At 64.8% G+C, this 57,671-nt stretch carries 52 protein-coding genes and 1 pseudogene (2 of these 53 cut by a window edge); 33 read left to right on the plus strand and 20 right to left on the minus strand.

The features are described from left to right. The 3 genes from FBY33_RS10390 to FBY33_RS10400 all read right to left on the minus strand — a co-directional run. Positions 1–4,260, minus strand: the 5' portion of a protein-coding gene (locus tag FBY33_RS10390) for a DEAD/DEAH box helicase (RefSeq protein WP_142030494.1). It extends 1,176 nt beyond the left edge of the window; 4,260 of the gene's 5,436 nt are visible here — the first part of the coding sequence; the start codon lies at positions 4,258–4,260; its stop codon lies off the left edge, out of view. A 43-nt stretch (positions 4,261–4,303) separates the two neighbouring features. Further along, complete coding sequence (locus tag FBY33_RS10395; RefSeq protein ID WP_142030495.1) at positions 4,304–5,011, minus strand: hypothetical protein; 708 nt, start codon at positions 5,009–5,011, stop codon at positions 4,304–4,306. Between the two features lie 193 nt (positions 5,012–5,204). Then, positions 5,205–7,211: a hypothetical protein gene (locus tag FBY33_RS10400; protein WP_142030496.1), complete on the minus strand. Its 2,007-nt coding sequence runs from the start codon at positions 7,209–7,211 to the stop codon at positions 5,205–5,207. Between the two features lie 297 nt (positions 7,212–7,508). On the opposite strand from FBY33_RS10400, the gene FBY33_RS10405 reads away from it, so the two are divergent. The 6 genes and pseudogenes from FBY33_RS10405 to FBY33_RS10435 form a co-directional block, all read left to right on the plus strand. Then, a complete protein-coding gene (locus FBY33_RS10405) occupies positions 7,509–8,816 on the plus strand; it encodes a DNA cytosine methyltransferase (RefSeq protein WP_142030497.1) in 1,308 nt (435 codons plus the stop codon). Between the two features lie 144 nt (positions 8,817–8,960). Beyond that, a complete protein-coding gene (locus tag FBY33_RS10410) occupies positions 8,961–10,367 on the plus strand; it encodes a ParB N-terminal domain-containing protein (protein WP_142030498.1) in 1,407 nt (468 codons plus the stop codon). Then, positions 10,367–12,196 (plus strand): DEAD/DEAH box helicase, encoded by a 1,830-nt coding sequence (locus FBY33_RS10415; RefSeq protein WP_235010528.1) that lies wholly within the window; start codon positions 10,367–10,369, stop codon positions 12,194–12,196. Before FBY33_RS10410 ends, FBY33_RS10415 begins: the two co-directional genes overlap by 1 nt. A 148-nt stretch (positions 12,197–12,344) precedes the next feature. Next, positions 12,345–13,028, plus strand: a complete 684-nt coding sequence (locus FBY33_RS10420) for a protein NO VEIN domain-containing protein (protein ID WP_142030499.1) — start codon at positions 12,345–12,347, stop codon at positions 13,026–13,028. Between the two features lie 1,134 nt (positions 13,029–14,162). Continuing rightward, a complete protein-coding gene (locus FBY33_RS10430) occupies positions 14,163–15,032 on the plus strand; it encodes an NgoMIV family type II restriction endonuclease (RefSeq protein WP_142032758.1) in 870 nt (289 codons plus the stop codon). A 139-nt stretch (positions 15,033–15,171) separates the two neighbouring features. After that, positions 15,172–15,396: pseudogene (locus FBY33_RS10435) on the plus strand (2,3-butanediol dehydrogenase); the annotation flags it as partial. 137 nt (positions 15,397–15,533) lie between these two features. On the opposite strand, the gene FBY33_RS10440 reads toward FBY33_RS10435, so the two are convergent. From FBY33_RS10440 to FBY33_RS10450, 3 genes are read right to left on the minus strand one after another with little or no spacing between them, the layout of a single operon-like run. Continuing rightward, positions 15,534–15,875, minus strand: coding sequence for a DUF6510 family protein (locus FBY33_RS10440; protein ID WP_235010529.1), 342 nt, complete (start codon positions 15,873–15,875; stop codon positions 15,534–15,536). Next, positions 15,872–16,609 carry a ferredoxin reductase gene (locus FBY33_RS10445; protein ID WP_235010530.1) on the minus strand — a complete coding sequence of 246 codons (738 nt, stop codon included), beginning with the start codon at positions 16,607–16,609 and terminating at the stop codon, positions 15,872–15,874. The genes FBY33_RS10440 and FBY33_RS10445 overlap by 4 nt, the downstream gene beginning before the upstream one ends. 10 nt (positions 16,610–16,619) lie before the next feature. Continuing rightward, the gene (locus FBY33_RS10450) at positions 16,620–17,213 is read right to left on the minus strand and encodes a sulfite oxidase-like oxidoreductase (protein WP_142030500.1); all 594 of its coding nucleotides are present in this window, start codon (positions 17,211–17,213) and stop codon (positions 16,620–16,622) included. Positions 17,214–17,362: 149 nt separating this feature from the next. Here FBY33_RS10450 and FBY33_RS10455 point away from each other — a divergent pair, with 149 nt between their 5' ends. The 5 genes from FBY33_RS10455 to FBY33_RS10475 all read left to right on the plus strand — a co-directional run bounded on the left by FBY33_RS10455 (position 17,363) and on the right by FBY33_RS10475 (position 21,962). Next, positions 17,363–17,809: an SRPBCC family protein gene (locus tag FBY33_RS10455; protein WP_142030501.1), complete on the plus strand. Its 447-nt coding sequence runs from the start codon at positions 17,363–17,365 to the stop codon at positions 17,807–17,809. Positions 17,810–17,861: 52 nt separating this feature from the next. Continuing rightward, on the plus strand, positions 17,862–18,602 hold the full coding sequence (locus tag FBY33_RS10460; RefSeq protein WP_200831358.1) for an ABC transporter ATP-binding protein: 741 nt from the start codon (positions 17,862–17,864) through the stop codon (positions 18,600–18,602). Then, on the plus strand, positions 18,599–19,381 hold the full coding sequence (locus FBY33_RS10465; protein WP_142030502.1) for an ABC transporter permease: 783 nt from the start codon (positions 18,599–18,601) through the stop codon (positions 19,379–19,381). Before FBY33_RS10460 ends, FBY33_RS10465 begins: the two co-directional genes overlap by 4 nt. A 416-nt stretch (positions 19,382–19,797) precedes the next feature. After that, on the plus strand, positions 19,798–21,111 hold the full coding sequence (locus FBY33_RS10470; protein ID WP_142032768.1) for a beta-propeller fold lactonase family protein: 1,314 nt from the start codon (positions 19,798–19,800) through the stop codon (positions 21,109–21,111). A 2-nt stretch (positions 21,112–21,113) separates the two neighbouring features. Continuing rightward, positions 21,114–21,962 carry a class I SAM-dependent methyltransferase gene (locus FBY33_RS10475; protein WP_142030503.1) on the plus strand — a complete coding sequence of 283 codons (849 nt, stop codon included), beginning with the start codon at positions 21,114–21,116 and terminating at the stop codon, positions 21,960–21,962. 21 nt (positions 21,963–21,983) lie between these two features. Here FBY33_RS10475 and FBY33_RS20680 read toward each other — a convergent pair whose 3' ends face one another. Beyond that, positions 21,984–22,253, minus strand: a complete 270-nt coding sequence (locus tag FBY33_RS20680) for an HNH endonuclease (RefSeq protein WP_235010531.1) — start codon at positions 22,251–22,253, stop codon at positions 21,984–21,986. A 30-nt stretch (positions 22,254–22,283) separates the two neighbouring features. Next, positions 22,284–22,559 (minus strand): hypothetical protein, encoded by a 276-nt coding sequence (locus FBY33_RS20685; protein ID WP_235010532.1) that lies wholly within the window; start codon positions 22,557–22,559, stop codon positions 22,284–22,286. A gap of 250 nt (positions 22,560–22,809) precedes the next feature. Here FBY33_RS20685 and FBY33_RS10485 point away from each other — a divergent pair, with 250 nt between their 5' ends. Genes FBY33_RS10485 through FBY33_RS10500 form a run of 4 tightly spaced genes read left to right on the plus strand, consistent with a single transcriptional unit; the run spans position 22,810 to position 25,075 of the window. Beyond that, positions 22,810–23,160, plus strand: a complete 351-nt coding sequence (locus FBY33_RS10485; protein ID WP_142030504.1) for a PadR family transcriptional regulator — start codon at positions 22,810–22,812, stop codon at positions 23,158–23,160. A gap of 2 nt (positions 23,161–23,162) precedes the next feature. Beyond that, the gene (locus FBY33_RS10490) at positions 23,163–23,537 is read left to right on the plus strand and encodes a DUF1048 domain-containing protein (RefSeq protein ID WP_142030505.1); all 375 of its coding nucleotides are present in this window, start codon (positions 23,163–23,165) and stop codon (positions 23,535–23,537) included. A gap of 3 nt (positions 23,538–23,540) precedes the next feature. Then, positions 23,541–24,314, plus strand: coding sequence for an ABC transporter ATP-binding protein (locus FBY33_RS10495; protein WP_142030506.1), 774 nt, complete (start codon positions 23,541–23,543; stop codon positions 24,312–24,314). After that, the gene (locus tag FBY33_RS10500) at positions 24,311–25,075 is read left to right on the plus strand and encodes an ABC transporter permease (protein ID WP_142030507.1); all 765 of its coding nucleotides are present in this window, start codon (positions 24,311–24,313) and stop codon (positions 25,073–25,075) included. Before FBY33_RS10495 ends, FBY33_RS10500 begins: the two co-directional genes overlap by 4 nt. Before the next feature lie 13 nt (positions 25,076–25,088). Here FBY33_RS10500 and FBY33_RS10505 read toward each other — a convergent pair whose 3' ends face one another. From FBY33_RS10505 to FBY33_RS10525, 5 genes are all read right to left on the minus strand, one after another. Next, positions 25,089–25,391 (minus strand): YciI-like protein, encoded by a 303-nt coding sequence (locus FBY33_RS10505; RefSeq protein WP_142030508.1) that lies wholly within the window; start codon positions 25,389–25,391, stop codon positions 25,089–25,091. A gap of 59 nt (positions 25,392–25,450) precedes the next feature. Continuing rightward, positions 25,451–26,224: a DeoR/GlpR family DNA-binding transcription regulator gene (locus FBY33_RS10510; protein WP_142030509.1), complete on the minus strand. Its 774-nt coding sequence runs from the start codon at positions 26,222–26,224 to the stop codon at positions 25,451–25,453. A gap of 135 nt (positions 26,225–26,359) precedes the next feature. After that, positions 26,360–27,364: a 4-hydroxythreonine-4-phosphate dehydrogenase PdxA gene (gene pdxA / locus FBY33_RS10515; RefSeq protein ID WP_142030510.1), complete on the minus strand. Its 1,005-nt coding sequence runs from the start codon at positions 27,362–27,364 to the stop codon at positions 26,360–26,362. Then, positions 27,364–28,566 carry a four-carbon acid sugar kinase family protein gene (locus tag FBY33_RS10520; RefSeq protein ID WP_142030511.1) on the minus strand — a complete coding sequence of 401 codons (1,203 nt, stop codon included), beginning with the start codon at positions 28,564–28,566 and terminating at the stop codon, positions 27,364–27,366. The genes pdxA and FBY33_RS10520 overlap by 1 nt, the downstream gene beginning before the upstream one ends. Beyond that, a complete protein-coding gene (locus tag FBY33_RS10525; RefSeq protein WP_142030512.1) occupies positions 28,563–29,552 on the minus strand; it encodes a 2-keto-3-deoxygluconate permease in 990 nt (329 codons plus the stop codon). The genes FBY33_RS10520 and FBY33_RS10525 overlap by 4 nt, the downstream gene beginning before the upstream one ends. A gap of 195 nt (positions 29,553–29,747) precedes the next feature. Here FBY33_RS10525 and FBY33_RS10530 point away from each other — a divergent pair, with 195 nt between their 5' ends. From FBY33_RS10530 to FBY33_RS10545, 3 genes are all read left to right on the plus strand, one after another. Continuing rightward, complete coding sequence (locus FBY33_RS10530) at positions 29,748–30,536, plus strand: DsbA family protein (RefSeq protein WP_142030513.1); 789 nt, start codon at positions 29,748–29,750, stop codon at positions 30,534–30,536. A 20-nt stretch (positions 30,537–30,556) separates the two neighbouring features. Next, entirely contained in the window at positions 30,557–31,051 is a 495-nt protein-coding gene (locus FBY33_RS10535; RefSeq protein WP_142030514.1) for an SRPBCC family protein, read from the plus strand. A 304-nt stretch (positions 31,052–31,355) separates the two neighbouring features. Then, positions 31,356–32,309: a hypothetical protein gene (locus FBY33_RS10545; protein WP_235010533.1), complete on the plus strand. Its 954-nt coding sequence runs from the start codon at positions 31,356–31,358 to the stop codon at positions 32,307–32,309. A 32-nt stretch (positions 32,310–32,341) separates the two neighbouring features. Here the strand turns inward: FBY33_RS10545 and FBY33_RS10550 are convergent, their stop codons facing one another. Together FBY33_RS10550 and FBY33_RS10555 are read right to left on the minus strand one after the other, a co-directional pair. Continuing rightward, positions 32,342–32,836, minus strand: a complete 495-nt coding sequence (locus tag FBY33_RS10550) for a GNAT family N-acetyltransferase (protein ID WP_142030516.1) — start codon at positions 32,834–32,836, stop codon at positions 32,342–32,344. Further along, positions 32,833–33,699, minus strand: a complete 867-nt coding sequence (locus FBY33_RS10555; RefSeq protein ID WP_142030517.1) for a ribokinase — start codon at positions 33,697–33,699, stop codon at positions 32,833–32,835. Before FBY33_RS10555 ends, FBY33_RS10550 begins: the two co-directional genes overlap by 4 nt. A gap of 159 nt (positions 33,700–33,858) precedes the next feature. On the opposite strand from FBY33_RS10555, the gene FBY33_RS10560 reads away from it, so the two are divergent. From FBY33_RS10560 to FBY33_RS10570, 3 genes are all read left to right on the plus strand, one after another. Beyond that, positions 33,859–35,301 (plus strand): MFS transporter, encoded by a 1,443-nt coding sequence (locus tag FBY33_RS10560; protein ID WP_142030518.1) that lies wholly within the window; start codon positions 33,859–33,861, stop codon positions 35,299–35,301. A gap of 25 nt (positions 35,302–35,326) precedes the next feature. Then, positions 35,327–36,346 (plus strand): nucleoside hydrolase, encoded by a 1,020-nt coding sequence (locus tag FBY33_RS10565; protein WP_142030519.1) that lies wholly within the window; start codon positions 35,327–35,329, stop codon positions 36,344–36,346. Between the two features lie 61 nt (positions 36,347–36,407). After that, on the plus strand, positions 36,408–37,700 hold the full coding sequence (locus FBY33_RS10570) for a S8 family serine peptidase (RefSeq protein WP_142030520.1): 1,293 nt from the start codon (positions 36,408–36,410) through the stop codon (positions 37,698–37,700). Positions 37,701–37,712: 12 nt separating this feature from the next. On the opposite strand, the gene FBY33_RS10575 is transcribed toward FBY33_RS10570, so the two are convergent. Further along, positions 37,713–38,495 (minus strand): GntR family transcriptional regulator, encoded by a 783-nt coding sequence (locus tag FBY33_RS10575; RefSeq protein WP_142030521.1) that lies wholly within the window; start codon positions 38,493–38,495, stop codon positions 37,713–37,715. Between the two features lie 100 nt (positions 38,496–38,595). Continuing rightward, positions 38,596–39,210 carry a TetR/AcrR family transcriptional regulator gene (locus FBY33_RS10580; RefSeq protein WP_142030522.1) on the minus strand — a complete coding sequence of 205 codons (615 nt, stop codon included), beginning with the start codon at positions 39,208–39,210 and terminating at the stop codon, positions 38,596–38,598. A gap of 76 nt (positions 39,211–39,286) precedes the next feature. Here FBY33_RS10580 and FBY33_RS10585 point away from each other — a divergent pair, with 76 nt between their 5' ends. Further along, the gene (locus tag FBY33_RS10585; protein ID WP_142030523.1) at positions 39,287–39,802 is read left to right on the plus strand and encodes a cupin domain-containing protein; all 516 of its coding nucleotides are present in this window, start codon (positions 39,287–39,289) and stop codon (positions 39,800–39,802) included. Between the two features lie 92 nt (positions 39,803–39,894). Next, positions 39,895–41,043, plus strand: coding sequence for a HoxN/HupN/NixA family nickel/cobalt transporter (locus FBY33_RS10590; protein ID WP_142030524.1), 1,149 nt, complete (start codon positions 39,895–39,897; stop codon positions 41,041–41,043). Here the strand turns inward: FBY33_RS10590 and FBY33_RS10595 are convergent. Then, positions 40,931–41,734: a hemerythrin domain-containing protein gene (locus tag FBY33_RS10595; protein WP_235010534.1), complete on the minus strand. Its 804-nt coding sequence runs from the start codon at positions 41,732–41,734 to the stop codon at positions 40,931–40,933. The genes FBY33_RS10590 and FBY33_RS10595 overlap by 113 nt on opposite strands. A gap of 57 nt (positions 41,735–41,791) precedes the next feature. After that, positions 41,792–43,381, minus strand: a complete 1,590-nt coding sequence (locus FBY33_RS10600; protein ID WP_142030525.1) for an alkaline phosphatase D family protein — start codon at positions 43,379–43,381, stop codon at positions 41,792–41,794. A gap of 193 nt (positions 43,382–43,574) precedes the next feature. Between FBY33_RS10600 and FBY33_RS10605 the strand changes: the two genes are divergently transcribed. Then, complete coding sequence (locus tag FBY33_RS10605) at positions 43,575–44,354, plus strand: SDR family oxidoreductase (protein ID WP_142030526.1); 780 nt, start codon at positions 43,575–43,577, stop codon at positions 44,352–44,354. A gap of 46 nt (positions 44,355–44,400) precedes the next feature. Here FBY33_RS10605 and FBY33_RS10610 read toward each other — a convergent pair whose 3' ends face one another. Further along, on the minus strand, positions 44,401–45,690 hold the full coding sequence (locus FBY33_RS10610; RefSeq protein ID WP_142030527.1) for a GAF domain-containing protein: 1,290 nt from the start codon (positions 45,688–45,690) through the stop codon (positions 44,401–44,403). A gap of 160 nt (positions 45,691–45,850) precedes the next feature. Here FBY33_RS10610 and FBY33_RS10615 point away from each other — a divergent pair, with 160 nt between their 5' ends. From FBY33_RS10615 to FBY33_RS10655, 9 genes are all read left to right on the plus strand, one after another. Beyond that, a complete protein-coding gene (locus FBY33_RS10615) occupies positions 45,851–47,641 on the plus strand; it encodes an NAD(P)/FAD-dependent oxidoreductase (protein WP_142030528.1) in 1,791 nt (596 codons plus the stop codon). A 25-nt stretch (positions 47,642–47,666) separates the two neighbouring features. Then, positions 47,667–48,722 (plus strand): 2,3-butanediol dehydrogenase, encoded by a 1,056-nt coding sequence (locus FBY33_RS10620; RefSeq protein ID WP_142030529.1) that lies wholly within the window; start codon positions 47,667–47,669, stop codon positions 48,720–48,722. Positions 48,723–48,841: 119 nt separating this feature from the next. Continuing rightward, positions 48,842–49,552, plus strand: a complete 711-nt coding sequence (locus tag FBY33_RS20690; protein ID WP_235010535.1) for a hypothetical protein — start codon at positions 48,842–48,844, stop codon at positions 49,550–49,552. Between the two features lie 6 nt (positions 49,553–49,558). Then, positions 49,559–50,272, plus strand: a complete 714-nt coding sequence (locus FBY33_RS10630) for a CPBP family intramembrane glutamic endopeptidase (protein ID WP_142030530.1) — start codon at positions 49,559–49,561, stop codon at positions 50,270–50,272. Between the two features lie 4 nt (positions 50,273–50,276). Further along, positions 50,277–51,548 carry a S8 family serine peptidase gene (locus FBY33_RS10635; RefSeq protein ID WP_142030531.1) on the plus strand — a complete coding sequence of 424 codons (1,272 nt, stop codon included), beginning with the start codon at positions 50,277–50,279 and terminating at the stop codon, positions 51,546–51,548. 358 nt (positions 51,549–51,906) lie between these two features. Beyond that, positions 51,907–52,755: an esterase/lipase family protein gene (locus tag FBY33_RS10640; protein WP_142030532.1), complete on the plus strand. Its 849-nt coding sequence runs from the start codon at positions 51,907–51,909 to the stop codon at positions 52,753–52,755. 62 nt (positions 52,756–52,817) lie between these two features. Further along, positions 52,818–53,498: a class I SAM-dependent methyltransferase gene (locus FBY33_RS10645; protein WP_142030533.1), complete on the plus strand. Its 681-nt coding sequence runs from the start codon at positions 52,818–52,820 to the stop codon at positions 53,496–53,498. A 126-nt stretch (positions 53,499–53,624) separates the two neighbouring features. Further along, positions 53,625–56,339 carry a magnesium-translocating P-type ATPase gene (gene mgtA, locus FBY33_RS10650; RefSeq protein WP_235010536.1) on the plus strand — a complete coding sequence of 905 codons (2,715 nt, stop codon included), beginning with the start codon at positions 53,625–53,627 and terminating at the stop codon, positions 56,337–56,339. Between the two features lie 126 nt (positions 56,340–56,465). Next, positions 56,466–57,671, plus strand: the 5' portion of a protein-coding gene (locus FBY33_RS10655) for a GAF domain-containing sensor histidine kinase (RefSeq protein ID WP_142030534.1). 474 nt of this gene lie beyond the right edge of the window; only the first 1,206 of its 1,680 coding nucleotides appear in the window; it begins with the start codon at positions 56,466–56,468; its stop codon lies beyond the right edge, outside the window.

Here is a 57,671-nt window from a genome sequence, read left to right on the forward strand (position 1 = left end):
GCCTCCTGCGTATTCTGAGCCTGATGGTTTTTCTTCCACGTATGCACACTGCCTGCAGACGTCGATTAGTCGTTGGTCTCCCAATGCATTGTCCTCAGCGGCGACTGTGCGACCAGCGGGGTAGAACGAGGCCGCTCCGATGACAGGATAAATTTTCCCGTCGCGTACAAGCTCACTGCCCGGAGCGAACTGGTTAACTGCCATCGCTGCATCGCGGTCAATTACATTGTCGGGCGGCCAGGGGAAAGCGGAGCTTGGTTTCTTAAGGTAGAGGTCCCGAACTTTCGAAGGGAAACCGAACATAGGCAGGAGACCGCTTTCGGCTAACCGCTGACTGAGGTCGGAGTGACCGGGGACGTCACTGAAGGCAACCACGGAAATATCCTCGACCAGGGACGCGATACTGGCACGTGCGGCGTCCAAGTCATCTTGGCCAAGGTTCGTGTATGTGGCTAAGCCGTTCACCGCCTTCTCAACTGTTGACCCGTTGTTTTCAAGCCATCGACTTAGCAGTGGCTTGACTTTGGCCCAGCCCGATACCAACCCGAATTGGCCGTGTGTGTTGTTACCTAGTCCGGAGAATTCGTCATCCATGACAAGGACGTCGGCAAAGTCGATGAATGCACGCCGAAGGGTTTCACTTCTCAAAGCACGCGTATATATTTCTGGACGGTTGAGTGCGAGGTAAGGCTTTGGTGTTGGCTCGTTGGTGATGAGTTCGGGCCGTCCAAAGTAATACTCATCGTGGCTGCGGCCCCGGCACACCGTAAGTGACACCGCCATGGGCGTCAGACGTCGGCCGGCACGCCCTACACGCTGCTGGTAGTTGAAGCGGCTAGGTGGCATGTTGGCCAAGATGACGGAATCGAGGGCACCGATGTCGACACCAGCTTCCATCGTTGTGGTGACGGAGAGTAGCTCAATCCCATCGGACTTCTTGTTCTCCGTCTGGTTGAGGAAAACATTCTGGAACCGGGCTTGTCGGGATTGGGCGGCGAGCCTGTCGGTTTGGCCGGTAAGTTCGGCCGCTGTGAGTCGGAACTGGCCCTGTTCATGCGTGGCCTTATGACCGTAATAATCAAGATCTGTCCCGTGAGCAGTTGCTTCTGGGAGGTCCTTACCGCAGTACGTGCACAGCCCGCATCCGTACACCAGGTGCCGACGACGGCAGTTCTGACATGTCCATTCACTGCTGGAGGGCTGGTAAATAGTTGCTTTATCGGCGTGGATTAGGAAGTCGGATACTGCGTCGCCCCATACCTTCTGAACCGACGTTTGAACGTCATCAATGTCCATGTCGAACTTCAACGTGACTGCCTGCCAGAAGGTCTTCAGCTTTCTAGGTGGCGTGTTGGATCCATTCCTCATGCCGGCGAATCGGCGCATTCCTGCAAGAATGCGCAGGCTGGACTGTGCCATGGCAGCAGGTGAGGACGGGATATTCTCAGCGGGGGTGACAGATCCTACAAGTCCAACCCAACCTAGGCCAAGAGACTCATAGTCGCGTCCTACCCCGGAAAACAGCCCGTCAATGATCTCCTTCTGCAGGTTTTTGTCTATGGCATCCTCAAGTTTCTTTTGAGCAGTGGATAAATCTGTTTTCCGCGCTGGCGAAGGATCCCAGCGGTAGATAAGCGACCAGGATGAGGGGGACTTCTCGTCCGTTTGCTGGAGGGAGGCCGATGGGCCGCCGGGATTTATGCCCATTTCCACCAGCCGCTGACTAACACGGTCAGTGAGTACGGGAAGTGAAGGGGACTGAGCAAGCTGGCGGATGGCTTCGTCTTCTGGCACTTCACTCTCAAGGTCCCACACGTCCTGCAGGAGGGTGAATGCGTTCAGATCCTTGGAGCGCAGGCGTTTGATTGCGTCCTTTGACTCTGCGGTCTTCTTTCCGTCGACTATATGTTCCTTGGCTACCGGAATATCGGCCAATACCTGATCTGCTGCCGCAAGTTCTGTACGGAGGAGCAACCGCAAAAGATCCTGGTAGTGCCTGAGGCTGATTCCGGACGATAACTTGGCGGCGTCCTGTCGGCTGTCAGTGAAGACGATGGTTTTCCGGTTCGCGGGCTCGAGGTCTTGGAGCAGTTCTGTAATGAGCACCTGATTTATTTTTTCGAAACCAGTGCGCATGGCCCGAATGGGTGATCTCTGACGTTTTATGTCTGCAGCCGCCACGGGCCCATCAGCAGTGTGGGTTATCTCCCAGTCATCAGCGCAATTAGGACACCTCGTCGGGAATGGCGACAACTGCTCGGGGTTACGTTTGAACTCGCCAGAATTCTGGCCACGCTTGCTTGCCGGTGTTGCCACCTGAAACGTCCAGCCTGTGTGGTCATTACTTGCCGTCGGACGGAGCTCGCCTGTTTCAGGCCTGAGGATTGAGCGTCGGAATGCGTACTCTACTTTTTTGCCGTCTGCAGTCCATTCCCGGTCCTCCAGATCCGGGTTCTGCTTTTGTGGCCAGTACAGAAGGTAGTTATTGGCTGTCCGCTCGAGACCCACCTGATCGGGTAGATGTTCAATGTCGGACAGGTCTGCCAACAGGGTTACTGGCTTTCCCGGAGGCTGGGTCGAACCGGTGGGTACGTATCCTCCCAGGAAGACGTCTCCACAATTTTGGCAGTACAGGAATTCAAGTACCCTGGAGCCGCACAGGCACCGGCTCACCGGGTCAGAGTACAGACGCCCTACAGGACGCGTTTGACTGGCTCCTTCCTGAACTTCAGGGCAGGCCGGGTCCGTGCAGGCCCACATACCCGGCACGTTACGGAAAAAAAGATGGCTTCGCAGGAGAGGCCATTTGACCCCGCTTGTTTTCCCCGAAGACGCTGCAGCGGCTTTCAAGAGCTTCTGCAGCGCCTGGCGGCGCGATCTTTCAGGCAGCGAGGGGAATAGATGAATCTCCATCTGCTTTAGGGACTTCGCCTGCGGTTTCGATTGGGGCTCCCCGTTTTCGCCAAGGAAAAAGATGTTACTGAGGGCACTGGCTGCCGTGAGCTCGTCCGTGTGCCCGGGGGTTCTCTCCGGGCTTGCGAATGCCGTTTTAGACAGGTCAAGGGCCGCATCCTGTGAGCGGATGAGCTGTCCGGAAAGGAAGTCGAATGATTCGCGCGGCACACCAAAGAATTCCTCGACGAAGGCTTCGTCCCGATTGGATTCCAGGGAGGCGGAAGCTGCAATGACTTGGAACTGGCTGGAGTTCTCGGCCAGTCCGAGCCTCATTTTCAGGTTGCGAATAAGCAGCGCAACTTCTGTGCCGGCGGTACCTCGGTAGGAGTGCAGCTCGTCGACGATGAATGTGAATCGATGGTCGGAGCTGGCTTCAAGCCACTCACGAGTTGAGTCGAAGTACCGACTGTCACGCTCGCGCAGGAGCAGGACGTTGAGCATCGAATAATTGGTAATGAGGATGTCAGGGGCGGCATGGGCCATGTCCCATCGGGAGACCATTTCCGCTCCGCCCAAATTGGGCATGAAGTACTTAGACTCGTCATCGAGTTGCTGCATTTGGGTGCTGCGGTGATCGATATCTTGAAGATAGGAGCGCAGATTTCCCACGGCAACTTTGTTGTCCAGCGCTCCTGTGACGGGCGTTGCCCCCGTGTACCGACCGAAGTAAAAGCGGTGTCCGCGTCTGTTCTTATCTAACCAGGTCCGGGCCGCGTCACTGTCCAGTGCTTTCCTCAGCCGGATAAGTTGATCGTCAACCAGCGCGTTCATGGGATACAAAATGATGGAGCGAACGGCTTTGGCACGTCCTGTTTCTGTCTCCCGGTGTGGAACAAATGGACCATTGGATCGTCTCCACCAGGGGGCGAAATGTGATCCGCGACCAGTCCAGGAGCTTGATTCGGTTAAAAGATTAGAAAGTAGGGGCAAGAGGAAGGCTTCCGTCTTGCCCGCACCGGTGCCCGCGGTCACCACCACGTTGCGTTTGTCCTTTACGACCGAGATCAGGGCTGACTCTTGGTGTGTGTACAGCTCCCGATCTGCAGGGATGAGGCCGGTCCGCGCGAACTCAGCAAGCTCCTTCGAGGCGTTGGCTTGTCTTGCTGAATCCTCGAAGGACCGGCTGGATGCCTTGTATTCGGGGCGCAGTTCGATGAAGGGTTCCCTGTAGACGCCGTTGTCTTTGTCCAGGATCCGACGTCGTTCTGCCTCAAGGTTTTCATCAGCGAGTCCGAACGGTGTGTCGTAATAACGAAAGTATGACTCCCGTAAGTGATTAAACGTTTCGACTATGTCCAAAGGCATGATGTCGACTTTCTGTAGATCGGGCGGAAACGCTGCATGTTCTCTAGCGCACTTGCAGGTGTTGGTGAATGGATCGGGCGACGGCTAGAGCAACGGAGTTGGGCACGTTGTCGTATGTCCGCGTTCCGTCCGGAGCCCTGACGGCGCTGACCCCACTACAGAGGGCAAGTGCTCGCTGGTGTTGAACCGGTAGCGGGAGGGAGCCGTTGACATGGAGTGTCCCGATGGGATCTTCGTCGACATCTTCGACAATCTTCAGCTGGAGACACTTGCTGTCCACCTCGGACATCGTCAGGCACATACCTTCCGCATAGCCGATAGAGGACCAGTGCCCAGATCTGAGCAACCAGTATTGCCACCGTCCGTTCACTTTCTGTTTGTACAGTCCATCCCTGCGGAAAGTTTCAACTTGAATGAACTCCCGCTCGAAGACGTTGAACATCCCAACCGCTGAACCGTAAGCGTTGGGGCCGGCTGCTCGAGGCCCGAGAGCGAGCAGAGGAAGATTCGCGGCAACGTGCGAGGCAGCACAGGGGATGAACGTTGCTTCTGCGTTTGCGGAAACGTCCCTGAGCCCTGCTTCGCTGTCGTATTCAAGGAGAAGGATTCCTGGATCGCCGAGCGACGCTGTCCTGGATTTCGGGGGTACCACTCTGTGAAGCACGGCCTCCGACTCAAGCCGGCCCTCTAGTTCCGCCGTTCGTTTGCCGATGACCAATGCAAGCGCTGAAGAGCCTGGAAGTTGCGTCAATACCGTTGGTCGAATTCGCCATTTGCTTTCTGACCACTGCAAGTCCAAATGGCCCAATACCTCAAGACGCCGAAGATAGGCTCGAGCCGCATGCGCTCTGGCATGCGGTGGACTGTCCATCACTGCGGCGACTGATGACGTCACGTCGGAAAGGCGGCCATGACCACGAAAACTCAACCACTCTAGGACGAGATCACCGTCCATAGATGCTGTCCTCCATCGACTGTGACAAATACGATCTCCACAAGCGGTCTTCGTTATTGATGGTTTCCCTAGCTGCACGGCGCCAAAATTCCTGGGAATGGCGCTCCAGTGATCCGAAGTTCGGTGGATCACTAGATATCCGTTGGGGCCGCGACAACTTTCCTGCCCGTTCAGTTAAGACCCAAGTTGTACCCCCCGGGACAGAAACTTTCCACTGGTAGGACTGGGGGAATCCGAACCTGGTAATGAAAAGCGGAATACGAGGTTCACCACGCCTTCGTACCAGTCCCGAGGGAGATACGAACCATACAGCGGCATTCCGTCCCCTTCTGCAGAGCACGTACTCGGGAGCTCCCGCTTCAAGCGCCGGACCCGGAGGCACGACATCGTCTTGACCTTTGGTGTGCGCTGCTTCCCACTGAGCGGCAGAACCGGTGGTGTGGACGAAAAAATCCAAGGCTACACCAGCGACGGAAACTGTGTGCTTTCCCTCGGTGAAGGGCCCAGCGACACGAAGGGGAAAGAGGGAACCGTTGGCCTTCAGTCGTGTTCCGGGCAGTCTGTTGTCAAGGACAACGTGTACGGACTCGTTAGACGATTCCTCTGGAAGCTGCACGTCCGGCTCACCCCCTTGAAGGTAATGGCGGCCGCCGACATCCGTCCGTAATTCAAGACCGTTCACAAGCTTGGGCCGTGAGTTGGGAGGTGCCTTTAGGAGCTGGCCCAAGCTATTGAATGCCCCTGCCGCTGAGAGGTCAATCGGCTCCACCAAGGACACGTCTACATAAACGGTCCATCCTGGGAAGAGCTTGCCGCGAAGCTTCCAGTAACCTGGCGCGGCACTTCTCGTGAGAAGTTCCTCCATTTCCGCTACATCGGTGTCCCGCACTACGAACAAGTGTGTTTCATCTGGAGTGGCCTCTGGCACTGACTGCCACTGCCCCGATGAGGGATCGATGCGCAAGATCCACATCTCACGCACATTCTTGGTCAGGAAAGCTCTCGTTCCTACCGCGCGGAAACGGTGATTAATCAGAGGAGCGCCTTGGGGGAGGCTGCCTCTTACGACGTCGTAGACAGATCCGTAATCGGGTTTTTGGATCGAGAAGAGGGAACCGTTGTCCTGCCTGAGCTCGTCCATTTCCAGCCGCGGATCAACAGGGATCGTCCAGCTCATCGACCAGTCCTCTGGGTCGATACACATGCGTAGGTCCAATCGCACGCGGCCCTTGACCACAGGTGGTCCGGAACTCTGCTCGACAGCCAATTTGCTAATCACAGCCAAGAGCAACGGATTTCCCTGGCCCTTCTGAACCAAATCGACGAATGCCGTGGAGAATCCTCGTGGCTTGTCCATCCACAAGCGGAGTAAGTCCAATAACTGATTCGGTGACGATCTGGAGCTTCTATCAACCCGAAGCCGGTCAAAAAAACCGGACAAGCGTTCCCGGTCGGACGCTTTCAACACGGTTTGAGAAAGTGGATAGCCGATTCTGTTGAAGGTCTGATGAGTGCGGATCGTGCTCGGGCCTAGGAGATGGTCGTTCCTCTCTATCCAGTCGTCGAGTGTCTGCCACATGTCTGCAACTAAATCGAAGTGTTTTTGTATCCCGGTGGCGGTGAGTCTGTTTGTACCTGACGTCATCAAGCTGACCAGTCGAGGATAGTAAGCAGCAGAGGAAAATGCCCCGTCGTTGCGCATTCTGGATCCTGCGATTACGGTGACGGCCAGAAGAGGCAGGCATGGTGGGGGTTGATCCTGCGGCCCCTTCCGCCAGGCTGCCATCCGTCGGTCAAGAGGCTCGAAAATTGCCGATGTGTCAGTTTGCCGGAGCTCCGCGAGAACAGCCGAGCGCAGTGACGCTACGGGATCAGGTAGGTCGGGACAAATCCGCGCCATTTCATCATCATCGAGAAACATGATGACGGGCTCATCCGGTTGGTCCATCGGAAAGAATTCTTCGGACAGCTTGGCCTGCCACCTGTCGTAGTCCATATGACTCCCCAAAACTTCCCTGTCCCCCACATCATGATTGTATTCGCTGGTACTGACACGCATTGCTGGCCCCACAGCTACGAGGATCGATAATCGAAATCAACGGAGGTTGGAACTGGTGAGGTCAGTGTAAGTAGGACTAGATGTACTACCGGGTCATGACGCTGGTGACATGCCGGTGATGGGACTTCGACCTGCTCAGTGTGGGAGGCCGTGAAGGTAAGAACTGTGTTGTTGCACATGTCGGTCGGCGAGCGTCCCTTACGGAGCCGGCGGGTCTGAAAGAATGGACGCATCATGGATGAAATGAAACGCGCTAGTGAGCTGACAGTGGTCGAGATCTGCGCTGGGGCAGGTGGTCAGAGCCTCGGGTTGCACCTTGCGGGGTTCCGGCACACACTGGCAGTTGAGCTTGACCGCGACGCGGCCCAAACCCTCGAGCGTAATCTTTCTCGCCTTGCAGCCGCTGAGGGGCAGCCGGAGCCGAAAGTTGCGGTGGGGGACGTCGCTGACGAGTCAGTGTGGAACCCCGCCGAACATGCGCGAGTCTCGCTGCTCGCGGGTGGAGTGCCCTGCCCCCCGTTCTCGATTGCCGGTAAGCAACTCGGCTCGTCGGATGAGCGCGATTTGTTCGCCTGGGCCGTCGAGGCTGCTGGTCGCATGCAGCCTGACGCGGTGCTGCTGGAGAACGTCCGCGGGCTATCGATGCCGCGTTTTGCCGGGTATCGACAGGCCGTCCTCGACCGGTTGGCCGAGCTGGGTTACCACGCCGACTGGCGGCTGCTTGAGGCGAAGGATTACGGTGTCCCGCAATTACGGCCTCGCTTCATCCTCGTGGCTCTGCGCGAAGAATTCGCGCCCTACTTCAACTGGCCTGAACCGACCCCTGCGGTACAGACGGTGGGCTCTGCACTCTATGACCTGATGGCAGCGAACGGGTGGCCGGGCGCCGAGATCTGGGCGAAGAGGGCCGACCGGATTGCCCCGACCATTGTGGGCGGCTCCAAAAAGCATGGCGGGCCTGACCTCGGCCCGACACGGGCGAAGCGCGATTGGCGCGCCCTCGGAGTCGACGGCCTTGGGATCGCAGACGCAGCGCCGGGCCCCGATGTCCCAGTGGACTTCGTCCCCAAGCTGACGAATCAGATGGTTGCCCGCATTCAGGGCTGGTCGGGCCAGGCGTACGAGTGGGACTTTGCCGAGCGCAAAGGGCGAAAAACTACAACCTACAGGCAGATCGGTAACGCGTTTCCCCCACCGGTAGCCCGTGCTGTCGGGGTCGCTATCGCATCCGCATTACGTAAAGACGGAACTCCGACCGGTCGCCACGGCGCGGGCAGCCATGACGAGGTCTACCGCGCGCTACGTGAGCATGCTGGTTTTGTCTCGTTCGCAGGGTTGCGGAAGGCGCTCGGAGGGAGTCTCGCCGACAGTGAGATCGAGCGCAGGATTGACTTTATCAGCCGTGACTTTGAGGTTGAGCTGCGCGTTCGCCGCGGGGTGCCAATGTACAAGCTGGGGGAGTGGCGGGCGTTCCGCGGGCAGGCGAACCACGCCCGCCACGAAGTGTTTGCGGTCGATCGCTTGCGCGCCAAGGTTAGCTAGCCGCCTCATCTATGGCGCTCTTTGTGAATGATCTTGTTGGTACAGCGCTATGTGGGCTTCGCCGACATCGTGTCGCGAATTGACGTCAGACGGTCAAGGCTCAATTTTGGAACACTGATTTTGATCTAGTTTTAGGAGTTTTCCATGCCAGACTTCGGCATTCCTCCCAAGGGGGAGGAGATCAAGGCGGTCATCGACCAGCGCCTCAAACTGGCGATGACTGAAAACGGTGCGAAGGTCACGATTGACTGGCGTGGTGAGCCCCGCCACCTGTATGTGATTTCCGTGCCGGTCGAGATGCTCTACTTCAACCCGGATACCCACCGAATTCGTGCTCAGCGGACCCTCGACCCAGAACGCGATAGGGCCATTGAGGAGAACCCCTGGGGTCAAGTAGCCCAGGACTACCTCCACGACCTGCTTAGGCAGCGGCCGTCCAACCCGGACCAAACGGACCCCGATTTCACCGCACTGATGGACGAGCTGGACGACGTCGGCCAGCGCGAACCAGGGATCGTTACCCCTCACGGGATCCTGGTCGACGGCAACACTCGAGCCGCCGCGCTGATCGATCTCGGCGAGCAGAACATCAGGGTCGGCGTTCTGCCGGAAGACACTTCGCGTAAAGACATCAACGCCGTGGAGTTGTCTCTCCAGCTGCGGAAGGACCGCCGGCGAGACTACTCCTACATCAATCGACTCATCGCGATCGACGAAGAACTTGGGCGCGGGCGCACGGAAGCCGATGTTGCGAAGGATTTCAATATCAAGCTTGCGACGCTGCAGCGAGACCGCTGGGTCTACGCGCTAATACTCGACGCGATTGACCGCAGTAAGACCGCGGACGGGGCGGCCCTGCGTCTGATTGATTTCGAACAGCACCAGGAAAAGCTACGTGAGCTCCACCGCGACTTTTCGAAGCTGGCTATGACCGACTCTGATGCTGCCAAAACCCTGATGCAGTCGCGCCTGGCAATGGTCCTCCTGGACTACCCGAAGACCTCCTTGCGTCTCGCTGAGGCAGACTTCCACACGCGATATCTCGAGAGCCGTCTCCCGGAGGACCTGAAACCGAACTTGTCCATTTTGGAAGAGGTTTTAGTCCCGGGTATTCCCGGGGCGGTCCTACCAAGGCAGAGTAGTGCTTCTGCCGCAGCCGAAGCTCTCACAAACCGGCTTCTCCGTGCCAAGGCGACGGCGACTGATGGCAAGAGCGCGAATCCCGCGGATGTCGCATGGGCTGCCAGTGTCATGAAGCAGGCGCGAGATACGTTCGACACCGCCGTGAAGCTTGCTGGGCAGAACGCAGAACTCGTAAAGCGGCAGACCGCGGTACCAGAGCGGCTGACTGATGCAGCGGACTACGTCACTCAATGTGCAAGCGAGTTCGCTGAGGCGAAGGCAAAGCGAGCCCTCGACGACGAGGCTTTTGACGACGCACTGATCGTGCTCCGCGATAGCCTCCAAAGCCTCGCCCGCCAGGCTGGACGCACCTTCTCCGCGCCCGGGGAAGGTGTTGCCTGGCTCCTCAACGCCGTCCGGTCCACGTGATGATGCCCGACCAGCCAAGCCTCAGCATCGGCCTCGCGTTGGAGGTTACGCGCGCCCGGCTCGTCGCTCGGCCAGGGCTGGAGGATGACCTCCGTAGGCTGGCAGTCGGCTTCCGCACTAGCGTGCAACGGTCGCCCGGTAGTGTCGAGATTGAGCTCGACGACCTCCTAACAAACCTTGAGGTACTCAGCAGATGGCCGCATACGGCAGATGGTGATGTGCTTTGGGACGGACAGCTACAGGCGCTCGTAGTCGACTCGCTGCATGATGCTCAGACACTGTCTGGTCAGTTGCATGACCGCAGAGCGGAGGCGGCAGTGGGTTCCGAAGCTGTCCACGGCCTTCTCGGGCCTGAATGGACAGGAGACCTCACATCCTTTCAGCTGCGCGACATCGCCAAGCTGCTGTCGCTTCGGCACGGAGCCAACTTCTCCGTCCCGGGTGCTGGTAAGACGAGAGTCGGACTTGCTGTATTTCACGCGCTGAGACGCCAAGAGAATCTCGAGCGACTACTCATCGTCGGACCCAAGTCCAGCTATGACGCGTGGTGCTATGAGAACAGGGAATGCCTGCAGCCGCCGCTGTCTATGGAGGTGGCCGATGGCGTCCCAGCTAGCACTGTGGAAGCAATCATCGTCAACTATGAGCGCCTCCCCAACATGGTCAGCTCGCTTGGTCGCTGGCTCACAGAGCGGCCCTCTATGATCATCCTCGATGAGGCCCATCGCATGAAGCTCGGGGCGGACGGTGCATACGGCGCAGCCTGCCTCGCTCTCGGCCCTCGCGGGCGGCGCCGGCTTATCCTTACGGGGACACCAGCCCCGAACGGGGTCAGGGACCTCGAAAACCTCTTCGGATTCGTGTGGCCCGGTACTGGTCGCCAAAGCGTACTCCGGGCGGTGAACGGTGGCGACCTTGCCGATGCCAGCCGCACGCTCAGACCTCTCTTCACACGAACGACCAAACATGAGCTCGATCTGCCGCCAGTGGAGACCAGCCTGCGAGTTGTACCGCTGCCTCCTTTGCACGCTGAAATTTATGAGGCCCTCGTTGGGCAGTTCTCCGCGCGCGCGACCGGACACGAGGGCGACTTCCAGGCGCTTGGCCGAATTTTGGTATACATGCTCATGGCTGCGACCAGCCCTGCCCTACTCGCAGTCGGGACCACGCAGTATGAGCCGCTTGCATACCAAGTGCCGCCGCTGCCGGTTCCCGAGCGATCATCGCTCTACCAGCTGATGCAGGACCTTCCAACCTACGAGATGTCGCCGAAATACCAGGAAGTGCTTGCGATAGTCAGCGAGAATGCTGCCCAGGGTCGAAAGACGCTCGTATGGTCAACGTTTATCCGCAGCCTCAACACGCTGCAGAGAATTCTGGCGAGGTTTGGCCCTGCCGTGGTCCACGGGGGCACCCCCGATCGCGAAGAGCAGATCAAACGGTTTCGGAGTGACCCTGGCTGTATGGTGCTGCTGTCCAATCCTGCAACGCTCGGCGAGGGGATCAGCCTGCATCACGAGTGCCACGACGCGATTTACGTTGACCGAGACTTCGCCGCCGGGCGCTTCCTGCAGAGCCTAGACCGTATTCACCGTCTTGGGCTCAGGCCGGACACCACGACACGAATCACCGTTCTCGCCGCAGAAGGCACCATCGATGAGGTGGTCGCGGCACGGCTCGCGAGCAAGCTGAAGTTTATGGGAGGCATCCTCGACGATCCAGCGGTTCAGCAGCTGGCTGATCTGGACGAGGAGCCTCCGGTCGGTGGAGGTTTGGACCAGGCGGACCTTCAGTCGCTGATGGGCCACTTGCGTGCGTCTACCACCTGAGCCGATCCTGCTCGCCGCCCGGCGCTGGTTGGAAATTCTCCCATTGAGTGGTGGCATCCCACGTGCCCAGGCACTACTGGCGACCCACAAACAGTACAGCGACTTGTCACCCACTCAGTATGCGACAGCACTCGGTTGGCTGCGTGACATGGAGCTACTTGAAAAGATCGGATCGCCGATTCCGTTGGCCAACTTGGTACTCGGCGCGATCTTCGAGAATGCAGCACCCCCGTGGGTGCAGGACGCCGACGAGCTTGTTCAGTCACCGGACGAGTTGCCCTCGGACGTTGTTTCGGCCGGTGAAGTGCTGGGCCTCGATGTGGACGGGGTATACGAGCAGCTCGTCACCAGTTGGGGCAAGGTCGACACCGCTGTTCGCGAGCGGGTTGGTTTTGCGGGCGAAGCAGCGCTTGTCTCCATTCTCAACGAGCGCGCTGACAGCCGTGTCGACCATGTGTCGACGTGGTCCGATGGGTTCGGATACGATATCGCCTTCGCTCAGGGCGCTGCATCCGCCCACTTGGAGGTGAAAAGTACAACGAGGACTGGACGATTCACTGCCTACTTATCGCGGCACGAGTACAAGGTGATGCTACGAGACCCTCGCTGGGTGCTCGTCGTCGTGCGGCTTACCGCCGACCTCGACATCGCCGCAGTGGGCTCGGTGCCCCGAGAGTGGATTGCTGCTGCCGTGCCACGTGACGCGGGGTCTTTCGGAAGCTGGGCGTCATGCAAGCTCGAGGTGCCTGGCGAGGTTATCGAGGATCGTGTCGCGCAGCTTGGAGCGGATGTGGCCAGCAGACTTCCGCAGTGGCGTAGGGTGCAGCCGTGAGCGACGGCTCGGCGAGCCTGAACCCAGGTTTTCGGCGCAGGATCGTATGATCACGGGGAACCAAATGACCACGCCTTGGTAGGCAAGATCAGAAGGACCAACGTGATACAACCGGCATGGGATGACCCGGAGTCCAAAGCGGGGACCATGATTCGTGGGGCGCTATGGCTCCTGCAGGTGGTCGGTGAGGGGGGTACCTTTACCAAGAACGAACTGCGAACGGCTTTTCCCGGTATTTCACAGATCGACAGACGGATCCGGGATCTCCGGGACTATGGGTGGATACTGCACTCCAGCACGGAGGACGCATCTCTACTTGCTGAAGATCAGCGGTTCGTGAAGGCTGGAGTGCCGGTGTGGGACCCGCACGAGCGCAGGCAGGCTGCGCCCCGCAAGGCGATTTCGAGCAAGGACCGGCAGACAGTACTTATTCGAGACGGGTACATGTGTACCCTCTGTGGGATCGCGGGCGCTGAGCCGTATCCGGACGACCCCATAATGACAGCTGTCGTCGCCGTCTCGCGACGCTCCATCCGAACTCTTGACGGGCGCGAAACCGAAACGTTTGTGACCGAGTGCAAGCGATGTACGTCAGGACGAGGGGCATCGCCGATTGAAGAGCGCGACGTTCTTTTGGCTGCAAGGGATCTCAGCCCCGGAGATCGGCGCCGCTTGATCCGGTGGATGGAGCGTGGTCGACGGGGCGGCACAGAGCTCGACCGCGCTTGGGCTGCATACCTGCGAGTGCCCAGTGATAGACGAGACCAGATTGCAGATGAGCTTCGCCACGAGCAGTAACAAGCATCGATAACAAGTTGTGCAAGGAATTTTGTCCGACGGCAGGCCAAAAGCTTCAACCGAACTTGATAAGGCTGGCAACTTGCATCAAAGCGATTGCGCCAGCGAGTTTACGAGATTTGCCCGAGCTACAACTTGGAGAACTTTTCCGCCCATCGTATGCTTCACGTAGAGAGCCCTAGACATAGGATTCTGTTCCTAACTAGAAGGAAATACTTGTCCGAGCAACAGGCTGAACTCCCACTGTTTCCTCCGGCCGAAGATCGAGAAAACAGCTCGGGGCCGGACTTAATATTCGAAGGAGGGGCGGAACTGGCCGGGGGCTCTCTTCCCCTGATGGCTCGGGCTCGTCAGGCTTACCATGTTCAGCTATCCAACGTCCTTATCACGAGTGAAGCTGGCATACCCAGCAACTCAGATGGGAGTAAACAACCTAGTTTACGGTTTGCTCAGGGCATTGCTGATCGACTTGGTACAGCAGGTAGCGGGCCCAAGCCATCGGGACAGACTCTTGGAGCCCGCTTTGAGCAGGCGACAGCGGATTTTCTAGCTGCCACTTTTCCTCGGCTCACTTCCATACGCCCGGGAGATTGGACAGTCCGGAGAATCGGAGACAAGAGCCACCCTGGATTTATGACTAAAAAGCAAAAAATTGAGGGTTCAATTTACGAACAATACGAACACTTGAATGACCTTGAGTCCATTGTCAAAGAAAGGCGTCAGCTGCAGGCAGCATTGGGCAACGCATATGCGATTGCGCCCGACGTTGTGATCACTAGAAAGCCCGTATCTGACGAAATCATCAACCGGGATGAGTATCTCGTGGGACATCCTTTCTCGAAGTATGCGGCCATTCGTGATGCGGTTCAGACTCGCTCCCTACTGCATGCAGTCATTTCATGCAAATGGACTCTCAGGTCTGATCGTGCTCAAAATGCGCGGTCGGAGGCATTGAATCTCATTCGAAATCGTAAGGGCCGAACGCCCCACATCGCCGTTGTGACGGCCGAACCGCTTCCTCGTCGACTCGCGTCCTTGGCCCTGGGCACTGGTGACATCGACTGTGTTTATCACTTCGCCTTGCCAGAACTTTTTGACACGTTGGAGTCAGACCCAGACGTTGATGCGCGGGAGATGTTACACATCATGATCCGAGGTAAGCGCCTCAAAGATATCTCTGATCTCCCGCTGGACCTCGCTGTCTAAAACATCACCCGTGGCAGTCGATACCCCTAGGAAAGGAAGTTGCTAGGGTGCAGGTCCGCCGCGTGCAGGTTGCTGGTAGGTAATGAGCCCCAGACGTGGCAGCATCCAAGGCCAGCAAGCCCTCTCTTCAGTTCAGCACCCGGCCGCCATCGACATGCGGAAGCTGGTGCTCAAGGAGATCGACCTGCGCGGCACCATCGCCTACGTCCGCGACCACTCCGCCGTCATCAAAATGGTGCAGGAGGGCAAGGTCGACCTCAAGCCGTTCATCACCGGCCGGATCGCGCTGGAGGACCTGGTGGAGCAGGGCTTCGACACGCTCATCAACCACAAGGACACGGTGGTGAAGGTGCTGGTGCATCCGTATGGGCTGGAGGCCAGCCGCACGTCAGGGGAGCGGCTGCCGTTCCCAACGCTGACGGACGACGATGGCGGGAGGCAAGTTCCGCCGTCGTCGTTCCAGCCTTTCCTGCTGGCCCGGAGGAGGAAACCTGGGGAAACTTAGCCCTCGCGGCCGATCTGCAGGTAGCTGAGTCCGCTGACGTCGAGCCAGAACTGGGTGGGAGTCTCCACCAGGCGCAACAGGACGCCCTCGCAGGAACTGCAGCGCACCACAATGCCCGGGGCGTCAGCGTAGACCTTTGCCTCCGCGAAGGCCCGAACGGCGCCGCAGTGCTTGCACCGTCCGATCGCCGCGATGATATCGATGCGGAACACTTCCCACAGGGGTCCTGCCACCGCGTTTCCATCGAGGTGAGGGATCGGGTTGCGCTCACTACCGGCGATGTCCCGGTCCTCAGGGCCCGGGTTCTCAGCTCCCGGGAAAGCGCGTTTGCCGGTCACTGGGTTCCTCCCGTTCCGCCGAAGCGTTCAGTCTTGATCGAGGCGGCGGGATAGCCCGCCTGGACCAGCCATTCTGCGACCGTTTCGACGAATACAGTCTGGCCACAAATGAAGGTGTCGGGTGCAGGGTCCACCGGCAGGATGCTCGCCAGCAGGACCTCCGCCGTCAGCCGTTTCGGAGGAGCCTGCCAGCCTGCTGGCGCTTCGCGTGTATAGACGTAGTCGACGGTCAGTTTGGGGGATTCCCGGCTGAGGGTGAGCAGCTCCTCGCGGTAGAACCCCGCCACGGGTGACTTGAGCGAATACAGCAGCCGGAACTGGGACGGGTTTTCCGAAGCCTCATGCGCGCGGATCATGGACATCAGCGGCACGATGCCGGATCCGCCGGCAATCAGCTGCACCGGGTTAGTGTCCGTCGGCCGCCAGACGAACCAGCCGCCCACAGGGCCACGGATCTCCAGCTGGTCGCCGATGGCAACATCCCTGACCAGATAGGGGGAGACTTCACCGTCAGGCAACTCGTCAACAGTGATCTCCAAGAGCTCATCCATGCCGGCCGTCGCCACGGAGTAGGAGCGGACCGCCGAATAACCGTCGTCTGCCGTAAGGCGGATATCGATGTGCTGTCCGGCGAGGTTGCCCATCAACCCGTCAACCCGGAGGCCGATTGTTCTGGACGTTTCCGATTCGGGCACGCGGCTGACCACTTCGGCGACGCGCCACAGCCCGCTCACGGGTCCCGCCTCATGAATAGCGCTCTTCTCGCCACGGGTCGCCGTGGAGGTGGTAGCCGTTGGATTCCCAGAAGCCCGGGATGTCGTCCGGCGTCAGTTCCAGGCCGTTGACCCACTTTGCGCTCTTCCAGAAGTACAAGTGCGGCACCAGCAGCCGGGCGGGTCCGCCGTGGGCGCGCCCCAACGGCTCACCGTCGAATTCCCAAACCACCCAGGACCGGCCGCCCAAGAGATCCGCCAGCGGGACGTTGGTGGTGTAGCCGCCGTAGGAGTGGGCCGTGGTGTACCGGCAGCTCGTTTCCACGTCCTCGAACAACGTGTCCAGGGATACTCCCCGCCACGTGGTGCCCAGCTTGGACCAGCTGGTCACGCAGTGGATGTCTGTGGGGATATCGACCTGCGGAAGGTCCATGAATGCCTCCCACGACCAGGCATGGCGCCGGCCGGTTTCAGTGGTGATGAAGAGTTCCCAGTCCTCCATGGGGATGTGGGGTGCAGGTCCGGCACTCAGAACCGGAAAACTCCCCGTTTCGTATTGGCCTGGAGGTACGGCTCGATTGCTGCCGTGGCGTTTTCCATGAAAACCGGACGAAATGATGCCCATCATGCACCTCCAGTGCGGAGCTTCCGGTCGACTCTGATCGGTTCCCCAACGATAGGGCAAGTGCCCGGCAGGGTCTAGGGACGGGCCGATTGCATCTCGCGGCGATAAAATTGCTGTAGGGGCACGATCGAACCGTTCAAGGAAGAACAATGAAACCGATCCGTCAGAGCATTGAGGTAGCCCGCCGGCCTGAGGACGTGTTCTCCTACGCGACCGACTTTGCCAGGTTCCCCGAATGGCAGGTCGGTGCAGTCACTGCAAGCCCCATCGGTGATTCTCCGGCCGGACCTGGTGCGCGGGCTGCCGTCACCCGGAAAGTTGGCCCAAGACGGTTCGCGAGGACCGAAGTGATCAGCCGGTACCATCCGCCGCGCACCTGGACGGTCGAGGGCGTCGGCGGCCCACTCACAGCTCATGCCCACGGAACCATCGAACCCCTACGGGATGGCGCCGGGTCGCGGGTCACCATCGATATGGACTTTGAAGGCCGCGGCTTAGGCCGGTTCTTCATCCCCGGCATCGCCCGGTTCGCGGCCCGTAGGCAGATCCCGAAGAATCTTCAGAACCTGAAAAGGGTTCTCGAGCAGAGCCGATGAGTGCGGCCCTGGCCCTCATGGGCGCGTCGCGCCGGACGGCGACGGGAGCCCGGTGAAGACGCCGGCGGCCATTAAAGCGGAGCGGGTCACGAAGGCCCTGGGCGGAGTCCCCGTCCTGCAGGACGTGACCCTGGACGTGGCGCCGTCGGAAATCCACGCCCTGGTCGGGCTGAACGGTGCCGGAAAGACGACGCTGATGCGGATCCTGCTGGGCATGCTCACACCGGACCGGGGCTCGGCTCACCTGACGGGGTTCCCGGTCTCCGGTGCGGGGACACAGGTATGGTCGCGGCTCGGCCAGATGCTGGAGACCCCGTTCGCCTACCCCGAGCTGACCGCCCGGGAGAACGTCTATTCCTCCGCCCGGCTGCACGGCATGGACCGTGCCGCCGCCAGCTCCGCCACGGAACGGGCATTGTCGGATCTGGGGCTGGAACAATATGCGTCCCGGCGTGCCGGGACGCTGTCGCTGGGAAACCGGCAGCGTGTAGGCCTGGCCGCCGCCTTGGTCCATGGACCGGACGTCCTGGTCCTGGACGAGCCCACCAACGCGCTGGACCCCCGCGGGGTCATCGTTCTCCGCCGGCTGCTCCAGCAGGCAGCCCGGGACAGGGGCGCCGCCATCCTGGTCTCCAGCCACCACCTTGATGAAGTCGCACGGATGGCCGACAGGATCAGCGTGCTCCACCAGGGAAGAATCATCGGTACCCTGCAGCCCGGGACCGTGGACCTTGAACGCCGGTTCTTTGACCTGGTGCTGCAGTCCGACATCCAAGAACAGGAGCAGCCATGAGCGCCTCCGGGCCGACCGTGGAATTCGAGGCCTTGAAATTCCGACGGGCGCCGGTGGTAGGGACGGTGTCAGTCCTGATCGGCGTCGCCCTGCCGGTGCTCGCAGCCGCCTTCATGGTCGCCGCGACCTCCGACGGGTCCAGCCAGATCGGCCTCAAAGCCGCAGCCATGCTGACCGCCACCGGCTGGGCCGGGTACCTGGCGATGGTGGGAATGCTTCTGTCCGTCGGGGCGCTGATGGGCATCGGATTCGTGGTCTGTTGGTGTTTCGGGCGCGAGTTCACCGAAAAAACCGAGGCCTGCCTGTTTGCCCTGCCGGTCAGCCGGCTGCGGCTTGCCTCCGCGAAGTTTACGGTGATCCTTCTCTGGGCCCTGCTGCTGTGCCTGGTCAGCCTGGCGGTTGCCTTTCTGGCCGGCGCCCTCATCGGTCTGGGCGTGCCCGGTCCGGAGGATCTGGCAGTCGCGGGCAAGGCATGGTGTGCCGGCGCCCTGGCAGCCCTGCTGGCTTGTCCTCTCGCCGTCGTGGCCAGCGTCGCCCGCGGCTATCTTCCCGGCGTCGGCGCGCTGGTTCTGCTGGTGGTCATCACCCAGGTGGTGACGGCGTTCGGAGCCGGAGCCTGGTTTCCCTACGCAGCGCCCGGGCTGTGGATGGGCATGGGCGGCGCGGCGGCCGCCGAAACGGTCAGCCCGCTGCAGCTATTCCTCTGCGTCCCGGTCTCCGCGCTCGGCATTGCCATCACCGCCCAATGGTGGAAGAACATGCAGATCAGCTCCGGCTGATAGGCCTGTCCCGGCTCGGCGGTGAAGGTGCTGGTGCACCCGTAGGGCGTGGCGGGCAGGCGCCCGGCATCGAAGGAAGGACGACGGCGGGACGCCCGTGCCGCCGTCGTGCTGCCTACCCTGCCTGCTGGCCACTGCCCGGGTAACCGGAAAAATAGCACGGGATATTTCCCCCTACCTAGCCCGGCCTCGTCTGCGGAAGATTGCCCCCATGAAGAAACTCGTGCTCGCCAGTCTCGCCGCACTTTACAACAGGTAGTACCGGTCCAAAAGACAGGTACGGGCCTACGGTGACCATGGTTTTACCTGTTTTATAGACTCCGCTCACGCCGTATTTTCGGCCAGCCTTCAGAGGGTGGCGTCCCAAGTCCGCGCGCTCCACAACAGAATTCGCTCTTCAAGCAGGGGGAAACGTGATGCAGCTACTCAATACAGGATCCCGGCACTACCAAGGTCCACGTTCGTCAGCTGCCCGCCTTCGCTACCGGCGTGGGGGCATCCTCGGTACGATCCTTGCGGCCCTCGTGCTGGTGGGCCCTGTCCCTGCAAACGCTGCAGCCGCAGTGACCTCCACCATCCCGGTCGGTTCAAGCCCCAGGAACGTTGCGTTCACCCCGGACGGGTCGAAAGCCTACGTCACCAACTGGGAGTCCAACACGGTGTCGGTCATCGACGTAGCCTCGGGCACGGTGGCGTCCACGATCCCGGTCGGGGCGGGTCCGCACGGTGTTGCATTCGCCCCGGATGGGTTGATTGCCTACGTAGCCAGCCCGGGTTCCGACACAGTGTCGGTCATCGACGTCGCGTCGGGCACGGTGACCTCCTCGATTCAGGTCGGAGCGGGCCCGATCGCCGTCGCATTCGCCCCGAACGGGTCGGTCGCCTACGTCACCAGCGGCGGCAGCGGTTCTGGCACAGTGTCGGTCGTCGACGTGGCGTCGGGCACGGTGACTTCCACGATCCCGGTGGGGCCGCTTCCGAACGCCGTTGCGTTCGCGCCGGACGGCTCGACGGCCTATGTCACCAACGGGCAGGATTCCAACATGGTGTCGGTCATCGATGTCGCCTCGGGCGCGTGGACCTCCACGATCCCGGTCGGGTCGTCTCCGACCGGCGTTGCGTTCACCCCGGACGGGTCGAGAGCCTACGTCGCCAACAACGAGGGCGACACGGCGTCGGTGATCGATGTGGCATCCGGTGCTGTAACCTCCACCATCCCGGTCGGGTGGGCCCCGGACAGCGTGGCGATCGCCCCGGACGGGTCAACAGCGTACGTCACCAACTCCGGTGCCGACACGGTGTCGGTCATCAATGTGGCGTCGGGCGCCGTGACCTCCACCATCCCGGTCGGGACGCCTCCGACCGGTGTTGCGGTCTCCCCGGACGGGTCGGCGGTCTACGTCGTCAACACCTTTTCCAACACGGTATCGGTCATCACCGTGGACGCGGCACCGCTGGTGTTCACAGCGGCCACACCGCCCACCAAGGCGAACACGCGGGCCGTCTACACCTACACGTTTGCCGCTACAGGTTCCCCCTCCCCGACGTTCCATGTGTCCTCCGGTGCACTGCCTGCAGGCCTCAGCCTGGACACCGCCACAGGAGTCCTGTCCGGCACCCCCACCAAGGCCGGCAAATTCACGTTCAGGGTGACCGCCACCAACGGGGTCAGCCCCCACGCGGTCACGGACCGCATCACGGTCACCGTGACCAAGGCGAAGGCTCGCTGAGCGTGATTGTCACCTATATATCCCAGAACGCCGTGGCGGTGGCGGATCACTACGACGAGCTCGATCCCATCTACCGGCGGGTGTGGGGCGAGCATGTCCATCACGGGCTGTGGGAGACGGGCCGCGAGACACCCGGCGAGGCCGTTGAAGCGCTGGTGGACACGGTCGGCGACAGGCTGGGCCTGATGCCCGGGCAGGCGTGCGTCGATATCGGCTGCGGCTACGGCTCCACCGCAAGGCGGCTCGCGGTCACGCGCGGGGTCCGTGTCACCGGCTTCACGCTGTCCGCCGAGCAGGCCCGCTACGCCGCCGCGCATCCCGTACCGGGCGTGGACATCCAGGTCCGCGACTGGCTCGATAACGGGCTGGCGGAAGCATCGGCCGATGCGGCGTGGGCGATTGAGTCGAGCGAACACATGGTGGATAAGCCCAGGTTCTTCGCCGAGGCGCACCGCGTGCTGGCTCCTGGCGGCCGCTTCGTCATCTGCGCGTGGCTGGCCGGGACCGATGCCAGCGGCTGGAAGGTCCGCCACCTGCTCGAGCCGATCTGCCGCGAAGGGCGCCTGCCCTCGATGGGCACGCGCGAGGAGTATGAGGCCATGGCAACGGCGGCGGGCTTTACGGTCACTGGCTATGAGGATGTCAGCCGCCGAGTGGCCCGCACATGGCCGATCTGCGCCGTCCGGCTCGTGAAGGCCATGCTCGTCGATCCGGAGACACGCCGCCTTGCATTTGGAACACGCAATCGCGGCGCCATTCTGACTATTCCCCGCCTGATCCTGGCCTACCGCACCGGTGCCATGCGCTACGGGATATTTACGCTGTCGAAGGCTGGGGAGAACGGCCGGTAACCCGAACCCGGCAAATGTGTCTCAGGGCAGCGGCTGCCGTTCGCCCACGCTGAAGGAGGACGACGGCGGCAGGTAGTCACGCCGTCGTCGTTCCATCCGCTGCTGCTGGCCGGGAGACGGGATCCTGGCACGCTTGGCGCGGTTGCACCTGGCGCAGGCAGCGACGAAGTTCTGCAAACTGGTGGAACCGCCTTTGGACCACGGGTAGAAGTGGTCTCCGTGCTCGGCCGGGCGGCCACAGCGCCGCCCGAAGCCCGCCTCCAGCTCGCACAAGCCGCCGGCGCGGGCCATCCCTTCGCGGCGCTGCTGGCGGGTGAAACGTCACACCGGATCCCGGCGCCGGACATCCCGGCTGCTGATGACAGCACCGATAACGCCCAGCACGACGGCGGCGAGACCGGGGAGCGTCACCGCGGCGACGACGCCATCGAACAGGTTGCGCAACACCCCGGCGGCCGCGGATGGCCCCGCTCCGCCGGCCGGTGTTACCTTCGCTGTCAGGGCGTACATCACCGCGGCAGCCAGCCAAACCAACACCGTCGCGTAGGCCAGGCGAAGGCCTTGTCGCGTCCAATAAATGCGGCCGAGTTCGGTCATCGATTCCCCCAATTACCTTGCGCCGGAAGCCCTCGGTCCCGGATGTCCAGGGAGATCGTATAAGGCGGCCGCAGCCCACTGTCCCAGGTTTAGCTCAGTTTTGGTCAGGTTCCGAAGCCAACGATTGGCCGAGCGTAGCCGGGCTCAGAACCTCTCCTCACCACCAGCTATTCAGTATTGCTATCTACCGGTACTCGTGCTTACTATGTACCGGTAGTCAGTATCACCGAATAGCTGGGGAGGTATCGCCATGGGTAAGCAGATGACAGAGATGCTTAAGGGCACGCTCGAGGGCGTTGTTCTTGCCATCCTGGCCGTGCGGCCGGCGTACGGCTATGAGATTACGGCCCGGCTGCGCGACCAGGGCTTCGCCGACATCGTGGAGGGAACCGTTTACGCCCTGCTGGTCAGGATCGAGCAGCGCGGCCTGGTCGACGTCGAGAAGGTCCCGTCGGAGAAGGGTCCGCCGCGGAAGGTGTATTCGCTGAATGCACTGGGCCGTGAGTACCTCGAAGAGTTCTGGAGGACGTGGAGTTTCCTTGCGGAACGGATCGAGAAGCTTCACCACAAGACACAAACCCCGCAGGAAGAAGGAGTCTGACCATGGCTGCAAAATGGATCGAGTCACTCACCGGCTCGCTTGAGCAGAAGAAGCAGTACAAGGAGGACAAGGCCCGCATCGAGGCCCTCCCCGAACCGTACGCAACGGCCGCAATGGCAATGCACCGGTACGTCATCTACTACGGCGGCGTCACTGACGGCGGCACGCTGACCACAATGTTCGGCGACCTTGCCGACCTGTGGGAGCGCGCGGCCATCGATGGGACGCCGGTGCGGGCGATCGCCGGCGAAGATCCGGTGGAGTTCGCGGAGACTTTCGCGCAGGCTTACTCCGGCAAGCAGTGGATCGATAAGGAACGCGAGCGTCTGCGCCAGGCCTTCGAAGCAGCGGCCGGTGACAGCAGGAAAGGGAGCTGACCCATGGCCCCCGGCCAGGCCCTCGACCCCGCAATTCGGGTGCAGGGCATCGAGAAATCGTTCAAGGACGTGCAGGTCCTCAAAGGGGTCGATTTCGAGGTCGCCGCGGGGAGTATCTTCGCGCTGCTTGGCTCAAACGGCGCAGGCAAGACCACCTTGGTGAGGATCCTTTCAACACTGCTGAAACCCGATGCCGGCACCGCAGCGGTGCACGGTTACGACGTCACCGCCAACCCCAGTGAAGTGCGTGAATCGATCAGCCTCACCGGCCAGTTCGCAGCCGTCGATGAAGTGCTTACCGGCCGGGAGAACCTGGTGCTGATCGCGAAACTCCGCCACCTGAAAGACCCGGCTACGATCGCCGAGGGCCTGCTCGCCCGCTTCTCGCTCACCGGGGCAGGGGACCGCAGGGCTTCAACGTACTCGGGCGGCATGCGCCGCAGGCTGGACATCGCCATGAGCCTGATCGGCAAACCCCCGGTCATCTTCCTGGATGAACCAACCACCGGGCTGGACCCGCAGGCTCGCATCGAGGTGTGGCAGACCGTCAAACAACTTGCCAACAGCGGAACGACGGTCCTGCTGACCACGCAGTACCTCGACGAGGCGGAGCAGCTCGCCGACCGGATCGCGATCCTCCATCAGGGCACGATCATCCAGAACGGCACCCTCGCCGAACTCAAGCAACTCCTCCCGCCGGCCAAGGTCGAGTACATCGAGAAACAACCCTCCCTTGAGGACGTGTTCCTGGCCCTTGTCGGAAAGGAATCCCGATGACCACCCATGCACTCGGCGACACCGGCGTACTGACTGTCCGCTCGCTTCGCCACATCCTCCGCAGCCCCGACACGATCATCACCACTGCGGTCACCCCGATCGCACTGATGATGCTGTTCGTATACGTGCTCGGCGGCGCAATTAACACCGGATCCGGCGAGTCCTACGTCAACTACATGCTCCCCGGGATCCTGCTCATCACGATTGCGTCCGGCATCGCCTACACCGCGTACAGGTTGTTCCTGGACCTGCAGGGCGGCATCTTGGAGCGCTTCCAGTCCATGCCGATCGCGAGGTCCAGCGTGCTCTGGGCGCATGTGCTCACCAGCCTGGCCGCGAACATAGTCTCCGTGGTGGTGGTCACCGGCGTCGCGCTGATCATGGGGTTTCGTACCGGAGCGTCAGTGGCAGCGTGGCTGGGGGTTGCGGGGCTCCTGATCCTGTTCACTCTCGCGCTCACCTGGATCGCCGTGATCGCCGGGCTCTCCGCGAAGACCGTGGACGGGGCCAGCGCGTTCAGCTACCCGCTCATCTTCCTGCCCTTCATCAGCTCGGCCTTCGTCCCCACCGACTCGATGCCCGGCCCGGTCGCCTGGTTCGCCCGGAACCAGCCCGTCACCTCCATCGTGAACACCATGCGGGCCCTGTTCACGCAGCAACCGGTCGGCGGCGACATCTGGACGGCCCTGGCCTGGCTGCTTGGCATCCTCGTCCTCGGGTACGCCTTCGCCATTGCCATCTACCGCCGCAAAATCAGCTGACGTTTCGTGCGACTCAGGGGCGGACGGGTGCGGCTGCGTCATTTCCCAGCACCGTTGTCCAGGGGCTGGCAGCCCAGGATGTCACAACGCCGTTGATGACGTAGGGATCTGCGGCGGCAAAAGTTTTTGCGGCCTCGAGCGCGTTCTCGCCGGTGAAGATCAGCAACCCCTTGAAGGGGCCTTCCCCGACAGCCCCGCCCAGGAGAAGCTCGCCGCGTTCGACTGCCTCCCACCCTGCGCGGAGGTGGTCTGGGCGGTATTGTTCGCGACTTTCAAGGTAGTTGTCTGCGTAGGTGTATTCGAGCACGGCGTGCATGGGTGTCTCCATATCGTTCAGGGATTCGATCGTTGTAGGAGCAGCGTACCCACCGGGACTCAGCCGGAAACCGCAGCCACCTCAACCTGAACCCCCGCGTCCCGGAACTTCTGCACCTGGGCCGGGTCCGCGCCGTCGTCCGTCACCAGGGTCCAGGGCAACGCGAGTCGGGCCCAGGCGTGGAACGGCCGCAGGCCGAGCTTCGACGAGTCGGCCAAAACGTAAACTGAACGCCCGCGGCGGGCCATGAGCTCCTTGAGACGGGTCTGGGCGTGGTCGGCTTCGCAGATGCCGTCCTCGGCGGTGACGGCGTCGGCGCCCAGAAACACACGGTCAAAGCTCATCCGCTCCAACGCCGCCTCGGCCAGTGGCCCCACGAAGCTCTGCGACAGGCTGCGCAGCCGGCCGCCCAGGCAGTCCACCTCGATGCCGTCCGAATCGGCAAGTTCCTGCATGGTGTTGATGCCCGGCGTGGTCACGGACAGCTTCTCAAACCCGCGCAGTTCATGCGCGAGGGCACCCACGGTGGAACCGGCGTCGAGCAGGATGTTCTCCCCGGGCCGGATCACCGACGCCGCCCAGCGCGCGATAGCGTGCTTCTGCTCGAATGCCTCCCCGGTGCGCTGCCGCAGCGACGCCTCGGGGTGCGCGCCCAGGGCCATGGCCCCGCCGTAGGTGCGGGCCAGCCGGCCCTGCCCGTTCAGCAAAGCCAGGTCCCGGCGGATGGTGGACGCGGTCACCTCGAACCGGGCGGAGAGCTCCTCCACGGAGGCCAGGCCGGTGGTCACGGCGAGGTGGTAGATCTCCTCGCGCCGCGCGTTTGCGCTCAGCATTCCCGGTCTCCTTCCGTGGGCATGGCGGTGGCAGTGGTACCCATGCTAGTTCCGAGCCGGCAAGTCCCGCCGCCAGGCACCAGCAAAACGGCCGGTCAGCAATCCTACGCTGACCGGCCGCCCCGTCCGGATTGACTAGGCAGTCTCGTCGCGGGCCGGCGCCAGGTCCACTGCCTGCCGCAGCGCCTCCAGCAGCGACTCGTGGTCCGCGATGTTCTTGCCGGCGATGTCGAATGCGGTGCCGTGGTCCACGGACGTGCGCACCACGGGCAGGCCCACGGTGATGTTCACGCCGTTCTCCAGGCCCAGGACCTTCACCGGGCCGTGGCCCTGGTCGTGGTATTGGGCCACCACCAGGTCGAAGTCGCCGCGGCCGGCCAGGAAGAACAGGGTGTCCGCCGGGAGCGGGCCGAAGGCGTCGATGCCGTCCGCCTGGGCCTTTTCGATGCCCGGCTGGATCTTCTCCGCTTCCTCGCCGTAGCCGAACAGGCCGTTCTCGCCCGCGTGCGGGTTGATGGCGCACACGGCGATCCGGGGGTTCTCGATACCGGAGGCGCGCAGCAATTCATAGCCGCGCTTGATGGTCCGGTACACCAAGTCCCCGTTGATCTTGGCGATCGCATCGATAAGGCCGATGTGGGTGGTGACGTGGATGACGCGCATCTTGGGCGCGGTCAGCATCATGGAGACTTCCTCGGTGCCGGTCAGTTCGGCCAGGAGCTCCGTGTGGCCCGGGAACTTGTGGCCGGCTGCGTGCAGGGCTGCCTTGTTCAGCGGCCCGGTGCAGATGGCGTCCACCTGGCGGTCCATGGCCAGCTGGACGGCCTTTTCGATAAAGAGGTAGGAGCCGTGTCCGGCTGCGGCGGAGAGCTCGCCCCACGCGAGGTCCTCCGGGATGCAGTCGATGTCCAGCACGTCGATGGTGCCCTCGTCGAACAGGGCCTCCGACGGTTCGGCGACCTTACGCAGGGTCAGCGGACTGGCGACGACGTCCGCGGCGAGCTGCAGCCGGCGAAGATCGCCGATGACCAGCATGCGCGCCTTCGACCGGAGCTCCGCGTCGGCAAGGGCCTTGACGATGATTTCCGGGCCAATGCCGGCCGCATCGCCCATAGTGATGGCAACAATCGGGCGTCCCATTATTTGATACTCATTTCAGTCGTGGTTCCAGTAAGAAATCGTGTGGTCCGGGCCAGCGTTCCGGCGTCTCCGAACGCGCCGGCCTTGGTGACCAGCAGGGGGAGTGGCTCGGGCAGCAGGCTCATCACGACGCCGGGCTCAATCTCCCCGAGGACCGTGAAGCTGCCTGCGCCGAGGGCTTTCAGGACAGCGGTCGCCGTTTCCCCGCCGGTGAGGACCAGGGCGTCGCAGTGCCCGATGCCCGCAGCGGTGGCCCGGGCCAAAGCCTCTGCCACAACGAGTGCCTGGGACTTGTCCACGGCGCCCATGGGGTCCGGCGTCAGCACGACGTCCGTCCGCGCCATCGCCTGGACAACCAGGTCCGGAACGGCCGTGCCGTCGAGGGTGGCGTGGTCCAGGGTGATGTGTTCGGCGCCGGCCGCCACCAGCGCATCGGTCTGCTGCCGCGCGAGGCCGGAGTAGCTGCCGATCACGGTCAGGGTCCGGCTGACGGGCCGCACTTGCGCATTCCGCGCAGCTGCAGCTTCTTGGCGGGGCGCGATGTGCCCTGCCAGGCCGCCGGAACCGACCAGGAGCACCGGAAAGTCCAGCAGGTCCGCAGCGGCGGCGATGGCCGTGAGGTCAGCATCGGAGACGGCGTCCAGTACGACGGCGTCAATCCCGCGGTCCTGCACGTCCCGCAGGTGCGCCGCCAGTTCGTCCGGCGTGCGTCCGCTGGTTTCCGCCACTTCAGCGGTGAGGCCGCCGGCGGCAAGTGCCGCCGCGACGCCGCCGTCGTAATTTCCTGCCGTGTGGGGGACGCCGTTGACGTGGACGATGCCGCCGAGGGTGGTCCGTCCCGTGCCCGGGAACGCCGGAGCCACCACCGCCAGGCCCTTGCCGCGGCCCTGCGTCAGCCGCGCCAAGATTGCCGCGACTTCCACGCCCACGTTGCCTCGCAGCAGCGAATCAATCTTCTTGAAGACCCGCCGGTGCTGACGCAGAGACTGGTCTACCGCCGTCGTCACCGCCGTGGCTGCTTCCGCCGGCGCCAGGTAGCGGCTCTCGGTGTTGATCGACAGGATCTGGGCGTCGGGCCACGTGCTGCGGACGTCGAGGACGACGGAACTGCTGTGCGTGGGCCCGTATGCTGCGGCCGCATCCGCCGCTCCCGTCAGGTCGTCGGCGATGATCGCCCAGCGCATGGCTGCGGTGGTGTTCATACTGCTCGGGACACCTCAGGAGTTTGCACGGTCTGCTTGGCTTTCAGGCGCCTAGCGTACCAAGCGACCATGAGGGGGCAGCCGATGGCGGTGACCACCACGGAGGCGGCAACCAGCACGGTGGCTGGACCGGCCGCGGGAGCATATGCCGGGTTGGCTGCGGCCACCAGCATGGGAACGGTGGCTGCGTTGCCGGCGGTGGTGGCTGCGGCAAGGCCGGCAATGCCGGAGCCTCCGGTCAGCTTGTCTGCGAAGAAGAGCACGGCGCCGCCGGCGATCAGCACGAACAGGCCGAGCGCCACTCCGAGCAGGCCTGCGTTGACTACCTGTCCCAGGTTCAGGCCGAAGCCAAGGGCGAGGGCGAAGAACGGGATCAGGACGGGGGCTGCGGAGGAGAGGAACTTGCGCATGGCCGGATCCAGGGCTCCGAGGATGGCACCGAGGAGCAGGGGGATGATGGCGCCCACCAGGGCCTGCCACGGGAAGGCGGACAAACCGGCGACGCCGAGGGTCACCATGGTCAGGAAGGGGCCGGATTCCAGCGTCATGACGGAGTAGGCCGCCACGTCCTTGGGCTTGCCGTACTGGCCCATGAGGGCCATGTACATGCCGCCGTTGGTGTCATTCAGCGCCGCCAAAATAGCCAGGACGGAAAGTCCCGAGAGGATCCCGCCGTCGATGGGAAGTTCGCCCATGAACCTGCCGGCGATGACGCCGATGATGATGGCGAACAGAACCTTGCTGCCGAAGAGGACGCCACCCTTTTTCAGGATGTACGGGGTGGCCTTGATATCAATGCTGGCGCCCATGCAGACGTAGAACACCGCAAGGATCGTGGTGCCGCCGGTGAAGAGCGCGCCGGTAAAGGAGCCGAAGAATTTTGCGGAATCCGGTGCGAAGGTGCCAAGGATGGCGCCGATGAGCAGGGGGATCAGCATCATGCCGCCGGGAACTTTTTCCATGGTGGCCTTGATGGGGACAGACATGTTGCAACCTCATTGTTGTTGGGGGAGAGGGGCCGAGCGCTTGGCTCGAAGCATGATGTAGATCATATCTGGGAGTGCGCATTTAGCGCAAGTGGCTTTGCGTGAAACGCGCAGGTGGCATTGTTAGGAAAGCCGCCCTCCCGCCGTCGTCCGTCGAATCCCGCAGACCGGACCCGCAGAGGAAGCCGCTACGTCGTGGGCCGTCCGAATAGACGCGCGTCACGGCCCCGGTGTAAAGGTGGATGGGTAGATGCCGACATCAACTTCTATTTCGACCCCGTCTGCCCGTTCGCCTGGATGACCAGCAAATGGGTCCGCCAGGTGCAGGCGCGGCGCGAGTACACCGTGGACTGGCGGTTCATTTCGTTGCGCCAGATCAATGCCAACGTGGACTACGACGCGCAATTCCCGCCGGAGTACGAGGCCGGACACACCGCAGGGCTCCGGCTTCTGCGGGTCGCGGCGCGGGCACGGGCGGAGCACGGCCGCGAGTCGATCGCCAGGTTGTACGAGGCGTTCGGGACCTACATCTTCGAAGCAGCCCCGGACCCTGCAGAGCCGCGCACCGAGGGCGAGGTGCGTGAGCGGCGGGGGACCCGTGAATTCGTGGAACCGATCCTCGCCCAGGCCGGGCTGCCCCTGGCGCTGGCGGACGCCCTCGACGACGACTCCCGGGACCGTGAGATCCGGCAGGAGACGGATGAGGCGCTGGCGCTGACGGGAAAGGACGTAGGCACGCCCATCATCCACTTCGAGCCGCCGGCCGGAGTGGCCTTCTTCGGGCCGGTGATCAGCCGGCTGCCGGACGAACAGGAGGCCGGAGAGCTGTGGGACCACGTGGTGGGGCTGGCGCGGTTCCCTGGTTTCGCGGAGCTCAAGCGAAGCCTGCGTGAGCGGCCGCAACTGCCTGCCCTCGGGGTCACCTCCGGTGCGGTGGGTCAGCAGGAGGACTGGCACGGTGGCAGCCGGCGGCAGAAGAAGTGACCGTCTGTAAGGATGGACCCATGAACCAGGGCAGCATCCGCCAACACCAGGAATCCGTCACGGTCGAAGCACCGGCCGAGACGCTCTACGACTTGGTCTCCGACATCACCCGGACCGGTGAGTGGAGTCCGGTGTGTACATCGTGTTGGTGGGACGACGAGGACACCGCCGGCCAAGTCGGCGCCTGGTTCACCGGGCGCAACGAGCTCCCGCACCGGACCTGGGAAACCCGATCCCAGGTGGTGGCGGCCGAGCGCGGCCGCGAGTTCGCCTGGGTGGTGGGCGGCAAGTTTGTCCGCTGGGGCTTCACCCTCACGCCGTCAGACTCAGGCACCATCCTCAGCGAGTCCTGGGAATTCCTGCCGGACGGGATATCGATGTTCGGGGAGAAGTACGGTGCTGAGGCTGATGCGCAGATCGCCGACCGCACCCGGCAGGCGCTGGACGGCATTCCGAAAACGCTCGCCGCGATCAAGCGGATCGCTGAGGGACAAGAGCAGACCCGCAAAGGGTGATGCCGCAGGCGGGATGAGGGTGGCCGTTACTTCAGCTGTGTTCGCAATGTCGATGGTTTCGCCGTGCTTCACCCGCTCGAGAGTGTTGCTGCCCTGGTGCCCGCCACCGTCACTTCCGGCCCCACCCCCAATCCCCCCTTCTTCAGGATTCACAGCGTCCCGCCCTTGACAGCCGGTCCGGCCCGTTAGGAGGATCAAGGTGCCGGCGTGCGTGACTGTTCCACGTACGCCGACCTGCGGTTCTGCTGCTGAAAGGGGAAATGGGATGCGGCCGGCACTCCCTGGTGAAAAACCCTTCCGGCGCGTGGCCGCAGTTTCCGCTGCCTTGCTGGTGCTCCTTGCCACGGCCTGCACGCCAAAACCGCCGGAGCCGCCTCCCGCTCCTGAAGTCCATATCGCCGCAGTGGGCGACATGAACCCCGCCGACAACGTTGACCCCGAAACCCCGGCCGGCAGGAACGCCACGGTGATCGCCAAACTCGTGGAGGACAACGAGATTGACGCGTTCCTGGGGCTGGGGGACTTCCAGTACGAGACCGGCTACTGCGACGGCTACGTGAACACGTGGACCAAGTTGTGGGGCGGCACCATGCCCAAGCTGTACTGGGTGTCCGGGCCCAACCACGACTGGGAGCCCGGCCGCAACGAAGACCTGGCGAAGTTCATGAACGGCCAATGCAAAGGGTCCACGGAGAAAGCTGCCATCAACCAGGAGCGCGGCTTCATCCCGAACGGGGAGCCGTACTCCAAGGACTTCGGGAACTGGCACTTCGCGTTCCTGTCGTCCGCGTTGTGGCGGTACGACGAAAAGAAGGCTTCGGATGCCACCAAGTGGCTGGACAAGGACCTTGCCGCCGCCCAAAAGGCGGGCAAGAACCTGGCGGTGGTCTACCACGAGCCGTACTTCACCTCCGATACCGAGGAGCATGGGCGCGCTGATTACCAGAAGCCGTGGATCGACGTGATGTGGAAGTACCGGGTCCGGCTGACCCTGTCCGGGTCGCAGCACAACTACGAACGGTCCTGCCCGGTAAACAACGCGGACAAGTGCGTCGATGACGGGATGACGGCGTTCCAGGTTTCCACCGGAGGCATCGATCTGCGCCCGTTCACCAGCAAGCCGAAGTACATCGCCAAGCGGTTCAGCGACACCCGCGGCTTCCTCCGGCTGACACTGCACGGCGACGGGTCCTTCGACTGGAACTTCGTGCCCACCACCGGGTCCAACACTGACTCGGGCAAACGCTCCGCGCCATAGGGCCCGCGCGTAAACGACCAGTCAGTAGGCCCTCAAAGCTCCAGCCGGAACACCCACAGCAGCACATCCTCGCCCGGCACGTACCAGTCCCGCTCCGGCGCGCGGCGGAATCCCAGCGACCGGTACAGCGCGTGCGCCCGCTCCATGAACGTGGCGCTGGTGATGCTGATCGCCCCGATGCCCGGCAACTGGCGGGCGTGCTCCACGATCCCGCGGACCACGGCCCGGCCCACCCCGCCGCCCTGGTGCCGCGGATCCACCGCCAGCATCCGGAACTCCATCTCCCCGTCCTGCGCGATCTCGCTGTACGGCTGCCCGGCGAACGTCAGCGTCACCGCCGCCACCACCTTCCCGGCGGCCTCCGCCACCCACAACTGCGCATGGGCGGCGCGGTGCTCCACGTCCGCCAGCACGCCCATGTAGGGATGGTCGGCGGCGAAGTGCCCGGCGCGCAGGTACGCGTCGCGGGTGATGCGCCGGACCTCGGGAAAGTCCGACGGCGCCGCCCGCCGCAGTGCCACGCTCACCGGGCGTCCAGGGCCGGGGCAGTCCGCTCCACGTAGTGGCCCAGGCGTGCCAAATCGGGCTGGGAGGAAGGATCGCCGACGGCAGCGGCACCCACCGCGTTGGCAACAGCAAGCGCCGACGGGAGGTCCATCCCCGTCCGCAGGGCCAGGACCAGGGCCGCGCAGAACGCATCCCCGGCGCCGATGGTGTTCACCACGTTGACGGCCGGCGCGGGCGCCTCCGCCACCTTCCGGCCATGCTCAAAGATGGCGGAGCCCTCGCCTCCGTAGGTCACCGCCACCAACTTGGCCGAGGCCAGGGCCGGGATCAGCGCGTACTCGCTCTCGTTCACGATCACCAGGTCGCAGCGCTCAAGCAGTTCCGTCGGCAGATCCATGGCCGGCGCGGCGTTCAGCACAAAGAAGCCCTTCGCCTTCCGGGCGGCCTCCAGCACCACGGGTAGCCCGACCTCCAGCTGGCACAGCACGGTCTCGTCCGGGCCGAGCTCCACGCCGTCGAGCGAGAGGTGGGAGTTGGCGCCCGGGCACACCACAATCTGGTTCTCGCCCTCGGCATCCACCACGATCAGGGCCGTCCCGGTGGCCGCCGGCAGGACAGCAACGTCGGCGGTATCCACACCGGCCGAAGCCAGCGCGTCCAGCATGCCCTGGCCGTGTGCGTCGTCGCCCACCGCTCCGATCATTCGGACACGGCCGCCCAGCCGCGCCGCGGCCGCCGCCTGGTTCGCGCCTTTCCCGCCCGGCTGCCGGGACAGCAGGGCCCCGCCAATGGTTTCGCCGGCCGTGGGAAGCCGCCCTGCGGTGGCGATCAGGTCCAGGTTGATGCTGCCGACCACGGTGACGGCAGGAAGTCGATTGCTCATGGGAAGACTCTCTGAAGGGGGAGGGCCGGAAGCGGCCGGATTGAAAAATAGTGTAGCGCACGGTTGTACTTGTGAGTCATACATGGTTGTATAACAACTCGAATCGCCGCTCCTAAGACCGGGATTCGCTCCCACCCCGTTCGAACAAAGGAGTTTGATGTGAACGCCCCAACCCCCGCCTCGGCCGCACCTCCCGCCCAGGCCGCTGCCGCCGTCGTCCTCCCTGACGACGCCGCCAAGCTCTCCGGCCGCCGCGCCGCCCTACTGATCTCCACGCTGCTGCTGGGCGTGTTGTCCTTCCAGCTCAACGCGAGCATGGTCACCCCGGCCCTGCCGCAGATCGCCGCCGACTTCGGCCGCGGCGCCGAAAGCACCGCCCCCGTCCAGTCCATGTTCTTCCTGGCCGGCGCCATTGCCGGCCCCGTGATCGGCCGGTGGAGCGACTTCATTGGCCGCCGCGCCGCGCTGCTGCTGGTCCTGGGCATCATGGGCGCCGGCACCATCATCTGCATCACCGCACCCACGCTGGAACTGCTCATCGCCGGCCGGTTCCTGCAGGGCGTCTCCAGCGCCGTCTTCGCGCTCGCCTACATCGTCCTCAGCGAGAACCTGCAGGCCAAGGTGTTCGGCACCTCCGTGGGCATCATCGCCGCCATCAACGGCGGCATCGGGGGAGTGGACGGCTGGGTGGGCGGGCTCCTGGCCGAGACCCTGGGCTTCCGGTCCATCTTCGTCGTCGTCCTGGTCCTGACCGTGATTGCCGCAGCCTGCATCCTCCGCACCGTGCCGGCCGGACGCCCGCAGGGGGTCCGCGGCGCCATGGACTGGTGGGGCGCCGGCTCCCTCTCGCTGTTCCTGGTGTTCATCACCTACTTCGTCTCCGACGGGTCCGCTGCCGGCTGGACCTCGCCCACCGCCCTGGCACTGCTGGCCGGCACCATCGCCTCCTTCACCGCGTTCTGGTTGATCGAGAAGCGGCGCAGCCACCCGCTCATCGCCGTGCACCACCTCCGCTCCCGCCAGGTGTGGCCGGTCATCACCACCACTGTCCTCACCCTCGCCGGCATCTTTGCCATCATCAACTTCACCGTGGTGCTGCTCAGCCAGGACCACGACGGCGGCTTCGGCCTTTCCGCCTCCGTCTCGGCGCTGCTGTTCCTCACCCCCGCCGCGCTGATCGGCGTCTTCGCGGCACCGCTGGCCGGTTGGCTGGCCGACCGGCGCGGCTGGATCAAGACGCTCCGCATCGGCACCGGCATGAGTCTGGCCTGCGCCATCGCCGCCGCCATGTTCTCCACCAGCCAGCTTGCGGTACTGATCGCCGTCGCGGCCCTGGGCATCTTCTACAACGGCCTGTTCCTCACCGCCATCAACGGCCTCTCGGTGCTGCTCTCACCCAAGGAAGCCCCGGCCGCCCTGCCCGGCATCAACGGTGCCTCGTTCGGCATCGGGGCGAGCCTCGGCGTCGTCCTCGTGGCACCTTTCGCCGCCCAGGCCACCGCGGCCGGGTACGCCACCGCCCTCTGGATCTCCGTGGGCATCACGGCCGCCGCGTTCATCGTCAGCCTCTTCGTCGCCGCCCCCAAGGGCGAGACCCTCTAACCCCTTTTACTGTAGGAGAACCACCATGACCACGCCCTTCCCGATCTACCTGGACTGCGATACAGGGATCGACGACGCCCTCGCCCTGGCCTACCTGCTGGCCTCTCCTTTTGCCTGCGTGAAGGGCATCGGGACCGTCAGCGGCAATGTCAGTGCCGCCGTCGGGGCCCGCAACACCCTGGACCTGCTGGAACTGGCCGGCTCCGCGCACATCCCTGTGGCGCTGGGGGCGCACCATCCGGTGGCCGGTTCGTTTGGCGGCGGGGCGCCGTGGGTGCACGGGGAAAACGGGATCGGGGAGGTTGCGTTGGCCCCTGCCGCCGCATCTCTGGCGGGGGAGTCCGCGGCGGAGATGCTGGTGCGGCTGGCCCGGCTCTACCGGGGGACGCTGCGCGTGGTGGCCATCGGGCCGCTGACCAACCTCGCCGAGGCCTTGCGGCTGGAACCGGCACTGCCGTCGCTGGTGGACACCGTCACCGTGATGGGCGGGGCCGCGCTGGCGCCGGGAAACATCACGCCGGTGGCGGAGGCCAACATCCACAACGACCCCGAGGCCGCCGCCCTGGTGCTGGCAGCGGACTGGGACGTGACCCTGGTGCCGCTGGACGTGACCATGGCGTCGGTGCTGGAGGAGGGCCACCGGCAGGCGTTGCTGGCCTCTTCTTCGCCTGTAGCGCAGGTGCTGGGGGAGATGCTGGGCTACTACTTCCGCTTCTACGAGGGCATCTACGGCCGGCCCTGCTCCGCCATGCACGACCCCCTGGCGGCGGCGCTCGCCGTGGGTGCCGTGACACCGGCTCTGGCACCCGTGGTGCGGGCCGCCGTCGACACCTCCGACGGGCTGGGCCGCGGCCAGACCGTCTGCGACATGCGCGGACTCTATGCGGGCTACCCGCCCGTGAAGGGCGCCCGCTGCCGGGTGGTGCTCTCGCTGGAAGAGGACTTCGCCCCGCACCTGGTGGAGACGCTGCTCGCCTTCTTTGAAGGCGCCGGTTCCACGGAAGGCACGACGCCGGCACTCGCCTCAGCAGGTTCGCCCGCGTGACTTGCGGATACCTGCCGTTGGGCCCTATGCAGGTGTTACGCATGGGGCGGAAGATAACGGAATGAAAAGAACAGTTCTGGCAGGTCTCGCAGCGGTCGTGATGGCACTCGGCGCCGTCACGGCCGCTGTGCCAGGCAACGCTGCCGCTCCTTCCTCGCCCGCTCCTTCCTCGCCCGCATCTTCGTCTCCCGTACCCGGACAGATCATGGTCAAGTTCCATGACAACGCCGCGGCCTCGGGTGTCCTCGGCCGGCACGGCCTCAACGATGGCCCGGCCATCGGCAGCACCGGCGCGCACCTGATCACGGTGCCGGCCGGCAAGGAGCTCCAACTCATTGAGGCGTTGAGCCACAGTCCGGCGGTGGAGTACGCCGAACCGGATGAACTCGTCACGGCTACCTCAAATGACGAGTACTTCCCCCGCCAATACGCCCTGCAAAACGTGGGCCAGGACTTTACGAACACGGCCGGCACCAAAACCGTGGCCGCGGGCACTGATAACGCTGACGTGGACGCCGTCGAAGCCTGGACCGTGACCACCGGCGACCGGACACGGGTTGCCATCATCGATTCCGGCGTCGCCATCAACCACCCGGACATCTCGTCGAAGGTTGTTGAACGGGCCAACTTCAGCGGCAAAACCATCGTTGTGGATGAGGACTACGACAGGTACGGCCACGGCACCCACGTGGCCGGCATCGTTGCCGCCGCCCGGGACAACGCCATTGGCGTTGCCGGTGTGTGCCCGGACTGCACCATCCTGGACGCCAAGGTACTCAACGACAGCGGGTCCGGCTCCAGCTCCGGCATTGCCAACGGCATCAACTGGGCCGTTGAGAGGGGCGCGAAGGTGATCAACATGAGCCTCGGGCTGCGCGTTTCCTCACGGACCCTCGAAGCCGCGGTCAACAACGCCTGGAATGCGGGGGTGGTGATTGTTGCCGCTGCCGGCAACGGCGGTACGCAGGCCCAGGTCTATCCGGGCGCGTACGCCAACGTCATCGCGGTCGCCGCCACGGACAACAATGATGTGAAGGCATCGTTCTCCACCTACGGAAAATGGGTGGATGTCGCCGCGCCGGGCGTGGGCGTTTACTCGACTTTCCCCACCTACCCGTTCACCCTGGGAGGCCAGAACGGCCGGTCCACGGGCTATGACATAGAGACCGGGACGTCCATGGCTTCACCGATCGTCGCCGCGACTGCCGCGCTTGTGTGGAGCACAGCGGCCGGGACGTCCAACATAGACGTTCGCAAAAAGATCGAATCTACGGCCAACCCGATCAAGGGCACGGGCAGCTATTGGGCACATGGCCGGGTGGACGCCTGCAGGGCGGTGGGCTGCACAAAGTAACGCGGCCTTCGCCTAGGACTGCAGGGACTGCATCACCGACAGGTGCCCGGCGCGCGCCGAGACCAGGCACTTGGCCAGGTAGAACGGCCGGTTGGCGTGCCGGACGAACTGCGTCAGCACCAGGACCGGGTCCGACGGGCGCAGGTCCAGCAGCTTCGCGCGGCTGGGGCCCACCTGGCTGAGGCTGATCTGGCACTCGCCCGGCCCGGCCAGCCTGCCCAGCTGGTTGTTGAGGGTGGCAAGCAAGGTGGCGCCGCCGTCGTCGTTAATCTCAAGCGGCGCGGCGGCACCCTTGCCGATGCTGACCGGCTGGGCGGTGACGTTTTCCTGCAGGTGCGCAATGGCCTCGCCGTCGCGGATCAGGACGGATTCCCACAGCCAGCAGTCCGTGCCGGGGTCGATGCCGATGCCAGGGGCGACGAACTCGGAGGCGGCCTGCCGCACCACCTGGGTGCGCTTGACCTCCAGCGTCTGCCCGGGGCCGCCCAGGACCTCTTCGAAGGGGCGGATCCGTTCGATGCCGATGCGGGGGAGCGTGTCCGAGACGAACCGGCCCACGCCGCGGCGCGCGCGGATGAGTCCGTCCTCCTCGAGGAGCATGAGGGCTTCGCGGACCACGGTGCGGCTGACCTTCATGTCGGCGCCGAGTTCGGTCTCCGTGGGGATCATGGACCCGGGCGTCAGGAGGCCGTTGCGGATGGCCTCCGCGATCCGGGAGTACACGGCGACGCGCAATGGCGAGCCGGGCTGGGCGGCCACCGGCTGGGACAGGAACCGGGCGGCGTCCTGGTGCACGTTATGCCTCGCTTGTTTGTAATAGGCCTCGGGGGATTCCAGCCTAATGCAGGGTCTGATGTGTTTGTTGGACAAGGAGTACTGGCTGGCACGGGAAGTGCTACGGCTGGTGCAGGCCGGCCGTCATCGCAGCCAAATCCGCCATGGCATGAACAGCGTCCGGATTTGAAAGCCCGTTGTCATGGCAGAGGGAACGCCAGGTCCAGAACGAAACCGCGTGCGCTACGACGGCGCGCAGGCGTGCGCTGCCTGGGTCCGGGAAGGCCTCAAGGAGCTGGTCGCGGAAGAACCTATCGCGCTTTTGGAGGTCCGTGCGGTGCCTCTCGGGAAGGGCGGCCCAATCCCCGTAGATGCGCCTGAGCATAGGCTCGCCGTCACGATAGAACCGGTACAGGTCCGTCAGTCCGGCGTGAAGCCGTTCCAGGGGGTCCGTCAGTTCGGACCATGTGGCAGGGTCCGGCAGCTGCTGTTGGGAAAGCCAATGCGAGGAGCAGGCGGAGAACAGCGCCTCGTCGTCGGCGAAATGGCGGTAGACCGTCAGGCGCGTGACGCCGGCCTGTTCGGCAACGCCGGAAATGGTGGTCCGGGCGGGACCGACTGATCCATGCAGGGCTACTGCCGCGTCCACGATCCGCTGACGCGTTGTGTCCACCTGCTCGGCACGCTTGTTCATCTGGTACTTGCGGGCTTTGGTTGAACGCCCCTGTTCACTCAACTATTGACACTGGTCCTCAGTCGGCGGAATAATTCGATATACACCATTGTATATCGAATTGGAAAGGATGAATGCCATGAGCGCTGAGGAGGCTCCACGGCTTACGGTCGTGCAGCCTGGGGAAGGACGCCAGGGCAGTCTCGGAAGCATCGGGGTTGTCTTCAAACTGTTCGGCGAACACACCAATGAGCAGATCTCCATCGTGGAACACCCGTTTCCCGTGGGAGCCCTGGTTCCGCCGCACATGCACAGCCGTGAGGATGAGTATTCGATCATCCTGGAAGGCGAGATCGGCTTCCGTTCCGGTGAACGTGAGGCAGTACTGGGCGCCGGGGGCTACATCACCAAGCCGCGCGGCGAACTGCACACCATGTGGAACGCGGGCAAAGTGCCGGCACGCATGATTGAAATAATCAGCCCGGCCGGATTCGAGCATTTCTTTTGGGGGCTGGCCGACCAGCTGGAAGCCGGGGGACCGCCGGATCCTGAGGCCATCGGCAAACTGGCAGCCGGGTATGGCCTCCAGTTCGGCGAGGCGCCCTGGCTGCCCGGCATCATCGCCCGGTACGGGCTGACGCCCCCAATGGGCTGACGGGAAGCGTCATGGGCCTCCAGGCTCCACCTCAGCGAAGCCGGCTGCCGTTTGCAGGAACCGCCCGGAGGCCGGGGGCGCCGTTGGCCGGCATGGCCGCCGTCGTACTTCTGCTGCATCTCGTGGGCTGGGGCGTGCTGGTACTGGGTGTTGTGCCGCAGAACCTCACGCTCGGCTCGAATGGAGCCTTCGGGCTGGGGATCGGATTAGGTGCTTACCTGCTCGGCATGCGCCACGCCTTCGACGTGGACCATATCGCCGCCATCGACTGCACCACCCGCAAGCTCATGGGTGAAGGCCTTCGGCCAGTCTCCGTCGGCTTCTGGTTCTCGCTGGGCCACTCCAGCATCGTATTTGGCCTGTGCCTGCTGCTGGCGGCGGGAGCCCGCCTCCTGGGAGGCCAACTGGGCGACGACGCCTCCAGTTGGCGCGACCTTCTGGGAACAGTAGGCGCTACTATCTCGGGATTGTTCCTGTATCTCCTGGCGTTCCTCAATCTTGTGCTGCTGATCCGCGCCGGTTCAGGCTTCCGCCGCCTTGGGGGAGGCGAGCCTGAAGCAAGGGTGCCCGCCGTGGCCTCCAGCCTCCTGGTCCGCTTGCTGCAGCCGGTCATGCGGAGCATCAGTCGGCCCTGGCAGACCTATGTGGTGGGGCTCCTGTTCGGCCTGGGATTCGATACCGCCGCCGAGGTGGCGCTGCTTGTTGTGGCGGGCGGAGCCGCAGCGGTGGAGCTTCCCTGGTACGCCGTCCTCACGTTGCCCGTCCTCTTCGCCGCGGGGATGAGCCTGCTGGACAGCCTGGACGGATGGTTCATGAATGCCGCCTACGGCTGGGCCTTTTCGCACCCGCGGCGGAGACTGCTGTACAACCTCGTCCTGACCGGGTTCTCAGCCGCAGTGGCCCTGGGCGTCGGCACAGTGGAACTGCTGTCCGTCGTCAGACCGGATAGGGGCGCAGCTTCCGGCGCGTTGGGGGCCATCGGCAGCATTGATCTGGCGGGCGTTGGCTATGCCTTGGTTGGCGTGTTTGTTCTCGCCTGGCTGGCCGCGGTCTGCATCGCGAGGGTGCGGCGCGGGGCCAGCCTGCTGCCCGGCCGGAGGTCAGCGGTCAGGGCGCCCCTCACTGGTTCTACAGCGTCTGGGGAATCGGGCGTCCCGGGAAGAGCGTTGCGTACTGTTTCCGGTACATGCGCCGCCCCACCAGCCGGTAGGCGAGCCGGACCGGGGGAGGGATCTCGTTGAACAGCTCCTTGCGGTCCGCCGGCGGGTTCGAGGCCAGCACCATGCCGAGGTAGCCCACCAGGAATTTCTTGTCGAGCTCCTGGATCCCGTGCTGTCCGGCTTCCTTCATTTCCTGTTCGGACATGACCCGGTCCGCGACGGGCATCATCTCGGTGACCTCCCGGCGCAGATGCGTGTTGAGGACCCGGGCCAGGTCCTCGTAGCGGGCGGCAAGATCGGCCGCCGACTCTTCGTCCGCCGTCCGCATCCAGCGCAGCCGCACCGGTTCGATTGCCCCAAGCCTGAGGGTGACCTGCCGGTGCTGTTCGAGCATCTGCCCTATGTGCAGGGCGCAAGCCGGTGCCCGTTCCTTCAGCTGCGGGTACATCAGCAGGTCCTCGCCGTCGTGGTGGATGTGCAGCACCTTGTCGAAGTTCCCCAGCACTTCCCCCACGTACGCGGCGCGCGCGGTGTCACCCGCCGCGGCGGAACGCACCAGTCCCGGCGCTTCCCCGTAAGCCCAGAGGAAGAAGCGGTGGATGCGCCGCATACCAGCCGTGCCGCCGCACAGGATAGGCCCTGCCGGCAGGGGAGGGGCAGTCTCACCGGGCTGCATGGTGAAGAAGTCGGTCATGTCCTGGCCCCTGTCGTCGAGCAGTGAGACGAAGGACCTCTCCCCGGCAGCATCGTAGCCCCGGGCCCGGAGGCGCACAATGGCCGGGAGAAAGGTCGACGGCGGGACCCGCCGTCGACCTTCATCCCGGAAGTATCACGCCCGCGCCTGCAGCCCCGGCACGCCGTCGCGGATCTCGAAGGAAGCCTTCGTGGCCACCGGTGCGCCCGGCGTCGTGACGTGGTCCAGCACCCGGAAGTCGGCTGTCAGCGCGTCCCTGGTGATCCGGGTGTTCACATAGCCGCGGTTGTCGTTGTAGAACTTCAGGTGCGGGTTCCAGGCCATGGTGGTGTCCGTGGTGGATCCCGTGCCGTCGCCGGTGGAGGTGATGGACGTGCACACCAGTTCCGAGCCCACCACGGGGGAGGCAGGGTCCTTGTAGTCCACCTTCACGTCGTTGGCCCAGTGCCGGTGCACATCCCCGGTGAGGACGACGGCGTTGCGCACCTTCGCGTCGACCCAGCCCTGGGTGATGCGGCGGCGGGAGGCCGCATAGCCGTCCCAGCCGTCCATGGAGACGTCGTCGATCTCCGGGGCCTTGTCCCGGTCACGCTCCGCGAAGAAGACCTGCTGGCCCAGGATGTCCCACCGCTGGGTGGAGTTCCGGAACCCGTCCAGCAGCCACTTCTCCTGCTCCGCGCCCGTGATGGTCCGGTCCTCCGCGAGCCGCTCCGCCACGTTCTTCTTCCAGCCGTCCCCGGCCAGCTGGTCATCGCGGTACTGGCGCGTATCCATCATGTGGAAGTTGGCCAGCTGGCCCCACTGGATCCGCCGGTAGATCTTCATGTCCGGCCCGGCAGGCAGCGACGACGGGCGCAGCGGCATGTTCTCGTAGTACGCCTGGAACGCGGCGGCCCGGCGCTGCCGGAAGTGCTCCACGCTGTCGTTCAGCTGCCCGGCGTCGTTGTTCTCCGGGACGTCGTCCGCCCAGTTGTTGTCCACCTCGTGGTCGTCCCAGACCACCGCCCAGGGTGCGGACGCGTGCGCGGCCTGCAGGTCGGCGTCGGCCTTGTACTGCGCGTGCCGCTGCCGGTAGGTCTGCAGCGTGACGGTCTCCGGGCCCTCGTGGTCGCGCGGGTTGCCGCCGCCGATCACGTAGCTGTCCTTCTTGTACTCGTAGAGGTAGTCACCCAGGTGCAGCACCAGGTCCGGGTGGTCCTCCGCCAGGCGCCGGTAGGCGGTGAAGTAGCCGTGCTCGTACTGCGCGCAGCTGGCGAACGCCATGGCCAGCGCGGCCGGCGTCTCGTGCGGCGCCGGGCTGGTCAGCGTGCGGCCCACCGGGCTGACATGCTTTCCAGTGCGGAACCGGTAGAAGTACTCGCGTCCGGGCCTCAGGCCGCGCAGCTCCACGTGCACCGAGTGCGCGGTTTCAATCCGGGCATGCTCCACGCCGCGGGCTACTACGGTGCGCATGGTGGCGTCCTCGGCCACCTCCCACTGCACGGCTACCGGGCGCGACGGCATGCCGCCCAGTCCGTCCTCCGCTACCGGGTTCAGGGCCAGGCGGGTCCAGAGGACGAAGCCGTCCGGCCACGGCTCGCCCGACGCGATGCCGAGCATGAAGGGATCGGTGCGGAGACCGGCGTCGTCAGCAGTGGAAACGGCAACGGCGGCAGCTGGCAGTGCGGCGACGAGGCCGGCTCCGAGGCCGGCGGAGATGAGGGTCCTGCGGGAGATGTTGTCCATGACGCCCACGCTAGGTCCGGCTGTTGGACAGGTGCCGAGGGGGATGTGAATGGCCGGTTAACGGCGTGACAAGGATTGTCGATTGCGCCCGAAGGTGCGTCAGCTTCACAGCGCAGGCCTTTGGCCTCTGGCCCGCCCCCGGACTGGCGCGCAGAGTGAATCCAAGCCCATCCAGCCAGGGAAAGAAGACGCCATGCCCCGCATCTCAGTCATCACCGGATCGGCCTCCGGCATTGGCAAGGCTACGAAGGAACTGCTCGAGCAGCGTGGCGAGCGTGTCATCGGCGTCGATGTCCACGACGCCGAAGTGGTGGCGGATCTCTCCGCGGCTGAAGGACGCAGCGCCTTGGTGGATGCGGTGCGGAAGGTCAGCGGCGGTAGGATCGACGCCATCTACGCCGTGGCCGGCCTTGCCGTCCCGGGTCCCCCCACCGTTTCGGTGAACTTCTTCGGGGCGCTCGCAACGCTCGAAGGGCTTCGCCCCCTGCTCGCCGGCTCGGACGCGCCGCGGGCCGTCGTGGTCTCATCGATGGCAGCTCTTATGGCCAGCGATGAGGAACTCGTTGCGCTGCTGACCGCCGGGGACGAACAGCCGGCAATGGCCCGCGCCGAAGTGCTGGCGAAGGAGCCGGCCACCGGCGGGCTCATCTACTGTTCCACGAAGCTTGCACTGTCCCGGTGGGTCCGCCGCCACGCCGCTGCAGCAGAATGGGCAGGAGCCGGGATCCCATTGAATGCGGTGTCGCCCGGCGTCATTGCCACCCCCATGACGGCCGACCTGATCGTCACAGAGGAAGCACGGAAGTCACTGCTGGAAGTGGTTCCGATGCCGCTGAACGGCATCGCCGAACCCATTGTTGTGGCCCGCTTGCTGGCGTGGCTGAACAGCGTGGAGAACACGCACTTGTGCGGCCAGATCGTTTATGTCGACGGCGGCAGCGACGTTGTGCTGCGCGGCGATTCGGTCTGGTGAGGGGCCAGTTCTGACGGGGCTGGCTGGATCAACGGCTGGGTCGGGCTCAGGCGCCGGAGGACGCCCGGAAGGCCAGGTACCGCGGATCGGTCCGCCCAACCAGCCGGCCCAATGCCTCCACAGCCTGCGAATCAAAGGCGCCCATATCGGTGGAGAGCCACCGGACCAGCAGCCCGGCATCCCCGCTGGCCCGCACGGCCGATCCCACGGCCAGATCCAGCTGGTCCCGCAGCAGCTGAACGGCCAGTGCACCGGACCTGCTGAGCAGGGGAGCGGTGTACGCTTCCAGCGCGTCCGCCACCAGGCCGTCGCGCAGCAGCCGCAGCACCCGCCCCGAATCGGAAGCACCGGCCAGCCCCGCGGCGAGCCGGTACGGATTCGATTCCACGGCCCCGCCCAGCATCGACCGAACCCGGAACATCTCGGTTCGGATGGCCTGCGGCGTGCCCGCGTCGCCGTGCAGCTCATAGGCCAGCTCCTCCGCGGACCAACCCTGGGACCGGGAACCCAGCAGCGCCAGGATCTCGGCCCGGCGCAGCGTCAGCGGTGCGCGGCTGCCATCGGCAAACACCGCCGCAGGCTTGTCGCCCAGCAGTTCCAGTGACTCCACAGCAGCAGCCTGCCCGGCAACAGTCTGTGCAGGACGCCGGGACGCACGCACTGAAGCCGAGGCACCCAAGGAAGTGCCGGCGTCGGACGTTCCCAGCAAAGCCTCCGCCACACGGACGGCGCAGCGCACCATCCTCAGGGTGTCCGCGCTGAGCGTATCCAGCGGCCCGGACACGTCCAGCACGCCCAGCACCCGTCCCGTGGCCGGATCCGTGATGGGCGCCGCGGTGCAGGCCCACTCGTGGTGGGTCCGGACCAGGTGCTCGGCGGAGAACAGTTGTACGGCGCCGCCGGTGACCAGGGCCTCGCTGATGGCGTTGGTGCCGATTCCGGCCTCGGACCAGTCCGCGCCCTCCAGGAATTCCAGCTGGTCGGCCCGCCGCAGGACCGCCGGGCTGCCCACCCGCCACAGGATCTCGCCGCTGGCATCGGTGAGCACCAGCAGGTGGCGGCCGGAACGGGAATCGTCGGCCAGGAGATCGTGCAGGGCCGGCATCACGTGCTGCAGCCGGTGGTCCCGCCGCAGCTGCAGCACCTCGGACGGCTCGTGCAGGTGCCGCGGGCTGTGCTGGTCCGGGCTGATGCCCAGCGCCATGGACCGGTGCCACGAATCCACCAGGCTGGTGGGGATTTCGGGCCGCGGCACACCGGAAATGACCAGCTCATGCGCCCGCCGCAGCGTCCGCGCATACCGTGCGGGGTCCGAAAACCGCAGGCCCTGGTCCACTGTTCCTCCTCAGGCCCGGCACCTTTGCCGATCCGTGTAACGCCGTTGTTACCCCCGCAGGGTTCCACTAGTGATGCAGCTCACGCCCGCCCCAGCATATCGCAGGGCCGTGGCGGAGCCCATGAAAAGGCACCACATGGAACAGCACAAAGGAGTGGAGATGACCCAAACACCCACCGCCGCCGCCCAGGCCTGGCTGGCCGGGCTGGATGATGCACTGCAGCGGCGTGACGTGGAGGCAGCGCTGGAGCTCTTCGAGGACGAAAGCTACTGGCGCGACTTCGTGGCGTTTACCTGGAACCTCAAAACCCTCGAGGGCAAGGCGGACATCCGGCGCATGCTCGAGGCCACCCTGGACCGCGTGCAGCCGGCCAACTGGGCGCTCGCGGAGGACGCCACCGGGGACGCGGCGGCGGTGGAAGCGTGGATCACGTTCGAGACCGGAGCCGCCCGCGGCTACGGCCACCTGCGGCTGCGGAACGGCAAATGCTGGACGCTGCTGACCACCATGCAGGAACTCAAGGGCTTCGAGGAGAAGAAGGGCCCGCGCCGCGAACAGGGTGTGGCGCACGAGATTGTCCGCGGGCGCCGCTCCTGGAAGGAGCTCAAGGAGGAGCAGGAGGCCCGGCTGGGGTACGAGGAACAGCCCTACTGCGTGATCATCGGCGGCGGGCAGGGCGGCATCGGCCTGGCCGCCAGGCTGAAGAGGCTGGGCGTGCCCACCATCATCATCGAGAAGAACCAGAACCCGGGCGACTCCTGGCGCAACCGCTACAAGTCCCTGCACCTGCACGACCCCGTCTGGTACGACCACCTGCCCTACCTGAAGTTCCCGGACGACTGGCCCGTCTTCGCCGCCAAGGACAAGATCGGCGACTGGCTGGAGCACTACACCCGGATCATGGAGCTGAACTACTGGTCCGGCACCGAGTGCGTGGGAGCAGAGTACGACGACGGCACGCAGGAATGGGCGGTCAACGTCCTCCGCAACGGCGAACCGGTGACCCTCCGGCCCAAGCAGCTCGTCTTCGCCCTGGGCGTCTCCGGCTACCCGAACATCCCTAAGTTCGACGGCGCCGAGAGTTTCCTGGGCGAGCAGCGACACTCCTCCCAGCATCCCGGCGGCGGGGACTGGACCGGGAAGAAGGCCGTGGTGATCGGCTCCAACAACTCCGCGCACGATATCTGCGCGGACCTCTGGGAGCACGGCGCCGACGTCACCATGATCCAGCGCTCCTCCACCCACATCGCCCGCAGCGAATCCCTGATGGACCTGGCACTGGGGGACCTGTACTCCGAGCGGGCGCTCGCGAACGGCGTCACCACCGAGAAGGCCGACCTGCTGTTCGCCTCGCTGCCCATGCGCGTCCTGCCGGAGGCGCAGGTGCCGGTGTACCAGCAGATGGCCCAGCGGGATGCCGAGTTCTACTCCCAGCTGGAGGCCGCCGGGTTCGACCTGGACTTCGGTGTGGACGGGTCCGGGCTGTTCGTGAAGTACCTGCGGCGCGGCTCCGGCTACTACATCGACGTCGGCGCCTCCCAGCTGATCATCGACGGACGGGTGAAGCTGAAGTCAGGCCAGGTCGCCAAGATCACCGGCAACGCCGTGGTGATGGACGACGGCACCGAGCTGGAGGCGGATCTCATTGTCTATGCCACCGGCTACGGTTCCATGAACGGCTGGCTGGCGGACCTGGTCTCGCCCGAAATCGCGGACAGGGTGGGCAAGTGCTGGGGATACGGTTCGGACACGCCAAAAGACCCTGGTCCCTGGGAGGGGGAGCTGCGCAATATGTGGAAGCCAACCAACGTGCCGCAGCTCTGGATCCACGGCGGCAACCTGCACCAGAGCCGGCACTACTCGGCGTACCTGGCGCTGCAGCTGAAGGCGCGGATGGAAGGACTCGAAACACCCGTCTACGAATTGCAGCCCAGCCACCACACCCGCTAGTCGCGTTTCACAGCATGGAGGAATCATGAAGGCAGCACGTTTCCACGCCCGCAAGGACATCCGGATCGAGGACATCCCGGAGCCGGAGCTGCGGGCGGGGGCGGTGAAGATCGACGTGGCGTGGTGCGGCATCTGCGGCACGGACCTGCACGAGTACCTGGAAGGGCCCATCTTCTGCCCCGCACCGGGCCATCCGCACCCGCTCTCCCACGAGGAATCCCCGGTGACCCTGGGGCACGAATTCTCCGGGACTGTCTCCGAAGTCGGCGAAGGCGTGGACGGGCTGGCAGTGGGTGACAACGTCGTCGTCGAACCCTATTTTGTGGACGGGAGCTGCGACATGTGCCAGGCGGGCAGTTACCACCTGTGCCGGCAGATGGGCTTCATCGGGCTCTCCGGCGGCGGGGGAGGGCTGAGCGAGAAGATCGTGGTGGACGCCCGCTGGGTGCACCCCATCGGGGACATCCCGCTGGATGAGGCGGCGCTGATCGAACCGCTCTCCGTGGCGCACCACGCGGTGGCGCGCAGCGGCGTGAAGGCCGGCGACACGGCGCTGGTGGGCGGGTCCGGTCCTATCGGGCTGCTCACCGCCGCGGTCCTCAAGGGCATGGGGGTGACCACGATCATCAGTGAGCTCACCCAGGCGCGCAAGGAGAAGGCCACCTCCAGCGGCGTGGCGGACCACGTGCTGGACCCCAGCAAGGAGGACGTCCCGGCGCGGGTGCGCGAGCTCACGGGCGGGGCGGGGGCCGACGTCGCGTTCGAATGCGCCGGCGTGAACGCGGTGCTGGACACCATGCTCGACGCCGTCCGGCCCGGCGCCGTGGTGGTCAACGTGTCCATCTGGGGTGCGCCGGCCACCGTGGACATGCAGAAGCTGGTGCTCAAGGAGATCGACCTGCGCGGCACCATCGCCTACGTCCGCGACCACCCGGCCGTGATCAAGATGGTGCAGGAGGGCAAGGTGGACCTCAAGCCGTTCATCACCGGCCGCATCGCGCTGGAGGACCTGGTGGAGCAGGGCTTCGACACCCTCATCAACCACAAGGACACGGCGGTGAAGGTGCTGGTGCACCCGTAGGGCGTGGCGGGCGGTGTTCCGACGCGGGGCCCGGACTTTAGTCCCTGTTCTGGACTAACCCTCAGGCGTAGCTTGAATGCGGGTCCTGCAACCGCAGGACCCGCATTCAAGGGGGCATCATGACCAGGCCCAGGCTTTCGGCACTCAGCGTTCTCGGGCTCAGCGGACTGCTGGTCCTCACGGCATGCTTCGGCCCGCCCGCACCGGCCCCTTCCACCAGTTCCGCGGCCCCGAGCCCCACTGTCAACAGCACGTCCCCAAGCGCCAGCCCAAGCACGACGGCGACTCCCACCACCTCGGGGAACCCCACCACGACGCCGGGCAGCTCAGTCGCGCCCACCACCTCAGCCGCCCCGCCGCCGTCGTCCACTCCTGCCAGCCCGCCGCCCACGCAGGAACCCACGCCCACCGGCCTGCCCGAGCAGGTGGCCCCGCTGACCATCTACTACGTGGCCGTCGGTGACAACGGCGTCTCCGGACCCGCGATCGGCTGCGGCGACAGCCTGGTGGCCACCACCACAGCCCCCGTCCAGTTCACGGACCAGGTGGGCCCCAGCATCGGGACCCTGCTGGCCAACAAGAGCCGTGATATAGGGCAGTCCGGGCTCATCAACGTCCTTTACCAGTCGAGCCTGACGTACCTGGGTGGCGAGCTGAACGGCAGCACCATCACCATCTGGCTCTCCGGGCAGTTCATGCTCGGCGGGGTCTGCGACGTTCCGCGGGCCAAGGCGCAGCTGGAATACACGGCCATGACGGCGTCCGGCGCCACGAGCGCGCAGGTGTTCGTCAACGGCCGCCCCATCGACGAGGTGCTGAGCCTTAAGTAGACCCCGATGAACCCACCCAGGATGTGGCGGCGGGCAGCCGCTGCCGTGATGCCCGCGGCGGTGCCCGCCCTGATGGTCCCCGTCTTCAGGTTCACCGTCCGCCGGTTCGGAAAGCGCCGCGGCTACCAGGCGGGGTTCGCCGCCTACTGGGCACTGTGCTGGAGCCTGGCACTCGTGCTGGCGGGCCGACGTCGGCTGGTGGACCTGTGGCGTGCACCCGCCACCGAACCCCGAAGCGGGGCGCTGATGTGGAGCGTCCTGCTCGTCCCGCCGGCCGGCGCCATCGCCACGGAACTGATCCCCAACGCCAGGAAGGCGGGCCCCGCGGCGGCGATCGCCGCCATGGGCATCGGCGCCACCAACGCCCTGGCCGAGGAAGCCCTGTGGCGCGGCGTGCCGCTGGCCGTCTTCCCGGACCGTAAGGTCCTGGGCTGGCTCTGGCCCTCCCTCGGTTTCACCGCGTGGCACCTGGTCCCGCTCGCAGTCCGTCCCCATGCGCGCGGCCGGTGGCCCGTGCTGCTGGGCGCGGGCCTGATCGGGGTTGGGTACGGGTGGGCGGCCCAGCGCAGCGGCTCACTCCTGGCGGTGTCCATCGCCCATGCCGCCACCGACTCCTGCGGCGTCCGCGCGGCCCGCAACGCCTGGCTGCCGCAACCGCCCGGGCGGCAAGATGAGGGGACTTTGCCCCTATCCGATTCCGGGCACCATGCCGCACCATAACCTCATGAAGAAAGTCGTCATCGCCGGTCTCACGGCGGCAGTCCTCTCGTTTGGGTCACTCACCATGGCACCCGCTGCCGGTGCGGCGCCGTCCACGTCGCCCGCCGGAGCGGGACGCATCCTGATCAAAACGTACGACGGCGGCGCGGCCCCCGGCGTGCTCCACCAGTACGGTCTTCCGGCCGGCTCCGCCGTGGGCGGCACAGGCGCCCGGCTGGTCCCGGTGCCCGCCGGCCAGGAAGCCCGGCTGATCGACGCGCTCAGCCGGAACCTGTCCGTTGAGTACGCCGAGCCGGACGAACCTGCCACAGTGGCAACCAGCGACACGTACTTCCCCCGCCAGTACGCGCTGCAGAACACCGGCCAGTCCTTCACCAACACCCGCGGCGACATCACCGTGCCCGCGGGCACGGCGGACGCCGACGTCGACGCCGTCGAAGCCTGGAACACCACCACCGGCTCCGGCATCAAGGTGGCCGTCCTGGACTCGGGCGTGGCCAGCGACAACCCTGACATCGCCCCCAAAGTGGTGGCACGCGCCAACTTCAGTGACGCCGCCACCAAGACCGGTGACCCTGTGGCGGAGGACTATTACGGCCACGGCACCCATGTGGCCGGCATCGTCGCCGCCGCCTCCAGCAACTCGGCAGGCGTGGCAGGGGTGTGCCCGGGCTGCACCATCCTGGCCGGGAAAGTCCTGAACGACAGCGGGGTGGGGTCCAGCTCCAGCGTTGCCAACGGCATCAACTGGGCCGTCAGCAATGGCGCCAAGGTGATCAACATGAGCATCGGGGTCCGTGCGTCGCGCACGCTCGAGGCCGCCGTCAACAACGCCTGGACCAAGGGTGTGGTGCTGGTGGCAGCAGCCGGAAACGGTGGAAACCAGACCAAGATCTACCCCGGTTCCTACCCGAACGTCATCGCGGTCGGGGCTACTGACAACAAGGACCTCAAGGCATCCTTCTCCACTTACGGAGCCAGCTGGGTGGACGTGGCGGCGCCCGGCGTCAACGTCTACTCCACTTTCCCGAACCACGCCTTTGCCCTTGAAGTTCCCAACAACCGCTCCAGAGGCTACGACGTGGGCAACGGCAGTTCCATGTCCTCGGCCATCGTGGCCGCCACCGCCGCGCTCGCCTGGAGCTCCCACCCCGATGCCACCAATGCCTCGGTACGGGCCAACGTGGAATTTACCGCGGACAGGGTCTCCGGGACCGGCACTTACTGGGCGTACGGCCGGGTGAACGCCGCCAACGCCGTCAACGCCGTGAAGTAAACCGGCCTCAGATAAGGCCGGTTAGGGAGGTGGAGCCAGGTCGGGGCGCTGTGCACATCTGTGCAGCGCGCCCTGCACTCCCCGCACGCTGCCGGTTCCGGCAGCCGCAGCACTGCGCCGGTTCGAACTGGCTACTCACCAGTAACAATAATCTGGGCGGCGTCCCGTGCCGGGTCGGTAGGCGCGGGCCGGAGCGGATTTCGTTCCACGCACGTTCGTGCAGGCGGGCTTACCTGATGCTCCTTGCTGCCTAGCATTTTAGGACCGCAGCACGGCACCTGCCTGGTACAAACCGCGACACCGCCACCAGCAGACCCGGCCGCGACACCATTGCTGACACGCGAACAAAGAGGTTTATATGTCACTGCTTAAACGCGCCCTGTCCGTCGCCGCAGCCGCCGTCCTGGCCGGCTCCCTCTCCACGGTTCCCGCCCAGGCCGACACCCTGGACATCGCCCCGCCGGGCGCCAACGACTGGTCCTGCAAGCCTTCCGCCGAGCACCCGTACCCGGTGGTCCTGGTACCCGGAACCTTCGAAAGCATGGCGAAGAACTGGTCCACCCTGTCGCCCTACCTCAAGAGCGCCGGGTACTGCGTCTTTGCCCTCAACTACGGCGAGACCAACGGCGTCTACGCAACCGCCCCGGTGGCAGACTCCGCAAAGGAACTGGCCCCGTTCGTTGACGCCGTCCGCGCCGCCACCGGTGCCGCCAAAGTGGACCTGGTGGGCCACAGCCAGGGCGGCATGATGCCCCGCTACTACATGCACCTGCTGGGCGGCGCCAAGTACGTCCACCACCTGGTGGGCATTGCGCCTTCCAACCACGGCACCCAGGGCCTGATCGTGCCGCCGCCGGACGCCGTCCCCGATCCCGCCTACACCACCCTGGGCTGCGCCGCATGCGCTGACCAGCAGGCCGGGTCCGCCTTCATGCAGGAAGTCAACGCCAAGGGCGACACCGTGGCCGGACCGTCCTACACCGTGATCTCCACCGTCTACGACGAAGTGGTGATCCCCTACAACAGCCAGTTCCTGGTGGGACCATCCAGGCAGGTCACCAACATCACCATCCAGGACAAGTGCCCGGCCGATGTCTTCGAACATGACCAGACCCCCAACGATCCCGTGGTGCACCAGTTCGTGGCGAACGCACTAAGCCAGCCCTCCGGCCCCGCAGACCCCGCGTACCAGCCGAGCTGCCTGTAGCGCCCACGCCCCCGCACTCCGTGCCATGATGAGAGCCAGACCAGTCCCAAGGAGGTATCCGGATGGACAGCACACCTGGCGGCACGGAGGGCGGGGCGGGCCCGGGTCCGCTGCAGCACCCGTTTTTCGCCCGGGCGTTTGCCCGGGCCGTGGGCGGAATGGACCGCCGCGGGGCCGCCGACCACCGGCGCCGTATCCTGGCCGGACTGCACGGCTCCGTCATCGAAATCGGGGCCGGCGCCGGCTCCTCCTTCCCGCTGTACCCTCCCGCCGTGACCCAGGTCCTGGCACTGGAGCCTGATGACTACCTCCGGGGCGTGGCAGAAAAACAGGTGGCCGCCGCCAGCGTTCCGGTCACCGTGGCGGCCGCTGCCGCAGAGAACTTACCGGCGGAATCTGGCAGCGCCGATGCCGTAGTGGCCAGCCTTGTCCTCTGCAGCGTGAAGGACCAGTCCGCCGTGCTCGCGGAGATCCGCCGCGTCCTGCGCCCCGGCGGCACCCTTGCCTATTACGAGCACGTCCGGTCCCGGCACCCGGTGCTGGCCCGGGCGGAAGATGTACTGACCCCCGTGTGGGGGCGGTTCATGGGCGGATGCCACCTCAACCGGGACACACTCGCCACCATCACGGCAGCAGGATTCACGGTCCAGGACAACCAGCGCTTCGGTTTCGCCGTGCAGCGGTTGAATCCTCCGCTCGCGCACATCCTGGGCACGGCCACCAGCCCCGGTCCGCCCGGCTGACGAGGACTCCCCGCCATGAAGTGAGGGCGGGACCCTGCAAGCGGCGTAGACACACACCTGACGCCTCGGCGTCGTACCCTTGCCCTAAGGTAGCGCCACAAATCAACGTGTCCGATCGGATCCGGCATGACAGACCCGAACGTCCGGGAGCACAGCTCACTCCAGCTGCCCATCACTGATGCCGCGGCCCTGACGGCGGAGCAGACGCTGGAGCGGCTGGGATCGGCCCCGGACGGACTGAGCGCGGAAGAAGCGGCAGCGCGGCTTGAAAGCCTGGGCCCCAACGCCGTCCGCACGCACCGCGCCAACGCCTGGGCAGTGCTGGGCCGGCAGTTGGGCAGCCCCATCCTCATCCTGCTGCTGGTCACCGCCGCGCTGTCCCTGTTCCTGGGCGACGCCACCAACTCCATCGTCATTGGCGTGATCCTGCTGGTCAGCGTGGGCCTCGGCTTCACCAACGAGTACCGCGCGGAGCGGGCGTCCGAGGCGCTGCATGACCGTGTCACCCACCGGGCCGTGGTGCTTCGCGGTGGAACCACCAAAGAAGTGGACGTCACCGCCCTGGTGCCGGGCGACGTCGTCCATCTCTCCCTGGGTGCCATCATCCCCGCCGACATCCGGCTCCTCACCACCAGCAACCTCCTCTGCGATGAAAGCATCCTCACGGGCGAGTCCCAGCCGGCTGCCAAGGACACCGCGCCGGTGCCGGGGGGCGCAGCATTGGGCGACCTCGCCTCCTGCGGGTTCATGGGCACAGTGATCCAGTCCGGCAGCTGCATCGGGGTGGTGGTGGCCACCGGCGGCCGGGCCGAATTCGGACGCATCGCGCTGGGCCTGGGGGAGAGGCAGCCGCAGACGGAGTTCCAGCTGGGACTCAAACGTTTCTCGTTCCTGCTGCTTCAGGTGGCCATGGTCCTCACCACACTGATCTTCGTGGCCAACCTGTTGCTGCAACGCCCGCTTATTGAATCACTGCTTTTCTCGCTGGCCATCGCCGTCGGCATCACCCCGCAGTTGCTGCCCGCCGTCGTCAGCACCAGCCTGGCCACCGGAACCCGGCAGTTGGCCAAGAGGAAGGTGCTGGTCAAGCGCCTGGTGTGCATCGAGGACCTGGGGGACATGGACATCCTGGTCACGGACAAGACCGGCACCCTCACCGAAGGGAAAATCAGTTTCACCGCTGCCCTCCCGGCAACAACGGATGTGTCCGACGGCGGCTTGCTCACCCTGGGTTTGCTGGCCACCGAGGCGGACTATGCGGGAGCGAAGGGTTCCTTCGCGGGCCAGAACCCGCTGGATGCGGCCCTATGGGAGAGCGCCGGCGCAGCGGCTTTCGAACCGGGGCGCTTTGACCGGCTGGACCTGATCCGCTTTGACCACCAGCGCCGCCGCACCACGGCGCTGGTCCGTGACCGGGGAGGTCCGGCACAGCTTGTGACCAAGGGTGCGCCGGAGGACGTCCTGGCCCTGTGCGGTCCCGTCCCGCCCGCCGTGCGGGCCATGCTGGAGGAACAGTTCGGCGCCGGCGCCCGGGTGGTAGCCGTGGCCACCCGCCCGGCTGTGGGGCTGGCCAGGCTGACGCCGGCCGAGGAGCGCGGCCTCACCCTGGCCGGTTTCCTCGTCTTCCTGGACCGGCCCAAGGCCAACGCCCGCCAGTCCCTGGACCGGCTGGAGGCGCTGGGGATCTCGGTGAAGATCGCCACCGGGGACAACGCCAAGGTGGCCGAAAAAGTCTGCGCCGACCTTGATGTGCTCTCCGGCGGCACCTTGACCGGCACGCAGGTTGAGCAGATGTCCGACGCCGACCTTGCCGCCGCCGCGCGGACGGCCACCATCTTCGCCCGCGTCTCGCCGGAACAAAAGGCGCGGATCATCCGCCTCCTGCGCCAGAGCGGTGGCGCGGTGGGCTTCATGGGCGACGGCGTCAACGACGCCCTGGCACTGCACAAGGCGGACATCGGCATCTCCGTCGATACGGCGACGGACGTGGCCAAGGACGCGGCCGACGTCGTCCTCCTGGACAAGGACCTGGGCGTGCTGGCCGACGGCGTGATGGAGGGGCGGCGGATCTTCGCCAACACCATCAAGTACGTGCTGATGGGAACGTCCAGCAACTTCGGCAACATGTTCAGCGCGGCGGCAGCCTCCGTAGTACTGAGTTTCCTGCCCATGCTGCCGGGCCAGATCCTGCTGAACAACCTCCTTTATGACTCCGGGCAGCTGGCCATCCCGGGGGACCGGGTGGACAAGGAGCAGCTGCGCGCGCCGTCGCACTGGAACATCGCCTTCATTCGGCGGTTCATGCTGCTCTTCGGCCCCATCAGCTCATTGTTCGACTTCGCCACGTTCGCCCTGATGCTGTTCGTGTTCAACGCCGTTCCGGGGGAGTTCCGCGCCGGCTGGTTCATCGAATCCATCGCCACCCAAACGCTGATCATCTTCGCCATCCGCACCCGGCGCGTGCCGTTCCTCCGCAGCCGGCCCTCAGCAGGGCTGATTGCCGCATCCCTTGGCGTGGTGGCCGTGGGGATCTTCCTGCCGCTCTCGCCCCTTGCCGGGGTGCTGGGCTTCGACCCGCTGCCGGTCCCGTTCTTCCTCGCCCTGCTGGGCATGGTGGTGGTGTACCTGGTGCTGGTGGAGCTGGCCAAGCAGTGGTTCTTCGCCCGCGATGCCCAGCAGCTGCCGGCCCCGCCACCGCCCGTCCGGCCCCGGCACGCCACGCACCACATCGCCCGAAGGGCCTTCAGGTTCAGCGCCCCGGTCAAGGTGCCCCGGCCTCCGATGCAGCCGCGGAGCCGGCGCCGCGCACGGCTGCGGGGACGGAAGGCAGCCCGGACGTAACTTATAAGCCGCTGGGCCGCCGGGGTTGTTAGCATGGTGGTGAGAGACACTGGGGGCTGTCACAAATCGGATCCAGGGCGATGCAGCCCGCCGTGGGTGATGCTCTACGACTGAGGTGTTTTCTTTATGTGGCGTGAACCAATCCGGCGACGAACCAGGGAGCTTCTGCGTGAGTTCGTGGACCGGGCAGATGAGCTGGTCCGGACCCAGGAACACGTGGAGGGCCTGCTCGGCGCCGTCGTCTCCCTGACAGAAGACCTCAGCCTCGAAGTGGTACTGGACCGGGTGGTGCAGTCCGCCTGCGAGCTCGTGGGCGCGCGCTATGGGGCCCTGGGCGTCATCGGTGATGACCAGCAGCTCAGCCACTTCATTACTGTCGGCATCGACGAAGAAGGTGCCCGGCTCATCGGCGACCTTCCAACCGGCCACGGCGTGCTGGGGCACCTGATCCGCGAGCCCAGCCCGGTGCGCCTCCATGACCTCGGCGAACACCCCATCGCCGTGGGCTTCCCGCCCGAACATCCGCCAATGAAGACCTTCCTGGGCGTCCCCGTCCGGGTGCGGGACGAAGTTTTCGGGAACCTGTACCTGACGGAAAAGACCGACGGCCAGGACTTCACGGCCGAGGACGAAGACCTTGCCGTTGCCCTCGCATCCGCCGCCGGTGTAGCCATCCAGAATGCACGGTTGTTCGAGGACAGCAGGAGCCGCCAGCGGTGGCTGGAAGCGGGCATGGACGTCAGCGACAGGCTCAAGGCCAACCCGCGGTCCGATACGAACAACATGGACATGATCGCCGAGCGTGCGCTGCACGCCTCGGCCTCGGCACTGTCCATCATCGCGTCAGTTGCCGGGGACGGGAGTCTGCGGTGCCGGACCTCCCTGGGAGTCCAGTCCATACCCGCCGGGCAGGAGCTTCCGGTGGGCGACGCCGTAGCCGAGGTGCTCGCCACGGGGGAGTCCAGGATCGTGAAGGACCCTGCCCAGGTGTTTGACGGAGCCTCCGCCGAAAAGCTCGGACCGGTCCTCCTCGCTGCGCTGGGCAACAACATTGACGGACACCGGGACACTGTGTTGATCTTGGCGCGCCCGTCCAGCGGAAGCCGCTACACGGATGTTGATCTTGAACAAAGCGCGGTCTTCGCGTCCAGGATCGGCCTGACGCTGGACCTGCTGCGGGCCAACCAGCTGCGGGAAGAACATGCGCTGTTCATCGACCGGGAACGCATCGCCAGGGACCTGCACGACCTGGTGATCCAGCGGTTGTTCGCGGCCGGGCTAAGCATCCAGGGGCTGCGCCGCTACACCGGGGACCCTCTCGCGCACGAGCGG

Source organism: Arthrobacter sp. SLBN-112, from assembly GCF_006715225.1.
Taxonomy (GTDB): domain Bacteria; phylum Actinomycetota; class Actinomycetes; order Actinomycetales; family Micrococcaceae; genus Arthrobacter.

Coding starts and splice junctions, on each gene's coding strand:
- FBY33_RS20685 (WP_235010532.1), bottom strand. CDS start 22,559: ATGACCGAACTCGGCCGCATTTATTGGACGCGACAAGGCCTTCGCCTG.
- FBY33_RS10500 (WP_142030507.1), top strand. CDS start 24,311: ATGACCACCCATGCACTCGGCGACACCGGCGTACTGACTGTCCGCTCG.
- FBY33_RS10640 (WP_142030532.1), top strand. CDS start 51,907: ATGTCACTGCTTAAACGCGCCCTGTCCGTCGCCGCAGCCGCCGTCCTG.
- FBY33_RS10615 (WP_142030528.1), top strand. CDS start 45,851: ATGACCCAAACACCCACCGCCGCCGCCCAGGCCTGGCTGGCCGGGCTG.
- FBY33_RS10470 (WP_142032768.1), top strand. CDS start 19,798: ATGCAGCTACTCAATACAGGATCCCGGCACTACCAAGGTCCACGTTCG.
- FBY33_RS10590 (WP_142030524.1), top strand. CDS start 39,895: ATGGCCGCCGTCGTACTTCTGCTGCATCTCGTGGGCTGGGGCGTGCTG.
- FBY33_RS10415 (WP_235010528.1), top strand. CDS start 10,367: ATGATGCCCGACCAGCCAAGCCTCAGCATCGGCCTCGCGTTGGAGGTT.
- FBY33_RS20690 (WP_235010535.1), top strand. CDS start 48,842: ATGACCAGGCCCAGGCTTTCGGCACTCAGCGTTCTCGGGCTCAGCGGA.
- FBY33_RS10620 (WP_142030529.1), top strand. CDS start 47,667: ATGAAGGCAGCACGTTTCCACGCCCGCAAGGACATCCGGATCGAGGAC.
- FBY33_RS10520 (WP_142030511.1), bottom strand. CDS start 28,566: ATGAACACCACCGCAGCCATGCGCTGGGCGATCATCGCCGACGACCTG.
- FBY33_RS10600 (WP_142030525.1), bottom strand. CDS start 43,381: ATGGACAACATCTCCCGCAGGACCCTCATCTCCGCCGGCCTCGGAGCC.
- FBY33_RS10510 (WP_142030509.1), bottom strand. CDS start 26,224: ATGCTGAGCGCAAACGCGCGGCGCGAGGAGATCTACCACCTCGCCGTG.
- FBY33_RS10405 (WP_142030497.1), top strand. CDS start 7,509: ATGGATGAAATGAAACGCGCTAGTGAGCTGACAGTGGTCGAGATCTGC.
- FBY33_RS10410 (WP_142030498.1), top strand. CDS start 8,961: ATGCCAGACTTCGGCATTCCTCCCAAGGGGGAGGAGATCAAGGCGGTC.
- FBY33_RS10605 (WP_142030526.1), top strand. CDS start 43,575: ATGCCCCGCATCTCAGTCATCACCGGATCGGCCTCCGGCATTGGCAAG.
- FBY33_RS10490 (WP_142030505.1), top strand. CDS start 23,163: ATGGCTGCAAAATGGATCGAGTCACTCACCGGCTCGCTTGAGCAGAAG.
- FBY33_RS10495 (WP_142030506.1), top strand. CDS start 23,541: ATGGCCCCCGGCCAGGCCCTCGACCCCGCAATTCGGGTGCAGGGCATC.
- FBY33_RS10420 (WP_142030499.1), top strand. CDS start 12,345: ATGGAGCTACTTGAAAAGATCGGATCGCCGATTCCGTTGGCCAACTTG.
- FBY33_RS10635 (WP_142030531.1), top strand. CDS start 50,277: ATGAAGAAAGTCGTCATCGCCGGTCTCACGGCGGCAGTCCTCTCGTTT.
- FBY33_RS10485 (WP_142030504.1), top strand. CDS start 22,810: ATGGGTAAGCAGATGACAGAGATGCTTAAGGGCACGCTCGAGGGCGTT.
- mgtA (WP_235010536.1), top strand. CDS start 53,625: ATGACAGACCCGAACGTCCGGGAGCACAGCTCACTCCAGCTGCCCATC.
- FBY33_RS10505 (WP_142030508.1), bottom strand. CDS start 25,391: ATGCACGCCGTGCTCGAATACACCTACGCAGACAACTACCTTGAAAGT.
- FBY33_RS10555 (WP_142030517.1), bottom strand. CDS start 33,699: ATGAGCAATCGACTTCCTGCCGTCACCGTGGTCGGCAGCATCAACCTG.
- pdxA (WP_142030510.1), bottom strand. CDS start 27,364: ATGGGACGCCCGATTGTTGCCATCACTATGGGCGATGCGGCCGGCATT.
- FBY33_RS10450 (WP_142030500.1), bottom strand. CDS start 17,213: ATGGGCATCATTTCGTCCGGTTTTCATGGAAAACGCCACGGCAGCAAT.
- FBY33_RS10525 (WP_142030512.1), bottom strand. CDS start 29,552: ATGTCTGTCCCCATCAAGGCCACCATGGAAAAAGTTCCCGGCGGCATG.
- FBY33_RS10645 (WP_142030533.1), top strand. CDS start 52,818: ATGGACAGCACACCTGGCGGCACGGAGGGCGGGGCGGGCCCGGGTCCG.
- FBY33_RS10430 (WP_142032758.1), top strand. CDS start 14,163: ATGGCTCGGGCTCGTCAGGCTTACCATGTTCAGCTATCCAACGTCCTT.
- FBY33_RS10630 (WP_142030530.1), top strand. CDS start 49,559: ATGAACCCACCCAGGATGTGGCGGCGGGCAGCCGCTGCCGTGATGCCC.
- FBY33_RS10400 (WP_142030496.1), bottom strand. CDS start 7,211: ATGGACTACGACAGGTGGCAGGCCAAGCTGTCCGAAGAATTCTTTCCG.
- FBY33_RS20680 (WP_235010531.1), bottom strand. CDS start 22,253: ATGGCCCGCGCCGGCGGCTTGTGCGAGCTGGAGGCGGGCTTCGGGCGG.
- FBY33_RS10585 (WP_142030523.1), top strand. CDS start 39,287: ATGAGCGCTGAGGAGGCTCCACGGCTTACGGTCGTGCAGCCTGGGGAA.
- FBY33_RS10455 (WP_142030501.1), top strand. CDS start 17,363: ATGAAACCGATCCGTCAGAGCATTGAGGTAGCCCGCCGGCCTGAGGAC.
- FBY33_RS10535 (WP_142030514.1), top strand. CDS start 30,557: ATGAACCAGGGCAGCATCCGCCAACACCAGGAATCCGTCACGGTCGAA.
- FBY33_RS10565 (WP_142030519.1), top strand. CDS start 35,327: ATGACCACGCCCTTCCCGATCTACCTGGACTGCGATACAGGGATCGAC.
- FBY33_RS10570 (WP_142030520.1), top strand. CDS start 36,408: ATGAAAAGAACAGTTCTGGCAGGTCTCGCAGCGGTCGTGATGGCACTC.
- FBY33_RS10465 (WP_142030502.1), top strand. CDS start 18,599: ATGAGCGCCTCCGGGCCGACCGTGGAATTCGAGGCCTTGAAATTCCGA.